This window comes from Terriglobales bacterium (assembly GCA_035561515.1).
Taxonomy (GTDB): domain Bacteria; phylum Acidobacteriota; class Terriglobia; order Terriglobales; family Acidobacteriaceae; genus DATMXP01.
In genome coordinates this window covers 1-54,007 of record DATMXP010000041.1, presented here as the reverse complement: position 1 = coordinate 54,007, position 54,007 = coordinate 1, and the positions used below count along the sequence as shown (strand labels likewise).

At 55.7% G+C, this 54,007-nt stretch carries 50 protein-coding genes; 29 read left to right on the top strand and 21 right to left on the bottom strand.

Features of this window, described 5'->3' with window-relative positions:
- Nucleotides 1-377: 377 nt before the first annotated feature.
- The 6 genes from VN577_18440 (at nt 378) to VN577_18415 (ending at nt 9,666) form a co-directional block, all read left to right on the top strand.
- Nucleotides 378-2,252, top strand: coding sequence for a tetratricopeptide repeat protein (locus VN577_18440; protein ID HWR16812.1), 1,875 nt, complete (start codon nt 378-380; stop codon nt 2,250-2,252).
- A 135-nt stretch (nt 2,253-2,387) separates the two neighbouring features.
- A complete protein-coding gene (locus VN577_18435; GenBank protein HWR16811.1) occupies nt 2,388-2,783 on the top strand; it encodes a hypothetical protein in 396 nt (131 codons plus the stop codon).
- Nucleotides 2,780-5,584, top strand: coding sequence for an Ig-like domain-containing protein (locus tag VN577_18430; GenBank protein ID HWR16810.1), 2,805 nt, complete (start codon nt 2,780-2,782; stop codon nt 5,582-5,584). The genes VN577_18435 and VN577_18430 overlap by 4 nt, the downstream gene beginning before the upstream one ends.
- A 291-nt stretch (nt 5,585-5,875) precedes the next feature.
- On the top strand, nt 5,876-6,400 hold the full coding sequence (locus VN577_18425; protein ID HWR16809.1) for a hypothetical protein: 525 nt from the start codon (nt 5,876-5,878) through the stop codon (nt 6,398-6,400).
- A gap of 120 nt (nt 6,401-6,520) precedes the next feature.
- Entirely contained in the window at nt 6,521-7,087 is a 567-nt protein-coding gene (locus VN577_18420) for a hypothetical protein (protein ID HWR16808.1), read from the top strand.
- A 2,006-nt stretch (nt 7,088-9,093) separates the two neighbouring features.
- Nucleotides 9,094-9,666, top strand: coding sequence for a hypothetical protein (locus VN577_18415; GenBank protein ID HWR16807.1), 573 nt, complete (start codon nt 9,094-9,096; stop codon nt 9,664-9,666).
- A gap of 1,182 nt (nt 9,667-10,848) precedes the next feature.
- Here VN577_18415 and VN577_18410 read toward each other — a convergent pair.
- The 4 genes from VN577_18410 to nhaR form a co-directional block, all read right to left on the bottom strand.
- The gene (locus tag VN577_18410; protein ID HWR16806.1) at nt 10,849-11,007 is read right to left on the bottom strand and encodes a hypothetical protein; all 159 of its coding nucleotides are present in this window, start codon (nt 11,005-11,007) and stop codon (nt 10,849-10,851) included.
- Complete coding sequence (locus tag VN577_18405) at nt 11,004-11,381, bottom strand: hypothetical protein (protein HWR16805.1); 378 nt, start codon at nt 11,379-11,381, stop codon at nt 11,004-11,006. The genes VN577_18410 and VN577_18405 overlap by 4 nt, the downstream gene beginning before the upstream one ends.
- 203 nt (nt 11,382-11,584) lie before the next feature.
- Nucleotides 11,585-11,737, bottom strand: a complete 153-nt coding sequence (locus VN577_18400) for a lmo0937 family membrane protein (protein HWR16804.1) — start codon at nt 11,735-11,737, stop codon at nt 11,585-11,587.
- Between the two features lie 127 nt (nt 11,738-11,864).
- Nucleotides 11,865-12,767, bottom strand: coding sequence for a transcriptional activator NhaR (gene nhaR / locus VN577_18395; GenBank protein HWR16803.1), 903 nt, complete (start codon nt 12,765-12,767; stop codon nt 11,865-11,867).
- Between the two features lie 117 nt (nt 12,768-12,884).
- On the opposite strand from nhaR, the gene VN577_18390 reads away from it, so the two are divergent.
- The 5 genes from VN577_18390 (at nt 12,885) to VN577_18370 (ending at nt 17,180) form a co-directional block, all read left to right on the top strand.
- Entirely contained in the window at nt 12,885-13,214 is a 330-nt protein-coding gene (locus tag VN577_18390; protein ID HWR16802.1) for an HPF/RaiA family ribosome-associated protein, read from the top strand.
- A 42-nt stretch (nt 13,215-13,256) separates the two neighbouring features.
- A complete protein-coding gene (locus tag VN577_18385; protein HWR16801.1) occupies nt 13,257-13,394 on the top strand; it encodes a hypothetical protein in 138 nt (45 codons plus the stop codon).
- A gap of 49 nt (nt 13,395-13,443) precedes the next feature.
- On the top strand, nt 13,444-13,953 hold the full coding sequence (locus tag VN577_18380; protein ID HWR16800.1) for a hypothetical protein: 510 nt from the start codon (nt 13,444-13,446) through the stop codon (nt 13,951-13,953).
- Between the two features lie 23 nt (nt 13,954-13,976).
- On the top strand, nt 13,977-14,387 hold the full coding sequence (gene rnk, locus VN577_18375) for a nucleoside diphosphate kinase regulator (protein HWR16799.1): 411 nt from the start codon (nt 13,977-13,979) through the stop codon (nt 14,385-14,387).
- A gap of 765 nt (nt 14,388-15,152) precedes the next feature.
- A complete protein-coding gene (locus VN577_18370; GenBank protein ID HWR16798.1) occupies nt 15,153-17,180 on the top strand; it encodes a TonB-dependent receptor in 2,028 nt (675 codons plus the stop codon).
- A 58-nt stretch (nt 17,181-17,238) separates the two neighbouring features.
- On the opposite strand, the gene VN577_18365 is transcribed toward VN577_18370, so the two are convergent.
- A complete protein-coding gene (locus tag VN577_18365; GenBank protein HWR16797.1) occupies nt 17,239-19,464 on the bottom strand; it encodes a family 20 glycosylhydrolase in 2,226 nt (741 codons plus the stop codon).
- A gap of 187 nt (nt 19,465-19,651) precedes the next feature.
- On the opposite strand from VN577_18365, the gene VN577_18360 reads away from it, so the two are divergent.
- Entirely contained in the window at nt 19,652-20,014 is a 363-nt protein-coding gene (locus tag VN577_18360; protein ID HWR16796.1) for a metalloregulator ArsR/SmtB family transcription factor, read from the top strand.
- Nucleotides 20,015-20,773: 759 nt separating this feature from the next.
- Nucleotides 20,774-21,379 (top strand): DedA family protein, encoded by a 606-nt coding sequence (locus VN577_18355; protein ID HWR16795.1) that lies wholly within the window; start codon nt 20,774-20,776, stop codon nt 21,377-21,379.
- Nucleotides 21,380-21,610: 231 nt separating this feature from the next.
- Here VN577_18355 and VN577_18350 read toward each other — a convergent pair whose 3' ends face one another.
- The 5 genes from VN577_18350 to VN577_18330 form a co-directional block, all read right to left on the bottom strand.
- Nucleotides 21,611-22,459: an alpha/beta hydrolase gene (locus VN577_18350; GenBank protein HWR16794.1), complete on the bottom strand. Its 849-nt coding sequence runs from the start codon at nt 22,457-22,459 to the stop codon at nt 21,611-21,613.
- A 52-nt stretch (nt 22,460-22,511) separates the two neighbouring features.
- On the bottom strand, nt 22,512-22,901 hold the full coding sequence (locus VN577_18345; protein HWR16793.1) for a cupin domain-containing protein: 390 nt from the start codon (nt 22,899-22,901) through the stop codon (nt 22,512-22,514).
- Nucleotides 22,902-22,960: 59 nt separating this feature from the next.
- Nucleotides 22,961-23,740, bottom strand: coding sequence for an SDR family oxidoreductase (locus VN577_18340; protein HWR16792.1), 780 nt, complete (start codon nt 23,738-23,740; stop codon nt 22,961-22,963).
- 187 nt (nt 23,741-23,927) lie between these two features.
- Nucleotides 23,928-25,022, bottom strand: coding sequence for a peroxidase family protein (locus VN577_18335; protein ID HWR16791.1), 1,095 nt, complete (start codon nt 25,020-25,022; stop codon nt 23,928-23,930).
- A 310-nt stretch (nt 25,023-25,332) separates the two neighbouring features.
- Nucleotides 25,333-25,770 (bottom strand): Rid family hydrolase, encoded by a 438-nt coding sequence (locus VN577_18330; protein HWR16790.1) that lies wholly within the window; start codon nt 25,768-25,770, stop codon nt 25,333-25,335.
- A gap of 204 nt (nt 25,771-25,974) precedes the next feature.
- On the opposite strand from VN577_18330, the gene VN577_18325 reads away from it, so the two are divergent.
- The 7 genes from VN577_18325 (at nt 25,975) to VN577_18295 (ending at nt 36,430) form a co-directional block, all read left to right on the top strand.
- Entirely contained in the window at nt 25,975-26,220 is a 246-nt protein-coding gene (locus VN577_18325) for a hypothetical protein (GenBank protein HWR16789.1), read from the top strand.
- A 236-nt stretch (nt 26,221-26,456) separates the two neighbouring features.
- Complete coding sequence (locus VN577_18320; protein ID HWR16788.1) at nt 26,457-32,507, top strand: AAA family ATPase; 6,051 nt, start codon at nt 26,457-26,459, stop codon at nt 32,505-32,507.
- Complete coding sequence (locus tag VN577_18315; GenBank protein ID HWR16787.1) at nt 32,504-33,130, top strand: response regulator; 627 nt, start codon at nt 32,504-32,506, stop codon at nt 33,128-33,130. The genes VN577_18320 and VN577_18315 overlap by 4 nt, the downstream gene beginning before the upstream one ends.
- Before the next feature lie 123 nt (nt 33,131-33,253).
- On the top strand, nt 33,254-33,631 hold the full coding sequence (locus VN577_18310) for a response regulator (protein ID HWR16786.1): 378 nt from the start codon (nt 33,254-33,256) through the stop codon (nt 33,629-33,631).
- A gap of 19 nt (nt 33,632-33,650) precedes the next feature.
- Nucleotides 33,651-34,673: a sigma 54-interacting transcriptional regulator gene (locus VN577_18305; GenBank protein ID HWR16785.1), complete on the top strand. Its 1,023-nt coding sequence runs from the start codon at nt 33,651-33,653 to the stop codon at nt 34,671-34,673.
- 328 nt (nt 34,674-35,001) lie between these two features.
- Complete coding sequence (locus VN577_18300; protein ID HWR16784.1) at nt 35,002-35,808, top strand: sigma-70 family RNA polymerase sigma factor; 807 nt, start codon at nt 35,002-35,004, stop codon at nt 35,806-35,808.
- A gap of 85 nt (nt 35,809-35,893) precedes the next feature.
- Nucleotides 35,894-36,430, top strand: a complete 537-nt coding sequence (locus VN577_18295; GenBank protein ID HWR16783.1) for a hypothetical protein — start codon at nt 35,894-35,896, stop codon at nt 36,428-36,430.
- Nucleotides 36,431-36,515: 85 nt separating this feature from the next.
- On the opposite strand, the gene iscX is transcribed toward VN577_18295, so the two are convergent.
- The 8 genes from iscX to VN577_18255 all read right to left on the bottom strand — a co-directional run bounded on the left by iscX (nt 36,516) and on the right by VN577_18255 (nt 42,646).
- A complete protein-coding gene (gene iscX / locus VN577_18290) occupies nt 36,516-36,734 on the bottom strand; it encodes a Fe-S cluster assembly protein IscX (protein HWR16782.1) in 219 nt (72 codons plus the stop codon).
- Between the two features lie 24 nt (nt 36,735-36,758).
- Complete coding sequence (locus VN577_18285; GenBank protein ID HWR16781.1) at nt 36,759-37,175, bottom strand: 2Fe-2S iron-sulfur cluster-binding protein; 417 nt, start codon at nt 37,173-37,175, stop codon at nt 36,759-36,761.
- Nucleotides 37,176-37,184: 9 nt separating this feature from the next.
- On the bottom strand, nt 37,185-39,092 hold the full coding sequence (gene hscA, locus VN577_18280; GenBank protein ID HWR16780.1) for a Fe-S protein assembly chaperone HscA: 1,908 nt from the start codon (nt 39,090-39,092) through the stop codon (nt 37,185-37,187).
- Between the two features lie 3 nt (nt 39,093-39,095).
- The gene (hscB, locus tag VN577_18275) at nt 39,096-39,842 is read right to left on the bottom strand and encodes a Fe-S protein assembly co-chaperone HscB (protein ID HWR16779.1); all 747 of its coding nucleotides are present in this window, start codon (nt 39,840-39,842) and stop codon (nt 39,096-39,098) included.
- Between the two features lie 89 nt (nt 39,843-39,931).
- The gene (locus tag VN577_18270; protein HWR16778.1) at nt 39,932-40,303 is read right to left on the bottom strand and encodes an iron-sulfur cluster assembly accessory protein; all 372 of its coding nucleotides are present in this window, start codon (nt 40,301-40,303) and stop codon (nt 39,932-39,934) included.
- An 88-nt stretch (nt 40,304-40,391) separates the two neighbouring features.
- Nucleotides 40,392-40,814, bottom strand: coding sequence for a Fe-S cluster assembly scaffold IscU (iscU, locus tag VN577_18265; GenBank protein ID HWR16777.1), 423 nt, complete (start codon nt 40,812-40,814; stop codon nt 40,392-40,394).
- A gap of 64 nt (nt 40,815-40,878) precedes the next feature.
- The gene (locus tag VN577_18260) at nt 40,879-42,123 is read right to left on the bottom strand and encodes an IscS subfamily cysteine desulfurase (protein HWR16776.1); all 1,245 of its coding nucleotides are present in this window, start codon (nt 42,121-42,123) and stop codon (nt 40,879-40,881) included.
- Between the two features lie 67 nt (nt 42,124-42,190).
- A complete protein-coding gene (locus VN577_18255) occupies nt 42,191-42,646 on the bottom strand; it encodes an Rrf2 family transcriptional regulator (GenBank protein HWR16775.1) in 456 nt (151 codons plus the stop codon).
- A 650-nt stretch (nt 42,647-43,296) separates the two neighbouring features.
- Here VN577_18255 and VN577_18250 point away from each other — a divergent pair.
- From VN577_18250 to egtD, 5 genes are all read left to right on the top strand, one after another.
- Nucleotides 43,297-43,455 carry a hypothetical protein gene (locus tag VN577_18250; GenBank protein HWR16774.1) on the top strand — a complete coding sequence of 53 codons (159 nt, stop codon included), beginning with the start codon at nt 43,297-43,299 and terminating at the stop codon, nt 43,453-43,455.
- 174 nt (nt 43,456-43,629) lie between these two features.
- The gene (locus VN577_18245; GenBank protein HWR16773.1) at nt 43,630-44,037 is read left to right on the top strand and encodes a response regulator; all 408 of its coding nucleotides are present in this window, start codon (nt 43,630-43,632) and stop codon (nt 44,035-44,037) included.
- A gap of 82 nt (nt 44,038-44,119) precedes the next feature.
- Nucleotides 44,120-44,659 carry a DUF1440 domain-containing protein gene (locus VN577_18240; protein HWR16772.1) on the top strand — a complete coding sequence of 180 codons (540 nt, stop codon included), beginning with the start codon at nt 44,120-44,122 and terminating at the stop codon, nt 44,657-44,659.
- A 65-nt stretch (nt 44,660-44,724) separates the two neighbouring features.
- The gene (gene egtB / locus VN577_18235; protein ID HWR16771.1) at nt 44,725-45,990 is read left to right on the top strand and encodes an ergothioneine biosynthesis protein EgtB; all 1,266 of its coding nucleotides are present in this window, start codon (nt 44,725-44,727) and stop codon (nt 45,988-45,990) included.
- Nucleotides 45,987-46,955, top strand: coding sequence for an L-histidine N(alpha)-methyltransferase (gene egtD, locus VN577_18230; GenBank protein HWR16770.1), 969 nt, complete (start codon nt 45,987-45,989; stop codon nt 46,953-46,955). The genes egtB and egtD overlap by 4 nt, the downstream gene beginning before the upstream one ends.
- A 60-nt stretch (nt 46,956-47,015) precedes the next feature.
- On the opposite strand, the gene VN577_18225 is transcribed toward egtD, so the two are convergent.
- From VN577_18225 to VN577_18215, 3 genes are all read right to left on the bottom strand, one after another.
- The gene (locus VN577_18225) at nt 47,016-47,912 is read right to left on the bottom strand and encodes a hypothetical protein (protein HWR16769.1); all 897 of its coding nucleotides are present in this window, start codon (nt 47,910-47,912) and stop codon (nt 47,016-47,018) included.
- A gap of 25 nt (nt 47,913-47,937) precedes the next feature.
- Nucleotides 47,938-48,168 carry a hypothetical protein gene (locus VN577_18220; protein ID HWR16768.1) on the bottom strand — a complete coding sequence of 77 codons (231 nt, stop codon included), beginning with the start codon at nt 48,166-48,168 and terminating at the stop codon, nt 47,938-47,940.
- 132 nt (nt 48,169-48,300) lie between these two features.
- Nucleotides 48,301-49,023 carry a hypothetical protein gene (locus tag VN577_18215; GenBank protein HWR16767.1) on the bottom strand — a complete coding sequence of 241 codons (723 nt, stop codon included), beginning with the start codon at nt 49,021-49,023 and terminating at the stop codon, nt 48,301-48,303.
- 194 nt (nt 49,024-49,217) lie between these two features.
- On the opposite strand from VN577_18215, the gene VN577_18210 reads away from it, so the two are divergent.
- Genes VN577_18210 through VN577_18195 form a run of 4 tightly spaced genes read left to right on the top strand, consistent with a single transcriptional unit; the run spans nt 49,218 to nt 53,095 of the window.
- A complete protein-coding gene (locus VN577_18210) occupies nt 49,218-49,454 on the top strand; it encodes a hypothetical protein (protein ID HWR16766.1) in 237 nt (78 codons plus the stop codon).
- Complete coding sequence (locus tag VN577_18205; GenBank protein ID HWR16765.1) at nt 49,451-50,197, top strand: septal ring lytic transglycosylase RlpA family protein; 747 nt, start codon at nt 49,451-49,453, stop codon at nt 50,195-50,197. The genes VN577_18210 and VN577_18205 overlap by 4 nt, the downstream gene beginning before the upstream one ends.
- A 60-nt stretch (nt 50,198-50,257) precedes the next feature.
- Entirely contained in the window at nt 50,258-51,310 is a 1,053-nt protein-coding gene (locus tag VN577_18200) for an AI-2E family transporter (protein ID HWR16764.1), read from the top strand.
- A gap of 57 nt (nt 51,311-51,367) precedes the next feature.
- Nucleotides 51,368-53,095: a glycoside hydrolase family 43 protein gene (locus tag VN577_18195; protein ID HWR16763.1), complete on the top strand. Its 1,728-nt coding sequence runs from the start codon at nt 51,368-51,370 to the stop codon at nt 53,093-53,095.
- Nucleotides 53,096-54,007: the final 912 nt, after the last annotated feature.

The window sequence follows — 54,007 nt, the reverse complement described above, 5'->3', positions numbered from 1 at the left end:
AGGGACGAAAACCGCCACCTTGACTCCAGGCACACGACTTCAGCCCAATAGCATCTATATGGCAGTCATCAAAGGAACCGTGAAAGATCTGGCAGGAAATGCCATGGGTGCTGACTATATTTGGACGTTCCAAACCGGGGCTGAATAGGTAGAGGATTAGCGTTCCTGGCCGCCCGGCCGCTTGACCGGGCGGATCGTTGAATTATTGTCTTTGCCTAATCCACAGCCCTGCGCTTCATTACCACTGACCCACTGCCTCAAGACCCACTTTGGAACTCCCTCCCTCCCATCATGTCCAATTTCCTTGCAACCGGTAAACCAGCCTTCTAGCCTTTTAATTCGTCCCCCTTTAATTCCGGCCCCTGGATGCCATCCACATGCAGCCGTCCAAGGAACAGGCCGAGCTGTCCGCGCCACAGATCCGCTCCGAGCTTCAGCGGATCGCTTCTTCCGACCTTTGTCGCCGGTCTCCACAATTGCAGCGACTCCTGCTCTTCCTTGTCGAAGAGTCCCTCGGCGGACATGGCGATCGACTGAAAGAGTATGTAATCGGCGTCGAGGTCTTCTCGCGACCACCCTCCTATGATCCGCGTCTCGACTCCTTGGTTCGCGTGGAGGCCCGCAGGCTCCGTGCCCTTTTGGCCGAGTACTATGCTGGCGAGGGCGAGCACAATCCAGTTCGCATCTCTCTTCCCACCGGCAGTTACCGCCCCGTGTTTCACCCGGTGGCTGAAGCAGCACCGCCTTCGCTTAAGAAAAGTTCTCGATTCGCCGCCTGGACGTTCCTTGGAATTGCGGCGATCCTGCTGGTCGCCTTTATCGGCTACCGGATGGCCGCGCGACCGCGACCCATGCAGGTTCGCACCATCGCTGTTCTCCCCTTCGACAACCTCACCGGCGACGGATCCATGGACCTCTTCTGCTTCGGCCTGATGGACGAAGTTACAACCGAGCTTGCCAAGTCCGGCCAGTTGCGCGTTGTCGCTCGCACATCGTCGCAAATCTTCAAACGCGGAGACGACGTCGCGACCATCGCCCGTAAGCTCCAGGCCGACGCCGTCCTTGAAGGCAGCGTCAGCAAATCCGGCGACGAAATCCGTATCATCGCCCAACTGATCGACGCCCGAGACCAGGTTCACATCTGGTCGGAGAGTTACGTTCGTCCTCCGGAGAATACGATCCGCGTTCAGGACGAGGTTGCTTTCGCCATCGCTTCGGCACTCCGCGAGCGTTTGGCTCCAGGCGTCAAGCATGCGCGAACACGTTACAGCGAGGATGCGGCTGCGAACCAGTTTTATTGGAAAGGCATGTCGCTCCGCACCCCGATGGGAAAAACCGGATGGCGCGACAACCTCGCCAGGAGCGCTGAATACCTCGAAGCTGCCGTTCAAGCCGACAACCGTTTCGCCGCAGCGTATGCCGGTTTGGCGGATGTTTACGTCAGCCTTGCATGGGAGCGCGGTGGTGGACCAGTTACACAAGATCTCATGACGCGTGGTCGCCGTGCCGCCGAGCGAGCACTCGCACTCGACGACACGCTAGCCGAAGCCTACGGCGCGCTCGGAAGAATTCAGTTCTTCTTCGACTACGATCCTGCCGCCGCTGAAAAGAGCTTTGTGCGTGCCTTGTCGCTCGACTCCAGCAGTGGCGGGGTCCGCATGTGGTACGCCTATGCGCTCGCGATGCAGCGGCGTCCCGACGAAGCGATTACGCAGGCGAAGCAAGCCCGCGAACTGGACCCACTTTCTTTTATCGCTACCACCCACCTCGCTGTCGTCTACTACTTCTCTCGCCACAACGACGACGCGCTCAAGCTGGTCGACGAGACCATGGGCTTCTCTAACATCGCGCCCGTGCATGGTCTTCGCGGCATGATTTTAGAAACGCAAGGCAAATACGATCAGGCCATCCGCGAATACAAGACCGGTCTCCAGATGGCCCCAAAACACCCCTACATCAAGGGAATGCTCGGCCATGCATACGCTATGTCAGGCCATCCCGACGAAGCCACGCTCTTGCTGAACGACGCCGACAAGCCCTTCGAGCAAGGTGGACTCTCCGACCTCAAGCAGGCTTACATTCTGCTTGCCCTCGGTCAGACGGACGAAGCGCTTCGCCACCTTGAGCAGGATTTCAACCTCCACGATCCGGAACTGCCGTACGCCAACGCCGATCCTGTCTTCGATCCCGTCCGCAACCATCCTCGTTTCCAGACCCTCATGGCGAAGATGCACCTCGCAAAGCAGATTTAACCGTTACTTCACTCGAATCCACCGCCCGTAAGCGCCTCAATCCACAGACTTAAGCCCCGTTCATCATTTTCACCCCGTTTAACTTCCCTTCGGTTTTTCCGCTGTTCATAGTCCCAGCGTTTGCCCAGCCAAAACATGGACTTCCCGCCGGACAACTCGAGCATTCCTGACAGCGAGATCTGGTTTGAATTGCGTCGGCTTCTCACCGCGAAACCATTCGCAAGTTCTCCCAAACTCCGGAAGTTCCTCTGTTTCGTAGTCGAAGAGACGATGGCCGGACGAGGCGCCCGACTCACCGAGTACGTCCTCGGAGTCGCCCTGCTGGGACGTCACGCCGGATACGACCCTCGTCTCGATTCGCGCGTCCGCGTGGAAGCCCATCGCGTCCGGTCCGCACTCGCCGAGTACTTCCGCGACGAAGGGCGCAACGACCCGGTCATCATTCGTTTGGACAAAGGTTCCTACTCGCCATCGTTCCACCTCAATTCACCGGCATCCGAGCCACTTCCAACCTCAGGAGAAATTTCATGAAACGTATAGTTCCGCTCTTCCTATGTTTATTGCTTATATCCGGCCTGGCGGGATGTGGGGGTGGCCGCACCCAGGAGCAGCCCACTCCGCAAGTCTCGGTGACTGTCTCGCCGGCAACTGCAACCCTCATCGCGCAGCAATCGCATCAATTCACGGCGACGGTTTCCAACGCCACCAATACCGCCGTCAGCTGGAGCGTGTCCGGAACCGGTTGCACCGGTGCCGCGTGCGGCACCATCGATTCCACTGGACTCTACAAAGCTCCCGACTTGGTCCCTTCCAACCTCACTGTCACTGTCACCGCCACCTCGACCGCTGACGCAACCAAGTCCGGACGCGCATCGGTCAATCATCTTGCCGTCTCGATAACCCTTTCGCCCACCACCAGCCTCACCATGATCAGCACCGAGACGAAGCAATTCACCGCGACGGTGCTCAACGCTCCTGCCGGAAATGCGGGCGTCAACTGGCAAGCCGTCGGCGAAGGCACCATTGATGACACCGGTCTATACACCGCGCCTGACTTGGTCACCGCCGATACCACTGTCACCATCAATGTGACATCCAAGTTCGACAACTCCAAGCTCGCCTCCGCCACCATTTCCCTCAAGGCGCCGGTCATCACCATCGTCCCCGGAGATCTCGCCCTTGAATTGGGCGGCGCGCACATGCAGTACACGGCCACCGTCACCAACGTGCCACAGAACCACAACGGCGTCTTCTGGATCCTCAGCGGCCCCGGCACACTGACCCAGGGCGGACTCTACACCACGCCAGAACTCGTCTCTGACGCCACCACCGCAACCATCGAGGCACGCTCTGCCTTCGATCCGAACAAGACCGCCAGCGCCGTCGTGACTCTCTATCCCGTTTCGATAGCTGTTTCGCCGAAACAGGCCACTCTCTATCCGAAGCAGACGAAACAGTTCACCGCGACCGTAGCTCACCACGTCAACACGAACGTCACGTGGACAGCAACAGGTGCCTCCTGCGTTGGTGCAGCTTGTGGCACCATCGATGCCAACGGCCTGTACACGGCCCCAGGCGCCATCTCGGAAGAATTGCAGGTCACCGTGACCGCCACTTCGGTTGCCGACCCCAATCGGTCCGACACCGCAATCGTCACGCTCGAACCCATCGAGGTCACCGTCTCGCCCAGCACGGCAACCGTAAAGATCGGAGCGACTCAGCAGTTCACCGTCACGGTACAGGGTGGCGACAACTCCAAGGTCGACTGGACTCTCTCCGGCACCGGCTGTTCTGGCGCCACCTGTGGCACCATCGATTCCACGGGCCTTTACACCTCGCCGGCCGAGTTGCCTAGTCCTCCCACGGTCACCGTCACCGCCACATCCCAGGCCGACCCATCCCGGTCCGACACGGCTGTCATAACGCTCGTGCTGGACCCGAACATCAAACTCAAAGGGCAATATGCGTTCGTCTTCACCGGGTGGGACCCCAACGGTAAGGCCTTCGGCGCCATTGGCAGCTTCATTTCCGACGGCGACGGACACATAACCGGCCTGGTTGATATGAACGGCGCCAGCACTTCGCTCCGCCATATAAACCAGTCCATCACCGGCACTTATCAGGTTAATGCCGGTGATAACCGTGGCCAGATGACCGTCAACATCTCAACCTCTGCGCTCACTGTCCGGTTTGCCCTCGACTCCACCGGCAGTCGCGGCCATATCCTGCTGTTTGAGAACACTGGCATGTATGGTTCCGGCATCTTCAAACGGCAGACCACGGCAGACTTCTCGCTTGCCAATTTGACCGGCGACTACGTCCTCGGCATGACCGGGCAGTCGTATATGGGCGACGAGCGCAATGCCCTCCTCGGGCGTTTCCACACCAACGGCGCAGGCGCCATCAGCGATACCTCTCTGGATTTCGCGAACACCGGCGAATCCAGCATGAATTTCACGTTCCAGGGCTCGCTCGTCTTCAACGCGCAAACCGGTATGGCCTATGGACGCGGCACCATGCCAGTCACCAGCATGGCGGGCAACGCCAGCTTCAGCTTCTATCTTGTCGATAGCACCGAGGCTTACATGATCCGCACCGACCCTGTCAGCGAAGAAGCAAACATTCTTGTCGGCGGCATGTTGAAGCAGGTCGGCGGCCCCTACTCGGCTGCTTATCTCAACGGTAAGTCGGTCTTCTACATGTCCGGACTTCTGAACCAGACTGTCGACAAAGCCATGGTCACCATCGGACAGTTCAACCTGACCAACGGCGCCGGTACTTCCTACTACACCCGCAACTGGGGTGGAGGCTTATTCACCGGAAGCAGCGCCATCCAATTCGATGTCGCCTCCAACGGACGCGCCACCTGGACCTGGACCGCTCTCGGCAGCCCGTACATCCTTTATCTTGTCGGCCCGAATTGCGGATTCATCCTCCAGTACAGCGATCCCGGCAGCAGCGTGAACTTCGGCTTCTTTGAGCCGCAGAGCGCAGGCCCGTTCGACAATGCCAGCCTCAACGGCGAGTTCTTCGGAGGCGCCATCGCTCCGGCCACGAATGCCGTTGATTATGGCGAGGGGCTGCAAATCTACAAGGGCGACGGCACCTGGACCGGCACGGGCGACGTTGCCGGCCCCAGCGGCTTCTATCCGGATCAGTCCGTCGCCGGCACGTACATCATTACCGATTCGAATATCGGATCAGGAGCCTGGGTAGGAACATATCCCGGTACCTATCACAAAACGTTCTACATCATTAATCCACACCGACTGGTGTTCGTTCCCATGGAAGCTTCGAACATTCAGCCGGCAGCGGAGATATTTGAAAAGTGATCGGAACTCCAATTTTCGCGAATCGAATTTTCGCATGGATGAACAGCCCAGTCTAGGTGGTCTGGGCTGTTCGGTTTTGGGGAGGCGTCTGAGACTGCTAATCGGTCCGCTTTCGTCCGTGTCCTTCCGTACCGTCTCTCGCTATCGTTATCACACTCTTACCTGATCCGCATCACCGACAGCGTTAAACCGGACCCTGCACACTTGCCGCCCAATGCCACACTTCACGAAAGAGGCTCCAGATGTCGCTTCGGCCCCTTGGGCTCCTACTTCTCCGACTACGACGTTGCCATGATCACCAACGCTGACCAGGGTGTGGTTGTGAGTTGGCGCGACTTCCAGGTTCCGACGTACTCCTACTGGCGAGAGTGGGACAGTGAAGGGAACGAACTCGGCATCGGCGACAGCGGTCCCGCGCCGGAGAGCTATCCGTGGAAACTGACCACCGTTTCGGGCGGCGTAGTTACCGGCGAAGTAGCGGCGGCAAACCTGCCCGATCAGGACCATACCCCTCAGCCTGTTCTCCAACGCGAGGACGGCTCGTACCTGGGTTACCTTGAGTTAGATGCGCCCCAGATGATCGCCTTCAGCGCCTCGGGCAGCATCCTCTGGCTCTCCCCCACTAACCCCGACGGCTGGGCCGATCCACTCTACGCTCTTGCCGATGGCGGCATGATCTACCGGCAGTACACCAACTACGGAACCGGCGGCTATCAGACCCGGGAACTGATCCAATTGTCGGAGCAGGGCGAAGAGTTGAGCAGAGTCACGGATAGTGGATATCTGCTCTCCGGAACGCAACATGTCTACAACTAGAATACGGCGATAGCCGCTACCGTACTACTTCCGTTCCTCCTTGATACGTCATTTCTTCCTCAACTCGGAGGCCTAAACACAAAAGGAACAGCATCTTTTCGGGTTGACTCGGTCACAAACTTGGAAGTACGAAAAAAACTGGACGACAAGATGTGGTCAGCGTTCTCAAAGTCGCACTGCAACTCCCTCTTCAGCAACCCCAACGTCATGAGTGTCGTAGACTTGGAAGGAAGGAGTCTGTATTCAATCACAAACCTGAAGTCAAAGTTTGCAAGTACTAACTTCTACGATACGCGCAATGAGGCAATCGCCAACCTAAAGCTCGGCGAGGTGACGAAACAGCAGGTAAACGCTGGCTTAAGAAACACGACGCTCCGCGATTATCTGCGCGGTTCTAACGCTGTAACATCCCCCAATTTCGGTCTCGCTCAACAGTCAGCCATCATCTTTGCTCCAAATGTCCTTTCCGGAAGTAACGCTAAGTACCTTATCGTCCACGAACTGGTCCTTCATGCCTTCGCTGGGCTTGATGACATCGCGGTATATAACAATTCGACTTTGATACAGAGCGGACTCTGGCATCCCGCAGGCGACAACGCCACCACTTACATAACAGATTGGATCGCCACAGACTGCCAGTGCACTCCCGGACAACCGGGCGGGTGCACCAGGAGAGCGACATGGTAATGTGGAACAGGTATACGAAAACGATTCTTCACATCTTGTGGGTTTTTGCCATAGGGTTTGCTGGAGGTGCAACGGGAACGATATTCATGAAGAGCCGCGGTGGTGACGTAATTCGTGCTCACCGTTTCGAATTGATCGACTCAGCAGGACGCACATCAGCGTTCTTGGGAACCCAGGAGGACCAACCAGTGTTGATTTTCGTTGGCAATCAGGGTGGGGGGAACGCTTCTTCGCTCTTGCATCAGAGGGCACTCCTGGGCGTAGCGGCAGACGGCACCCCCATCCTCCAGTTCAGATCTGAAACAGGAACTCCAAGCGTTCGCTTATATGGCAACGCCAAGCCCGTGCTCCTATTAGGAAACAACACTGGTGTTCGTGTGTCGCTCGGGTTACTACAGAGCGACACACCAAGCATCAACGACGATGACTGGGGCCTAACTTTTCGACCAGAGTTAGCGACCATCGGAGTCTCAGCCGTGTCTGACCCCCAAGGGAAGTACTATCGCGGCTTTGTGACGGTGCGAAAAGAAAGGAAACCATTTCCTGATTAGATAGGCGGGTGGCCAAACCTTCGCGGTAACTCTGGCTTGGGTGGCCGGTCCTTTCGCTGCCGTTGGGAAAGGGCCGGCGTCCCTCAGAGATGACTTGTATCGCAACATTTGTCGTGTTGATTCTGCGGACGAAGATTTTGCAACCCAACATCCAGAATGGGCGCAGATCATTCAGACTGAGGCTCTTCACTCTCTCAAACGCGCGTTCAACGACTATCCAATCATCGTCCGCCCCGCGACGAAGAACTCCAAAGCAACGTGGGACCAATGTAAGCTCGATCCGAAATGTGTTAGTAACAACCTCGCGGATCAGGCACACATCGTCAGAGTCGCAGGAGACTTGAATCCAGCAGGGATTGGTTATACATATTCCGCGAGTCTCACCCCATACCCGGGAGTGAGAGTTACCAAAAGCAACGTTTACTACTACCCCTTAATGAAGAACTCCCTAGCAGTTCTGCAGAGCCTTCAACCCGCGCATCAACAGGCGAGTTGGTGTCCGAATTACACACGGCTCAACGCCGATGATGTCCGAACATTCCGTGAACTAGCGAGAATGCTAGGGAAGGCTATTGGAAATGCAGCTGTTCACGAGATCGGTCATCAGTTATCAGGATTCCCTTTTATTGATTGCGGTCCGGAGGGCGCACAGGGACGAAGTGGAGGAGTATGCGAAAACAAGGATAACTTTGTGTACAACTTCTATACGGCGAACGTGAACCCAAACGATCCCAACTTGCCTGACGATCCCGCTAACGGAGGACGTTTCTTTTACGAGCCGCGCGATAACCCCTTAATTCACTGGGGCCCGAAGAACAGGTGTTATCTCGACTACTACTCGACGCATTGGCATTGGTATCAGGTACCCCTGTATGACAACCCTTGCAAACAGTGAAAAATGGCCGTGCAATTGTTAACACGAACAAGGTGAATAACGCGATGGCATGGATTAAGAGCATTGCTATTGGCTTGCTGGTTGTAGCGGCGGTTGCAGTCCTCGCAAACGTTGCGTTTGTATACAGTCAAAAACTGGTTTGGCGAAACGTCCCTGACGTAACCGTCGGATGGAATCAGGATATATGGCTTGCTATACGAAGCTCGCCAGCGTTCTGGTGCATCGCAACACTCTCGTTCATTTTAGCTGTCGTGAATGTACGTAGGCGTCAATCTGTCTCTTCGTTGCGTAGATCCGGAGAGAGAATCAAGACCGATTAGGATGGATTTGGGTGCCCGTGGATAACAGTGAAGGCGTTTCAAGACGGGCGGGTGGCCTCACTGTAGCGTTATCTCGGGTTTTGGCGGGTGGCCGAACCTTCGCGTTAGGACTGATTTGGGTGCCCGGTCCTTTTGGCGTTCTGTGCCGATAGGGCCGGTGGCCCTGAGGGTTGAACGATTTCATCAATCCAGTCCATCGTGTGTCACCATTATGACGACAGTTCGACAGGTGCCTCGATAATGCTCTATTTCACCGATCCACTGACGAATTCCGATCTGGGCGTCGTTCTGGCGTGGCCTGACGTAAGCAGTGGGTATTACCTCTACACCCGCGATTGGGATGATCAGGGAACCTACAATAATATCGGCGGCACCGGCCCCGTACCGACAACCTTCTATTCCAAACTGACCACGATCACCAACGGCCAAATCGCCTCAGAAGTTAACCTCCAGCTCGACCCAGCGTATCAGGGCGTCGCGCCTCAATCTGTTCTTCAGCGCGAAGATGGCTCCTACATCGCGACATTCAATCACGGACGCAACCTGCTCGCATTTAACACCGCCGGTGAGGTCCTTTGGAGTAGGATTACTCCGGTCGAAACGGAAGCTCAATACGTTCTAGCGGACGGAGGCGTGATTTACAAGGAGGGTGGCTCAACACCCCAGTTAGTCACCATAGATGCCCAAGGAAATGAAGTCAGCCGGGTGTTGGATAACGGAATCAGATTCTCTTGGAAGGGGGCCTACAAGCCGGGATCGACAATGTTCATCGAAACTGGATCGACTGGGGACCGAGGTCCCTCGCGTGCTTAGGAGAAAAAACGTCCGGATCAGGGCGTGCCTGCGAGGAGTAACACCATGAGAATGCAATTGCTTCGTCTCAGAGACCTGTCGCTTGCAATGACTGTTGCCTTCGGATTCCTTCTCTATGAGCTCACGACTTCTGCTATTGGGCCCCCGATGTTCAGAGATTTGAAGCGGCATGTTAATCGCCTACTCGGCCATCAGTTTGACGATCCCTCCGGCGGGCACATAGCACTTGCTGTGCTTGGGATTTTCGTCTCAGGACTCCTTTTCGTATGCGTTCGATTTTTGCTCAGAAGATTTAGGTACCGATGGATTCCCACCATTCTCTGTCTGACAGCTTTGATCGGTGTGTCTCCCCTTGTTTGGTTCGGTTCCACTGGCGGCAGAGGAATGCAGTTTTCATCCGCGACATTGCTCGTTATCGTCAGTGGTATTGTGATCGCACTTACCCCATTATGGTCCGAGCGACGACTCCTTTCTGCTTCGATGTTCGGTATCGCACTATTGACCTACTCGGCCTATTGGTCATGGCTGTATCAGCGAGAGTTTCAGTCTGCGATGATGCTGACCGTACCCCTGTTGGGCTTTGTCACAGGATTCATGTGGCGATTGGCCGAACCTTCGCGTTAGCATCAGCTTGGGTGGCCGGTCCTTTCGGCGTTCTGTGCCGAAAGGGCCGGGTTACCACGAATGTTGACGGCCCGTTTTTCCAAATTACCCAATTACCAAATCACCAAATTACTCAATGGCTCCCTTCCCAAATTGGCAAAACCACCCGTAAGTGATGTCAAGGGGGTCACGACACCCTTTTCCCCGCAACATCCTGAAAACACTCACAAAATAAATTTTCAAACCTTGGCGTGTTGCCCCCACCCAAATTGCTATCCTGAATATGTAGGTGGTGAAGACGAATTTTCCGTCTCACCACCTTTCGTCTTTGCCGACGACCAACGACTAAGGACTAACGACTTGTTTTTTTGCCTTACTGACGAACTGAGGAACCGATGAACTCATAAGCCCTTTGTTTTCATATATGCGCTGTCTAACTCCCTTGTTTTCATATACAGATTCTCCATATTGTGAAAACAAAGGACTTATAAATCCTTTGGAATCATATATGTAGAGCCCGACGCTCGCTTAACTGCTTTGTTTTCTTATATAAGGCAAAAAGGGGGGGAGGGGGTGCCCTCAGTAAAAATCCGAACAGCTCAGGAAGAACCCGCACAGCGGGCACACCAATTTGCAGCTCTTGTCTCGAAGCTCGGTCGAACAGTTCGGACAAACCTGCATCACGTCGCCCGGATCGGACTCGATGTTCGGAATGGAAGGCTTAGCGTCGTCGCTCACAGGGTCTCGTCCCAGAGAAGAGAATACATGTCTTCTCCGGCTACAAGGCGACGAAGCGCTCGCAACTGCGGTGGAAAGAACAGGAAGCCGGTGCCTTTCTGGGCCTGGAACTGAGAGAACACGATATCGGTTACATTGGCCGGCCTGCCCAATTCTCTAAGCATCGCCGCCAGATCCTCCCGCTGCGCCGGAAGGAACCCCGGCCGTTCCGACACCCACGCCAGCTTCAACAGTGCGCAGAAGGTCTCCAGGTCCTCACGCGTCATCTCCGACTGCCACCGCGGATTGAACGGAAAAAACGGATACGGGTTCTTCTCCACCACCCGCGCGCCTGGCCACATCGGCACCAGTGGCGGACATCCACCTCGCGGCACATTACCTCCTGGAAATTCCAGAGTACCGGCACCCCTCTGGAACACAATGAGGCAACTACCTGAGAAAAAACGTCCAAAAAAGGAAAAAGCGGAGCATTTCCGCTCCGCTCCTTCGGGCCTCTTGCCACGATGCTTCGCCGCCGATTGATTTCAAGACGGTGCCTTTGCAAGACGGCGCTGATGCAAATGGTAAAAGCGTGAAGCTAAGGTGCGACTCGCCTGCCGGTCGCCAACTGCACGATAAGAACGATCACGGCAGCAACCAACAGAAGCCACAACCACGCCCCAATCTGGTACGTGCCCACCAGTCCCAGAATCCACAGGACCAGCAGCACTAAGAAGATGAACCAAAGCATTCGTCACCTCGACCACATTGCAGGTCTCGGGTATTGAGGTGCTGATTAGGTAAGGAAGGTTGTCAAATTTCGGCAACAAACAGCCAGAACGTGCCTCCGATGGCGTCTTTCGACCGGTGTTACAAAACTACCCTTTGAAAAGCTTCGACCTTGCCGCTCGTGAAATTGCGACCACTGCTGGATGCTGCAGCTTACGCTCGGCGCTGATCGCATAAAACTGCGTCCGAACCTTCTGCGTATGACCAACGATCGAAAGACCTTTCTGCTTCCGGACCTGGTCTTCCATCACCGCTGGAATCGGGAAAATTGCAGGCCCTTTCTCGCCGAACGCCCTTAACAGGGCATGGTCCTCGAACTCGCCCAAAATCAACGGACGAATTCCCTGCTCCTCAAACCAGAAGTCGAGATTGCGCCGAAGCGCCGTGTTGTCGGTCGGCAGAAACATCGGCGCTCCATCCAGCGACTTTGGGAACTTGTTCCGAAACTTCGCCGCTGAAGCCGCTTTTCCCACGAACAACACGCCGCACTCGCCAAGCAAGTGACTGTACGCCCGGATCTTGAGGGTCGGATCAACCGGAGCATCCGACAAAACCACATCCAGTTCATGCGTAGCGAGCCGCCCAAGTAGCTGATCGGAGGTCGCTTCGCGGCACACGATTCGGATCGATTCGGGAAGTTCCATCGCCGGCTCAAGCAGAGCCTGAACGACCGACTTCGGCATCACGTCCACGATGCCGACGTCAAGACGCAACGGCCTCCCGATTGGCCGGTTCTTCAGCACGTCCAGCATTTCTCTCCCGAGGCCAAAAATATCTTCGGCGTAACTGAACACGAGTCTTCCGGTGTCGGTGAGCACAAGACGGCGGCCCGATCGCTTCATGAGTTTCTCACCCAACTGATCCTCCAAGAGCTTCAGTTGGGTGCTGATCGCAGGCGCCGAAACGCGCAGTTCCTGACTTGCTCGATTGATACTGCCAGCGCGGACGACGGTCCAGAAATACAAAAGGTGATGGTAATTAAACCATTCCATGGTCAGATTCCCTCGATGCTATCATTAACTTAATGTTAATTGAATTATACATCTTATGTACTTTTATTAATCCTTTATATGACCTACAGTGAATACAGAACAAACATGGAGGAGCTAATGCAGACCATCGTTCGAATCAATGAAGCCGAACTAGCGGAAGTATTCAAGTCATACGTCGAGAGACGGCTCCGGTTTGCGCTCGGCCGGTTTGGAAGTCGAGTCGGGCAAATCACGGTACGAATTACCGGAGGAGGAAGAGAAGAGCACCGGTGCCGGATCAGTGCAGAGGTACTGCCGTTCGGGAGAGTCGCGGTAGAAGAAGCAGATATGGATCTGTTCTCCGCACTTGACCGCGCGACCGGGCGTATCGGGCGGCTCTTCGGCCGTGAACTGGAACGGGTCCGCGAAGCAAGGATCGGCCGCGATTCCATACGAATGGCTGCGTAAACAACCCAGAAAACCCAGACTGTGAAAAGGAGGACCACGAAGATGTTTCAAACAATTGGGAGCACTGTCGATCGCGAACGAAAACCGATCAGCGCCGAGATGCTGCGTGGCTTGCTGTCGCTTCTGGGCGGAATCATCGCCATAGGACTGCTCGTGTTGCTCATCACTCTCAGCGGATAACAAAGGGCGGGGATCACTCACCGGCCCATTACAACTCAGGAGTGGCGAAGTGGAGGTTACTGAAAAGTGCAAAGGTACTACTTTTCCCGATGCGGCAGTCGCAGCGGAGGATCAATACGCCGGACAACGAGGCCTGGTGCGCACGCTGCCGTGGTGCTCGAAACTGCGCGATGTAATCCGTCCAGGCTCGGTTCTGGTGTACTCGCGCATGATCCGGCTGCCGCACGAACTGTCGCTGGAGGGTTGGCCATTCGGGAAATGGTCAATTCTCGGAGGCATCGAAGGAGGCACGTTCGAGCGTGAGTTGCGAACGCGGGGATGGCAGTTCCGCCGTTGGCCGAGGTTAGGCGCCTGGGCAACGGGGTTTAGCTACTACGCGGCCCTGGCTCTCGCGATCGAAAAGTTGACCTCCTGCGGAGAACGGCAGTATCGAAACGCACTGGAGATCAGCACGGTAAGGGACTGGCGCATCCTGACGGTTCATTTCGTGCGTATCACCGCAGTACCTGCGACGGTGTACTGGAGTCGAGAACATGTATTCAACAGGCCAGCAGCCTGAATCGGAGAACAGGAGTGAAGACAATGAAAGCGAACAAGATAATGATTTCTGCAACGGACCTGGACCGTCTGCGCAGGTTGATCGACTCTTCGAGACGTCCCGGACATCGGGATGCCGACAATCTGGATGCACTCGAGTTCGAACTGGATCGCGCCGTGGTAAGAAAAGGTGCAACTCCCAGCGGGGTAGTGGCGCTCGGCTCATGGGTTCGGATGAGGGACCTCGATAGCGAACGCGAACTGAGTTACCAGATCGTGCTGCCAAAACACGCCAACGTGGAGGAAAAGCGCATCTCCGTACTGGCACCGATTGGGACAGCGCTTCTCGGCTGCCGGGTTGGCTCCATCGTGGAATGGACCGTGCCGTCGGGAGAAAGGCGCTTCAAGATCCTCGAAGTTCAGCATCAAACAGAATCGGAGGCTGTTGCGGCATGAATGGCCGCGGAGATCAGTTATGAGAGAACGACCTGATGGAATAGACGCCAGCGAGCAGGAACGGTCCCGGACGGAAGAACTGGACTATTGTCCGGTGTGCCATAGCACGTTCGCACAACGCAGCAAGTGCCATTGCGCGGAAGAGGATGGGATCCGCAGCCGGACGCTTCGGCCGGCTGCGTAGGTCCTTACGGGCGGGCCGAACTCGTCACCTTCCTTCTATTCGAAATCAGCATAAGTTATGCATGACATCATTGCTGACTACGAACTTCTCGAAACGGTGACCCTTGTTCCTGAATCTAATCAGGCGAGCTGCGCCCTTCGGCTCGCCTGATGCTTCACAAATCTAGACAAGCTGCGATCTCTGCCGCGCTGGCCTTGCTGTTTGGCTGGCCGAGCCTAGGTCTGCTTGTTCAACCACCTCCGGCTCAAGGGCATGAATGTTGTATTCGAGCGTACGGTCGGTGCCACTGTAAAGAACGCAAGAGCCCCGGTTGGTGGTCAGACGAACACCAATGCGAAAAGGCTCAACACCTGACCGCGCCGATCGCCCGAGCGGTTGTCGTAATTCACCCGAATTCAGTTCCGCTACCCGCAGTAGCCCTTCTGGTTCCGGACCGGGTGGGCGACCGTTACAGTCGGGTCGATTTAAACAGCGCTTCTCCTCGGTCTCCTCCTTCTTTCCTTTCGTAAATCGAACGATGAATCGGCTCCAGAGCGCCGGTGCCGACGTGTGTCCATACATACTGGAAAGGAAAGAACGACGTGATCGTACGAACGATTGCCGCGCTTTTGCTCGCGGCAGGATGCCTTGCTGCGCAAAACACGCCGGCAGAAAAACGTGAGCCAGATTCGCAGGAGTTGAACGAAGACAGCATTGAAATCAGGGATGTCCGAGAAAGCTCAGCCAAGGACGTCGGCGAAGCGCTGCAGTCGGTAACTGGCATTTCCAAGATTCGCAAGGCCGGCATCGCCAACGACGTAGTATTGCGTGGTTTTCAGCAGGACAACATCAACGTCCAAGTCGACGGCGCCCGCATTTATGGAGCCTGCCCGAACAATATGGATCCCAGCGCTTCACACGTAGATTTCGCCGAGGTGGACCGCGTGGAAGTTGTGAAAGGCCCATACGACGTCCGCAGCCAAGGCAGCCTGGGAGGAACAGTCAGGATCATCACGCGCGATGAAGAGGTTAGGGGCCTTCGAGTTGTTCCCAGCTTCAGCTACGGCTCTTTTGGTTACTACAACCCCTCCATTGAAATGAGCACTGACAAGAAACTGGTTGGATTCAGCGCCGGATACGCGTTTCGAACATCCGATCCGTACAAAGACGGCAGTGGACGTCGCTTCACGTCATACGGCAACTTCCGGCCCGAGGTCAGCAACACAAGAGCCTTCGAGGGCCACTCCGGTTGGGGCTCTCTCGTTTTCACTCCGGGCACTAAACAGAGGCTCGATATCGGTTACTCGCGCCAGCAGAACGGGCTCGGCCTTTATCCCTACCTGATGATGGACGCGATTTACGACAATGCCGATCGCGCCACGATCAAATACGCAGCCCGAAATCTTTCGGGGTTCGTCCGGAGCGTGAGGATAGATGGCTTCGGCACCAAAGTGAATCACCTGATGAACGACGCCCGGAGGACGAGTTCCGGGATATTGCCCTACAGCATGCAAACGCACGCTGTAACCAGTTCGTTCGGCATCAACGCCGCCGCCGATATTCCTGGCGACGTAACCATGGGAGTCGAAAGTTACCGGCGGACGTGGAACGCGATCACGCAAATGCGCTCAGGTTCCAGCGAGCGCATGCAGAATTCGCTTCCGGACGCCACCACAACCTCGGTGGGTACGTACGCGGAAGTCGATCGGCAGCTAACAGCGCGTGTCCGGCTGCAGAGCGGTGCCCGATTCGATCATGTCGAATCAGGGATTTCGCCATCAACACTTTTGCCCAACCTGTACTACGCATACAACAACACTACTTCGACCTCTTCTTCGGACAACTTCGCTGGAGGTAATGTCCGGCTTACCGTATCGCTGCTCAAGGGACTCGACCTGCTGACTGGTATAGGAAGCACCATGCGTGTTCCGGACCCACAAGAGCGGTATTTTTTGTTACAGCGAATGAACCAGGACTGGGTGGGAAATCCTGACCTGAAACCTGTTCGCAATTCCGAAGCGGACATGGGCTTATCGATCAGGCGTCGCGACACCCGGCTGAGAGTGCTCTTCTACTTCAGCAAGCTAGATGACTACATCGCCTTGCATCGTCAAAGGCGTGTCAATAACGTTCCGGGCGTCATGAATTCGGTTTCCCAGTCGTACGCTAACCTCAATGCCCAGATGTACGGTGGAGAGATCAATCTATCTCAGCCGATCGGGAAGTTCGTTGCACTTTCCGGCGGAGCATCGCTCACCCGAGGAAGCAAGGATACGAACCCCGTAATCGACGTTTTCAATTCCAACATCGTCGAGCTGCCGCCCACTAAAAGCTGGCTGAATATCAGGTATGCAAACGACTGGCTTTATGCGCAAGTTGGTGGAACTGTGGCGGGCGCGCAACGTCGAGTGGATCGCGACCTGAATGAACAACCGACGCCGGGTTACGGCATCATGAACTTGAAGGTCGGGGTTCGGCGGTCACGGTTCAACGTCAACTTTGCAGTCGACAACCTGCTGAGCCGGTTTTATTACGAAAGCTTTTCCTATAGCCGCGATCCATTTCGGTCCGGTCTCAAGGTGGCGGAACCGGGACGCGCCCTGTTCATGAGCGGATCGTACCGCTTCTAGATAGCTCTCTAACAAGAGAAGCAACGGCGAAACGCGGGTTCGCCGTTGCTTCGAATCCTCAATTCTGCGATGAGCCGGCGGAACCCTGTGCCGGCTGAGGATTGACATCCCCGATACAGAATCTAGAGGTGTTGCTGTTACTTACTCCTGAAGCGGCGTCTACCAATCGGCGCACGTCACAGTCGATTGCGATCTGTACGTCGGCAGCGTCGCTACGCGGCGCGCTAAGCACAGCCCGCTGCGCCTCCGTCCACCACGCTGGAGCCTGCTCACCACGTTCGATATAGCCGATCGCGTCGGAGGCAGCATTCAGGTATGCGCGCAAGGAATCCACCAGCGGCTTCGCTTCCACCAAACGCGGATTGGTGGTGGCCAGTTTTGAAATTCTAGGATCGTTGTTCTGCCAGCGCTGCAGCGTCTTGCGGATGAATTTGAGGCTTGGCGTCTTTTTACTGGTGAGCCAATCGTTGACGGCATCGTGAAACAGCCGAGCAACTCGACTTTCAGGTGGTACCGCGTCGACCAGCCTGTTAATCGGCGTATTGATGCTGTACATACCCGCCTTCTTCTGGCGGATGTGCCGGGTGAAGATTTTGATCGGCTCAACGGCTTCTGCAAAGACATCGATGACCTTTGCGTCGGCAGCGGATCCTGCCAGTCGTGCACGCAGCACCCTCAGCGTCTCGTCGGGACTGATGCCGAGGTCTGAGAGTTCGAGCGTGAGCACATCGAGTCGCCGATAAAGCGAAGGGATGTCCTTCACGTCGGCAGGCGACCAGAACCGCTCAGCGATGGCGGCTAGTCGCGGCCACATTTCAGCGTCGATGGACCACGGCGTTGTCACCTCGGCCCACTCAGCCGCTTCACCACCCATCACCAACTTCTCTGCCTGCGGCGAAGGCTTGAAATCCTTCGCTGCGTCGCGGTCTGCGATGAGGCCCTTATTCTTCTTGCCGCCCGGGATGGCCCCCATGAAGTCGTCGTATGTTTGCGGATTGGGCTGAAGGGGATCCACCATGTAATGGAACGACGCGGGCATATAGTTGTCGAGGTAATAGCCCAGCGAAACCACCACTGGATACCCGCGTTGAACGGCCTCTTCTAACGCCGATGTACCGACCCAGCTCTGGATCACTGTGGTGGTGGGCAGGTCGGCGTGAAGAATCTCATTCCAGCCCATCATCTTCTTCTTGTGCTTCTTCAGAGCTTTCTCGAGTTCAATGTTGAAATAGGCCTGCAACGCCCGGTCGTCCGCCAGGTTGTGCTTCTTCTTGAACTCAGCGATGGATGGGCTCTTCTGCCACACGGAGTAGACCACTTCGTCGCCGCCAATATGGAAATACTCGTCTGGGAAGAGCGCTGCCATCTCACCGAAGAGTGTGCTAAGCATCTTCATCAGCCTGGGGTTCGACGGATCGAGAGTGTTGCCGTAGCCGCCGAACTTCGTAAATTTCTCGTTATTGTCGAAAGGTAGGACAGCGAGGTCCGGAAATGCCGCCAGCCACGCCATGGTGTGACCGGGAACATCGAATTCAGGCACGATGCGCACACCTCGGTCCCGCGCATATGCAATGAGGTCCTTGACCTGCTCCTGCGTATAGAACTCGCCGTGGCTTGCCTTCTCCGTGAGCTCCGGATATTTCCGGCTGACTACGCGGAACGACTGGTCGTCGGACAGGTGCAGATGCAATACGTTCATCTTCACCGCCGCAAGGCCATCCACCTCACGCTTGATCTGCTCCATGGGCATGTAATGCCGGGCGACATCGAGCAAAAGACCGCGCCACTGGAATCGTGGTGAGTCGACGATCTTGATCATTGGCAATGCGCCGTAGCCATCGCCGGTGTTGTAGGCGAGTTGATAGAGGGTCTCGAGTCCACGTAACACGCCGATTGGCTCGGCTGCCTGAAGCGAAACGCCATTGGCGGTTACTTCCAGTGTGTATGACTCGTCATCGGTCACCTTCTGAACGTCACCCGACTTCTTCTCGCAAGCGATGGTCAGAGTGGGAGCGTTCGCGACGGCAGGCTCCTTCATTACGACGAAGCCCAGCTTGCGCGAAATACGGTCGTAAATACGATTAACGGCTCGCGTTATGCGCTCGTCCTGAACGCCGGAATACCGGACCACAAATCCATCGCGGATTGAGACCTCGCCTGTTCCGACGTCGATTTGTTTGGGCTGGGGAAGCAGGGTTAGGGGTGTGTCTCCGGCAAATGAGAATGAAACCGAGAAAAAGCAAAACAGCATGAGTGGGAGATAGAATGCTGCGGTTCTGTTCATTTCACCAACAGTGTACGAGTTCGGTTACAGGTGCGGAAGTGCTTGCCGAACATCTCGCAGCGTCCTCATCAACAAGTTGAAGCTTTACTGCTACACATAACCGTGATCAGCCGCATAATCTCCCATTGACAGATCCGCGCCTTGCCGTTAATCTCTTCTCAGCTATATAGCCAAGTAGCAATTTACAATGACATCTCAAGTACAGCTCAACCAGATCTTTTCCGCCTTAGCTGACCCGACCAGGCGCGCCATCCTCGCGAAGCTTGCGCTCGGAGACGCTACCGTCGGTGAACTGCAAGCTCCCTTCGATCTGAAGCAACCGACGATATCAAAACACCTGAAGGTTCTGGAGGAAGCCGGACTGGTGACGCGTGGACGGGAAGCACAATTCCGTCCGGTTCGTCTGAACCCAGCTCCGCTTGCTCGTGCTGCTGAATGGATCGGCAGCTATCGTCGTCTCTGGGAGGACAGCTTCGATCGTCTCAATGAATTTCTGCAATCGGATGGGCAGAAGGCCAGAAAGGCAAAACAAAATGCACGTAAAAGATAAAGAGACAGCAGCTCGGCAATCATTTGAAATCCAACGCACTTTCCCGGCTCCGCTTGCACGAGTGTGGAAAGCTTGGAGCGATCCGCAGCAACTCACGAAGTGGTGGGGTCCAAAGGGATGCGCGATTGAGGTACTGTCTCTCGACTTCCGCGCAGGTGGATTTTTCCATTATGCGATGAACTTCGCAGGTGCACCGCCCACCTGGGGACGCTTCAATTATCGAGAAATCGTTCCAAAGCGCAGGTTGCGGTGGCTCAATTCGTTTGCGAACGCACAGTGTGGCATCGCACGAGCCCCGTTCAGTGAACTCTGCCCTCTTGAAATTGAAAATGATGTGAGCTTCGCCACCGAAGCAGGTCAAACAACAGTGACTTTGCATGCCGACCCGTTCGGTGCAACTCCAGAGGAAGTCGAATATTTCGTCGGACTATGCTCGTCTGGCAGTCTCACGCAAGGCTATGGCGGCTCTTTTGACAAGCTTGTGGATCTTCTCCGATCGATGACTGACAGGATCTGACCCGGAATATTACCGTCCCCCATCGGAGTTCTCTGCCCTGTCCGAGCGTAGAGCTAAGAGAACTGATTGCAGTAATGGAGAAACTATCTTCTGGAAACGACCACAGGTAGAGGATCCATGCCGCTGCGGGCCCGGCAAGTCGGTTGCGCTGAATATCTTGTTTCGATTCTGAGCCAAGCCTTTGTCCATTCGAGATTCGCGCGAGCACAACCCGCATGTAGTAAAGATGCAACTTACCCATCGTGGCACATTGGGTCCTGGAGCACCTCTCTTACTATTTCTTGCAGTACGGTTACTTGACCGTTCTCGTGGGGCTCCTCTTGGAAAACGCCGGGATACCACTTCCCGGTGAAACCATTCTGATCACAGCCAGTGTCCTGTCCCGCACCACGCATCAACTGAATATCGTCTTAGTCGCACTGGTAGCTATCTTTGCCGCAATTACTGGCGACAATCTCGGCTTCGCTCTTGGCCGATACGCCGGCTCTCCTCTGCTTGCACGATATAGAAAGATCTTTCATATCGACCCAGCGACAATTCGCAAAGGAGAGGATCTGTTTCGCCGTCGTGGGGCCGTTGCCGTCTTCTTCGCACGTTTCATCGCCGGGCTTCGCGTCCTGGCCGGACCGCTTGCAGGTACGCTCAAGATGCCCTGGAAACACTTTCTGATCTTCAATGCTTTGGGAGCAATCGTGTGGGTGGCGGTTGTCGCAACTTCAGCCTATTTTCTTGGGCATGCGATCGAGTCCGTGCTAACGCATGGAAGCTTGGCTCTAGCAACGATCATCTTTCTGATCAGCCTGCTCTGGTGGCTGCGACGCAGACACACGCGAAGGTTGGGGCTCTAGGCGGCACCGGCAGCCTGGTTGAAATAGCAACTGCTACTCGTTCTTATCCTGCCACTCCTCGAAAATTCAAGCCCATACTCCACTTAGGATCCTTCCCTATGTGCCACACGCAGGGTCCACCAACTGGCTGCGATTCTCCTTCGTCGGTGGCAATCGGAAGAAATCGCGAAAACTCCGTTCCCCTGCGTGCCGCACATAGGTTCCTCAATCTCCGGCGGTGAAGCAGATGGATCAGGCTGCGGTCTTGCGGGCCTTCTGAACGGAGTTCAGGAATTTCAGCAGGTCAGCGTTTACGCGGTCCGGATGCGTAGCAGTGAGGCCATGAGGCAGCCCCGGATAGTAGATTTCCTGCACCCCTTTGATGAGTTTTGCAGAGCGTCTCGATGAATCGTCTATCGGCACGATCTGATCATCCTCACCATGCATCAGGAGGGTTGGTATGTCGAACTTGTTGAGATCTTCCGTAAATTGGGTTTCAGAAAATGCCTTGATACTGTCGTGGATGTTCTCGAGACCACCCTGCATGCTCCATAACCAGAACTGATCAAGCGTTCCCTGGGACACGCTTGCACCCGCTCGATTTGCACCGTAAAACATGAGGGCGAAGTCTTTGTAAAACTGCGAGCGGTCCTTGATAAGACTGCTGCGTAGTCCGTCGAACACCTCGATAGGGATTCCTTGCGGGTTGGAAGCGGACTTTACCAAGCCTGGCGGTACTGCCGCGATCAGAACGGCTGCAGCAACCCGCGCGGTACCGTGGCGTCCAATATAACGTGCGACTTCACCTCCACCAGTGGAATGACCCACCAGTGTCACGTCTTTGAGATCCAGCTTCTCGATGAGAGCTGCTAGATCATCCGCGTAACCGTTCATATCGTTCCCGCCCCAAGCCTGGCTGGAACGACCATGGCCACGCCGGTCGTGGGCAATAACGCGAAAGCCGTTCTGGGCCAGGAACAGAAGCTGGCCGTCCCACGCGTCGGAACTCAGCGGCCATCCATGTGAGAAGGTGACGACCGGGCCTTTGCCCCAGTCCTTGTAGTAAATGGTCGTGCCGTCTTTCACCGTGATTGTGCTCATGTGATCTCTCCTAAAGTTTTCGCGAGCGGTACTGCTCGTGGGTTTTGAGAACTTAGTCAGCGGGTACCAGCACTGGAGCGTCTTTGTCCTTCACGAAGAACACGACGAATCTTGCCGGCTTGGTTTTACTTGCGTTTCGTCCAACGACGTGAACATCGTCTGGGCCTTCATAGAAGGTTTGGCCGCGTGTGAGTGTCACCTCTTGACCACCTCTCACCTGCATCACGATCGAACCTTCCAGGACGTAGATAAACCCATGTGCGTTGTGCCGATGGACCGGGTCAGTGCTGCCCGGCGGATATTCGATCATCAGCATCAAGCCCTGTTTTCCGGGAGATTCCTTCAGGTCCTTAGACATGAGTGTGGTGACCTTTGCCTCTTGGGCTACCAGCGTGGCAGCCGTCAGGAACGTCAAGGCCAAGACCATTTTTTTGAACTTCATAGTTATCCTTTCATTAGGCGTGGGTGCTCGGTTACTTGTCCTGGGTATTCCGCGAGTCGTCATGCCGCCGAAGATTTGGAGCTTGCAGTTTTTGCTTCAGATTCTTTGACCCAGGTATCGAAGGTTGTTTTGCTGAGTCGCGCACCGCTGCCCGGTACAAGCGTCTTATCCTTCACCCTTGCCCCGGAGTAAGTCGCACTCGGATCGGCGATGACGTCGCGTCGGTCTCCTAGCTGCGCCAGGCGCCGGCGAACGAGTTCATCCAGACGAAACTGTTCCGGCCCACCGATTTCGACTGTGCTGTTGAGCGGTGGCTCCAGGGCGACGCTGGCGACGGCACTCGCGACATCGTCGGCTGACATTGGCTGGAAAAGCACTGGAGGCAGATGAACCTTGTCGCCAACCATCGAAATATCGGCAATTCCCTTCACGAACTCGAAGAACTGCGTCGCGTGGACAATGGTGTAGGGAATCGAGCCTTGTTCGATCAGCCTCTCTTGTGCGATCTTGGCACGAAAATAAGCGCTCTCGAAGAGTTGCTGTGTTCCTACAACGGACAATGCAACGTGATGTTTGACGCCTGCCACTGCTTCATAGCTCAGCAGGTTGCGAGTTGAGGTTACAAAGAAGTTCAGTACAGCCGACTCCTCCCAATTCGGAGAATTCGATACGTCAACTACCACCGAAGCGCCTTTCAGCACTTCGGCCAGGCCCTCGCCGGTCAGGGTGTTGACACCTGAGTTAGGCGCAGCCGCCACTGCCTCGTGGCCCTGCTCACGAAGGATTTTGACAAGCTTTGACCCGATGAGGCCAGTGCCGCCGATAACTACGATTTTCATTTGGATACTCCTTCAGTCTTCGCGACGGCATTTGGCTGCCATCAGTCTCTTGTATCTGCTAAGACCAAACGTCACAGCGTTTCGTGACGTGATGTTGTTGAAGTAACCGGATAAAAATCGAGGCGTCGGGAGGGAGACTGTTTGGAGGGAGTTACGACTGCAGTGGAGGTAAGCGCGAAAATCCTTACTAAGCGCTCAGCAACTCTGCGATGGTTTTTAGGGGGCGCCATTCCTTTTCGTTACGGCGAAACGATGTTTCATCTGCGTCGATCAGCCCAACCAATACCTCCGTTACAATCAGGCCACCTACGGGACCGAGTCGATGACCTCCCGTACAGACGTCAGCCTCGCGGAGAATGTAGTACCAGAGGGGGGTTTCGCCTTGCCAGCCCACGGAGTCGATGCCAACCTGCTTCGCGTTAAGAGGAATAACCCCGAGGTGACGGGCTACAGCCTCTCCGGACGGTAGTCTGACACCCTGCCCTCGTTGCAGGTCACGAACAGCGAGCGAATGATAGTCCTCGATTTCGCACTGCCCAGTGACGGCTACAGGCAACTCGATCAGGGATCGCACGAGCTTTCCATCGATCTTTTTGGAGCGCTGTGCCGGCGCTTTCCCAGGCACGTCGAAGAACAATGCCCAGTCGACGAGCCGGTCCCGCGGTACCGCACGGAATCCCAGGAGATCAGGAAAGAGCGGTACGGGATCTGTGTGCAAGTTCAACCGGTACCGGCAACGAATTTGTGAATGGCCATACCGGTAAGCTGCATCGGCAAACTCGAGCGGTATGTATCCATCGTGAGAAGGATGGAACCATTTCGGCCCCTCTTTAAGCACCTGATCGACAAGCAAACTTCCAACGAGAGTGGGCAGAAACTCATTCAAAATGCTCCACTGATAGTGCCAACGTAACAGCCGGCATGCTTCGTCGAATACCCGATCATCCCGTACTCCGTCCAGACGGAGTTCATCGACGAAGGCGTTATGCGCTTTAAGCATCGCCAAATGCATCTGGGAAATCAGCGTGTGCGAATCATTACGTGGGTCGCTGATGACTGCAGTGCCCTCAGCATTTCGTTGCACGTCTAATCCATCTGCACCTAGCAGGAACTTTGCAGGATCGTCGCGTTGGTAAAGAAATGGATGGCCGGTCGGTCCATCGCCATAGAGGCATTCAAGATTTAGTTGCGGCCTGCGAGCATTGCGTAGCTCTGAAGTGTCGACATCGGATCGCAAACTGGATCGGTCAGCCGTAATGTCGTGAGCGACAAATTGACCCAAGATAGGCCAACCAGCGGCGGTTTCCCCTAATGAATCGGCAGAATCATCGATATCTCCGCAATCGCAAACACCACCTAACCGACCAAGAGCATGTAGGAATTGCTCATCAGCTTCAAACGGCGCCAATTCTGGGAACATCCTTCCATACGCTGCGGGGCCCAGCGGCGCATCGATTGGCACTTTAGCTCGTGCAGGTGATGGGCATTGATTGCGACCTGAATTGACGGCGGGGTTCATAGTTGATCGTACCTTGAAATCGTTGGCGGTCTCACTTGCCCGCTGATTGCAATACCGATGTTCACTCGTGATCTTATCGCATCTTGGCAACGAGCTTGATTTCGATGAGCTGATTTGGGAGTGCCAGCCGAGGTGTCACCAAGATGGTGCTTGCCACCGCTGGTTTGTTCGCCCCGTACGCTTCCTTTCGAACGATTCCCGCCACCCCGAAAGCTCTTTCCATATCCGTGACGTAAAGAACCTCCTCAACGACGTTTTCCAAAGTCGCACCGAACTGGTGAAGAATCTTCTTTGCATTCGCATACGCTTGGCGCATTTGTGCTTCCATGTTTGAGTGGTCGACGATCCGACCCGTGCCATCTAAAGGCGCAGGGGCAACCATGTTTCCTTGGTCGTCATGGCTGAGCTGGCCGGAGATGTAGATCGTGTCACCTACCTTTATGGCTTGGGCGTAGCCGTACTGCTCCTCCCAGGGCATTCCAAGTCCTTTCACCTCTTTGGACAGTGACATCGCGAGTCTCCTTTCGGTCCGGGATGGTGGTCAGGGTGCGACGGCGTCGCTCACCAGTTCTTCGCTTGCCAACAGCAAGTGCATCACTGCGCTTCGATCCTCGCCCTTATGACCGAATAATCCTCTTGAATGTGACAAAGGACTGTCACAAAAGCAGCTCCTGATCGGTTTTTACATCGAGACAAGCCTGGGAGTGTGATCACGATGTCAAGCGACAATAGAAACGGTTACGACGGTTCAAATGACCTCGACGAATACTACGAGGAGATCGCTAGTCAGGAAGAGATTTACTTGGAAGAGGCAGAGGAAGAGGTTCGCGCAATCTTAATTTTCGAAGATACGGCTCCATCGGAAATCGGTGCCTGCATTCTTCCGTTAGATGAGGATCGGCAGAACCTTGATCTGGCGTCAGAGAAAGCAAGCGACGAGGCAAAAGACAATACTGAGTAAAAGAGAATCGATGTACAACAGAAAGCCGCGGCCGCAGGTTTCACTTACCCTGATGGCAAAGCCGTTTCCAACGATGCCCGATTCCCTGAAAAGTCGCAACGATTGCCCTTTTCCGTCGCACTTTGTAACGTGTACTTAACCTCTAATGTTGTTGCTCCTGTCAGGAAGCGGTTCTAGAATTCCCCAAAAGCATCATTGGTCACCTGTGCTCGTTGCCGTCATTCGAAAGCACGGTGATGGCGTGGGGGATCATCGTGCAAGTTTCGGGGTACTCTCTCGACCGCCTTCGTGATGATGGCGAATTCGTTCTCTCACGTGCTCATCCGAAGTTACCTGAACTAGCTTCCGTTCTGGTTCTGACTCCAGCTTCCACCCGACCAACGCCGGAGACACTCAGCAAGATTCGTCACGAATACTCACTAAGGAGTGAATTGGACTCGGCATGGGCCGTACGTCCCACGGCCCTTTCAGAAGCAGGGGCACAGGTATCACTCATCCTCGAAGATCCAGGTGGCCAAACTCTCGACCAATTGCTTTCGAGGCCGATTGAGACAGCGCAGTTCCTCCGTTTCGCCCTGGGTCTTACAACAGTTCTCGGCAGCTTGCACCAGCAAAAGCTGATTCACAAGGATCTGAAGCCAACCAATGTTCTGGTTAACCCAGCCACGGGGGAGGTTCGGCTCATGGGCTTTGGGATCGCTTCCCGCCTTCGGCGCGAGCGCCAAAACGCCGAACCTCCCGAACTCATTATCGGAACTCTTCCGTACATGGCTCCTGAACAAACCGGGCGGATGAATCGCTCCGTCGATTCTCGAAGCGATCTTTACTCACTGGGCGTCGTGTTCTACGAAATGCTCACCGGGGCACTGCCTTTTACAGCTTCCGACCCGCTTGAATGGGTACATTGCCACATCGCGAGGCATCCGGTTCCGCCTCATGACCGACGCAAGGATGCGCCGGCATGTGTGTCCGGAATCATCATGAAACTTCTCGCAAAAACACCCGAGGAACGTTACCAGACCGCATCTGGCGTGGAGCGCGACCTCCGGCGTTGCCTCCAAGAATGGGAGGCGCATGGGCGCATCTCGGATTTCTCGATCGGCCAGGACGACGCTCCAGATCGTCTGCTGATGCCGGAGAAGCTATACGGTAGAGAGCGGGAAATCGCGATCTTGCTCGCCGCCTTTGATCGTGTAGTTGCCGGAGGCAGGCCAGAGTTGGTGCTGGTGTCAGGCTATTCCGGAATCGGTAAGTCCGCGATCGTTAACGAACTGCACAAGCCCTTGGTTCCTCCGCGTGGCCTGTTTGCATCGGGGAAATTCGATCAATATAAGCGTGATATCCCTTACGCCACGTTGGCCCAGGCATTTCAGAACCTCACGCGCGCACTCCTGAGCAAGAGCGAAGAGGAGTTATCGCGGTGGCGAAATGCTCTTCATGATGCCCTTGGTCCGAATGGACAACTTATCGTGGGTCTCGTTCCTGAACTGAAAGCCATCATCGGAGAGCAACCTCCAGTTCTTGAACTTCCCCCGCGAGAATCCCAGGCACGATTTCATCTGGTATTCCGTCGATTCGTCGGCGTGTTCGCAGCACCGGAACACCCTCTTGCACTCTTTCTTGACGACCTGCAGTGGCTCGACGCGGCGACCCTGGACTTGATCGAGTATCTGCTGACTCAGCCCGACTTGAAGCATCTTCTGCTGATCGGGGCTTATCGGGACAATGAGGTGGACTCGACACATCCACTGAGTCGCAAACTGCAGGAAATACGCCAGACAGGGGCATTGTTGCAGGACATTGTAGTCGCCCCTCTCACTCGAAAAGACTTGGCTCAATTGGTTGCAGATGCGCTTCGCTGCAAGACGCAGCAAGCTGGCCCGCTTGCTGAACTAGTTCATAACAAGACGAGTGGTAACCCCTTCTTCGCCATCCAATTCATTTCCACGCTTTGCGAAGAGGGTTTGCTTACGTTCGATCATGTTTCAGGGCAATGGTCGTGGGATCTCAATCACATTCAGGCCAAAGGCTACACAGACAATGTGATAGATCTCATGGTCGGGAAAATGGCCCACCTAGCCCCTGAAGCGCAGAACGCATTGAAGCAACTGGCCTGCCTGGGAGGTGGCGCAGATTTTACGGTCATGCGCATGGTCTCCGAAGGTTCGATGGAGCAAATGCATGCGCGCCTGGCCGAAGCGCTGGATGCTGGCTTTATCCTGCGTTCGAAAGACTCCTATCACTTTCTTCACGATCGCGTTCAGGAAGCCGCATATTCTCTGATCCCTGAAGACTCGCGCGGAGAGATGCATCTCAGAATTGGCATGCTGATGGTCTCAAACAGCTCTCCAGATGAAATTGAGGAGGGGATCTTCGACATCGTCAACCAATTCAGTCGAAGCCATCACCTCATCGGTTCCCTGGCCGACCGTCAAAGCGTCGCCGAATTGAATCTCCTTGCAGCGAGGCGAGCGAAGGCCTCAACGGCATATGCCTCCGCGATCAAGTACCTTCATATTGCACGTCAACTGTTGGCCGACGAGACATGGAGTCATGACTACGAGGTAGTTTTTTCGGCTGAGTCTCTCTTCTCAGAGTATGTAACACCGACTGCGGATCCGTCAGAGCAAGAAAACCTCAGCGTACTCGCAACACGAGCGAGCGATTACCTTCAGGCCGCGCGACAATCGTCGACCGAAGATACCTGGAACCGCAATTACGGCCTTGTTTTCTCGATCGAATCTCTCCTGGCCGAATGCGAACTACTCACCACAGATATGGCATCCGCAGAACGTCGCTTAACCATGTTGGCGGACCGAGCCAGAGGCGCACACGACATCGCTCTGATCACACGATTGCGCCTGACTCTTTACACAGCGTTGGATCGCAGTGATCGCGCGGTTCAGGTCTTCCTCGAATATCTAACAGTTCACGGCACGAATTGGTCCATGCACCCGCGTGAGGAAGAAGTTTCTCGGGAATACGATCGAATCTGGTCCCTATTGGGCAGCCGACAAATCGAGGACCTTGTCAGCTTACCTCTGGCCAATAACCAGGATGTGCTCGACATGCTAGACGTCTTTACCGAGATTGTGACGCCTGCATTGTTCATCGACGCGAAACTTCTGGCTCTTGTTATTTGCCGCATGGTCAACCTCAGTCTCGAACACGGCAACAGTGACGGCTCCTGTTACGCCTATGTGTGGTTGGGAATGCTCGCGGGACCTCGTTTCGGAAATTACCCGGCCGGCTTTCGCTTTGGCAAACTTGGCTACGATCTGGTTGAGCAACATGGACTGCAGCGATATAAGGCGCGCACTTATATGTCCTTCGGGACTCTTATTGTTCCATGGACGAAACACATCAAGCAGGCGCGGGAGCTTCAAAGTCGCTGTTTCAACGCCGCCAACAGGATTGGCGACCTCACCTATGCCGCATACAGCCGCAATGTTTTGTATACAAACTATCTCGCGGCGGGAGATCCATTGGCAGAGGTGCAGCGTGAAGCCGAAATTGGCCTTCAGTTCGCGACGAGCATTAGGTTTGGTCTCGTCATAGACTGCATCACAGCTCAACTCGGCTTGATCCGAACCTTACGCGGTCTGACAACAACATTCGGATCGTTTGATGACGCACAATTCCAAGAGCTACAGTTCGAGCGTCATTTCGCCAGCGACCCTGTTTTGGCGCTGCCGGAATGTTGGTATTGGATCCGCAAGCTACAAGCCCGCTTTCTCGCGGGTGACTACTCCGTTGCGATTGAGGCATCGTTAAACGCGAAGCGACTGCTTTGGACGTCTCCCTCCTTTTTTGAAGTCGCGGAGTATCACTTTTACAGCGCGCTCTCACGGGCAGCCTCTCTTGACAACGCAATAGGCGATTCCCGTAACGAGCATTTCGAGGCCTTGTCTGCACACCACAATCAGTACGAGATCTGGGCACAACATTGCCCGGAGAACTTTGAAAATCGCTTCGCAATGATTCGCGCCGAAATGGCACGAATCGAGGGTCGCGTGCTTGACGCTGAGCAGCTATATGAACAGGCGATCCGGTCGGCGCATGACAACGGCTTCCTCAACAATGAGGGGCTAGCGTACGAGTTAGCTGCACGATTCTATGCCGCACGTGGTTTCCTGAAGATCGCGCACGCTTACCTACTCGAAGCACGTTATTGCTATCAGCGTTGGGGCGCTGATGGCAAGGTTGTTCAGCTGGAAAGTCTATACCCGCACCTCAAGACAGAACGGCCATTGCCTACTCCGACCGGCATGACCGGAATGAGCATGGAGACGGTAGACCTGGCCACCGTGATCAAAGTGTCGCAGGCTGTTTCGGGTGAGATGGTGCTGGAGAAACTGATTAACAGCCTAATGCGTGCAGCGCTCGAACAGGCGGGCGCTAACCGAGGCATCTTGATTGAACCCCGGCGTGATGAATTGAAGGTAGATGCTGAAGCTATTGTCGCCGAAGGTGACGTCGCCGTTCGACGCGAGGTGACTCACATCTCTGCGGAAATGCCAGAGTCGGTGGTGCGGTACGTTATGCGTACTGAGGACTGTGTAATTGTCGCAGATGCATCGGCCCCGAATCCTTTCTCAGATGATCCCTATATTCGCCAGGGAGGACCGCGGTCCATTCTCGCCTTGCCACTGATCAATCAAGGTAAACTGATCAGTATCCTTTACCTTGAAAACAGTCTGACGGCCGACGTTTTCAGTCCCCATCGCATCGCGATCTTGAAAGTGCTTGCTTACCGCGCAGCGATCTCACTTGAAAACACGCGGCTCTACCATGAACTCGAGGACCGTGAACGGAAAATCCGGAGGCTTATCGATTCGAATATCATCGGGATCGTCATCTGGGATCTCGATGGGCGCGTCATCGATGCGAATGACGCGTTTCTTCGTATGGTCCAGTACGACCGAAAGGACTTGGATGCCGGGCTCCGGTGGCTCGACATAACGCCTCCGGAATGGCAAGAGGCACACGCGCTCTACGAAGCGGAAGAACTTAAAGCGACCGGGATGATGCAAGTACGTGAAAAGGAGTATTTCAGGAAGGATGGCTCCCGTGTGCCCGTGCTGATAGGGGCAGCTTGCTTCGAAGGCCAGACCAATCAAGGTGTCGCCTACATTCTGGACTTGAGCGAACAAAAGCGCGCTGAAGAAGCTCTACGTCATAGCGAGGCCTATCTGGCCGAAGCTCAGAGACAAACCCACACTGGAAGTTGTGCCATTGATGGCACCAGTAGGCAAGCAGTCTACTGGTCCGACGAAATGTTCCGCCTTTTTGAGTTTGATCCACAACAAGGCCCACCTAGGTGGGACCAATTCCTCAGCCGTATACACCCCGAAGACCGAGACACGGTTCAGTCGGCCAATGAGCAGGCGTTTCGAACAAAAACGAGTTGCGACGTCGAGTTCAGGATGGTGAAACCAAATGGCACGGTCAGGCACATTCACGCCATCGGCAAACCAGTTGTTAATCGCGCTGGAGAGCTGGTTCAAGTGCTCGGCACCATGGTCGATGTTACGGAACGCAAGCGGGCCGAGGAAGCGCGTGAGCGATTACGTCAGGTCCAGGCGGACTTGGCTCACGTTACTCGGGTCACAAGTATGGGAGAATTGACTGCCTCGTTAGCCCACGAGATTAAGCAGCCGATTGGGGCGGCTGTTACAAACGCGGAGGCCTGTCTTCGATTGTTGAATCGGCAGCAGCCCGATTTGCCCGAAGCACGAGAGGCCGCTTTGGAGATGATCAAAGATGCCAGGCGCGCCGCCGACATAATCGATCGCGTTCGATCGCTGTACCAAAAAGGATCTTCTCAACTGGAGACAGTTGATCTGAATCAGATCATTGTAGAGATGGTGATCATGATGGGAAATGAAGCCGATCGGCATGCAGTGACGATTCGCAGTGATCTTGCGAATGGACTTCCCAACCTGATTGTGGACCGTGTCCAGGTACAACAGGTGTTGATGAATCTCATGCTCAATGCCATTGAGGCGATGGAGAGTGGAGGCGAGCTTACAATAAGCTCGCAACTCGCGGCGGATGGCCAACTCCAAATATCCGTTAGCGACACCGGAGCAGGAGTTCCCCCTGAAAATGAGGATAAAATTTTCAATGCGTTTTTCACTACTAAAACCCAGGGCACGGGTCTTGGGCTGGCAATTACTCGCTCTGTAATTCAGTCGCACGGAGGACAGATTTGGTCCGAGAGAAACGCAGCGGGAGGAGCAACCTTTCGATTCACGCTGCCAATCAGGGAGACAGCCGTCGCATGAGTTCTGCCAATCCACCTGTTGTGTTGATCGTCGACGATGACAACCGCATGCGTGCGGCCACTCAGCGACTCTTAAAAACAGTAGGGCTGCGTTCCGAATCGTTTGCTACTCCAGAAGAGTTCCTACGGCACAAGCTTCCAAACAGTCCCACTTGCCTTCTTTTGGATGTGCGACTGCCGGGGATGAGCGGACTGGAAGTGCAAGGTAAGTTAATTGAGATGGACGTCCACATCCCGATTATCTTCATCACCAGCCATGCGGACGTTCCGATGACTGTAAAAGCGATGAAATTGGGAGCAGTGGAGTTCCTGACCAAGCCTTTTCGCGATCAGGACCTGATCGATGCGATCCAGCAGGCTCTCAAGCTTGACAGTGAGACTCGACAACAGCAGAGCGAGATCGCGGAGTTGAAGGCTCGCTACTCGAAGTTGACCGCGCGTGAACGCGAGGTGATGTTTCTTGTCGTATCTGGCATGCTCACGAAACAGATTGCCTCAGCGTTAGGTACCACTGAAATTACCGCGACCGTCCATCGCGGGCATGTCATGCGCAAGATGCAGGCCAACACCCCCGCCGAGCTAGGAAGAATGGCGGAAAGGCTCAAGCTGCCGGCGAGCGCCTGACTTGAATCGCCCTTCCCGATTGATCCTGCTAAATGAGTCGCCGCGAACCTATACAAACCTATTGTCCTTCTAATCACGATCCATAATTGTTTTCTGCAATGGCCAGATCCAACATGTACCTGTATGGCCAGAGAGAAAACGGAAAGACTAGTTGCAGTCATCGATGACGATCGATCGTATCGTGACGCGGTGCAACGATTGCTCAAATCGGCACTTCTTCCAGTGCAGTCGTTCGACTCGGCCGAGGCCTTCTTGAATTCGGGCCAGCAACGCGAAACGGGATGCTTAATCGCGGATATCAGGATGCCGGGGATGTCTGGTCTGGAACTCCAATCCAAGCTGAACGCGGAGCACTGTCCGATCCCGACCATCTTCATCACCGCACATGGAGACGAAAAGATGCGCTTGCAGGCTATGCGGGGAGGAGCAGTGAAGTTTCTCGCAAAGCCATTTGATTCTGAAGCCCTCCTTGAGGCCGTTCGATCGGCCCTACAGGATTGAACGCTGATCACCGGTGTAAGTGGGGGTATCTGTGGGTTCGCAAGATGAACGAGGCCGCGAGTTTGACCAAATCGTTGGGAGTAGTGCTGCTCTGGAGTCTGTTCTTATGGAAGTCGAACGTGTTGCACCAACGGATTCCACGGTGTTGGTGCTCGGAGAAACTGGGACCGGCAAGGAATTGATCGCGCGGGCCATCCACAATATAAGCTCACGTTGCGGGCGCCCGTTCGTGAGGCTTAACTGCGCCGCGATTCCCATTGACCTCTTAGAGAGTGAGCTATTTGGGCACGAGAAAGGAGCCTTTACTGGAGCCGTTACGCAAAAACTTGGGCGTTTCGAGATGGCGGATACTGGCACTCTCTTCCTTGACGAAATTGGGGACATGCCGCTGGCTGTGCAGCCGAAAATTCTGCGGGTTTTGCAGGAGCAAGAGTTCGAGCGCCTGGGAAGTGGTCGCACACACCGCATCAACGTTCGTGTTGTCGCCGCGACTCATCGCGACCTGGGTCAGATGGTCCTGCGCAAAGAATTCCGTGATGATCTTTATTATCGGCTGAACGTATTTCCCGTCCTCATGCCTCCTCTGCGCGAGCGCCGGGAAGACATACGTCAACTGGTTCTCCACTTTGTAGAAGTATTCTCTAGACGCATGGGCAAGAAGATTGAGGAAATACCAGAGCCAACAATGACCGCTTTTTGTACATACTCTTGGCCCGGAAATGTGAGGGAGCTTCAGAACTTGGTTGAACGCGCGGTGATTAAGTCAGACGACGGAGTGCTTCCTAATCCCGTTCCGCTGCCACCATCGGTAAGTAAAGAGACGCCGCAAGTAACGCTCGGCACTTTTCGAGACCACGAAGCATCTTTGATTTTGAAGACGCTGAAAGCCGCGGGAGGAATGATAGGTGGACCGCAAGGAGCCGCCGCCAGGTTGGGGCTCAAGCGGTCAACATTGGTGTCCAAGATGAAACGACTGGGGATTTTTCAACCACGACAGCGTCTAATACGGGACTTCGACGACAGCTCCGAATTGGCGTCTTGACGTCCCGCGTCAGCGGTTGCGGATATCAACAACGCCGTTAAAACGGTATGCTTCGTTCTCCTCATCAGCACTGAAACAGTAATCATCATCTCGTAGTGCACTTCATTGAGCATGCCGGATTAAATCCCAGTATTTGTCCCGTCATCGGTCCCTGGATTGCCTTGGATTCATGTCGCGATTTCGTCATGTGACGAGCGCGAGACACATGTCGAGTGATCGCTCCCGCAATTGCTGCTTTCGAGTCGTAAATCCAATGCCTTGCACGCGAATGCTTTTGGAAAACCACGTGCTATCTACCCGCATGAACAGCACAAAGAGGGAAAGAAGAATGACTACTACAGCGGCTTTTCAGCCACCGTTGGAACCCGGCGTTTGCTTCACGACAGAAGAACACAGCGACAGCCTTTCTGCTTTCTTGATGGCGCGGCCGCGTATATTCGGAATTGCTTACCGCATGCTTGGAAATGCGACACAAGCAGAAGACATCGTTCAAGACGTTTGGTTGCGGTGGCAGTGCAGAAAGCGGGGTACGGTTGAGAACCCGCCCGCATTTCTGGCAGTGACTACCACAAGGTTATGTATCACCCTCACCCAGTCTGCCCGCTCGCGCCACGAAACGCACATCGGTGAGTGGTTTCAATATCCAGTGGATTCGCACGGCGATCCTGGCTTGTTCGCAGAGCGCGAACAAGCGTTGCAACATGCGGTTCATTTGCTTCTTGAAAGACTCTCGCCCGCAGAGCGCGCTGCATACATCCTTCGCGAAGCATTCGAGTACTCTTATCGAAAAATCGCAGATGTCCTTCACATCGAAGAGCCGAACGCCCGCCAACTGGTTTTCCGCGCTCGAAGGCATCTCGTAGATGGCCGGTGTGTGGCTGTCGATCCGGAGGAGCAGCGACGCCTTCTCACAGCCTTCATCTCCGCCGAGGAGACCGGGCAGATGAGCGCTCTTGAATCCCTCTTCGCTGAAGATATTTCCTCTTCATCGGCCAGAAGTGAGTTCAAGAACGCACTCGCTCCGGCTCCTCGTTGTACCTCTCCGGGGCCGGATATTGCCACCACTGTTTCACCCTTGTGGAACAGAGGGCCCTTCGACATCTGCGACGGCAGCGATCGGGTTTGGACAGCGTAATCGAGCAGAGCGCCGCAAAAGAGCCGTACGAGCAGCCGCTCTTTAAACCTTTACGAGACTGCCTATGTTGATGACCGAGAACTCAATGGAATTAGACGAACAAACCAAGTGCGCCGACCTACTCACGATGTGCGCAGGACGAGTTTACTGGCTCGCTATGGCGCTCATGGACAACAAGGAAGTTGCGGAACGTCTTACGCAACAGTGGTTCGACGTTCTGGTGAACTTCAATCGAACCTTTGACGTCTGGCTGGCTCGTTGGGCCTGCAAGATGGCGATCAAGGCGTGCGCTGACAAGAAGCGTTCCGAACTAGTAGCCGACCGGCGCAATGCAAATGTCTGGATCAATGCGATTCACGTTCTGAAACTCGACAAGCGAGATTCGCTTCACGATCTGTCGCTCGAATGTGTCCAGCGGTCGGTGAGACTGTTGCCTGTCCTCCCACGCTTCATGTTTGTCATGCACGTGTTGGAGAGATACCCGGTCCAGGAAGCGGCCAGCATGCTCAAACTCGACTCCGACACATGCGATGCAGCGCTTGCGTACGCGCTGGTCGCGATGACGAAGCATATCGAGTCATCTGAAGGCACCTCATGGAGTAAGAGTCACAGCGCAGCATAGCCCGGTGGAAAGTTCTCCGGTACGAGATAGGTTCACGATGCCAGAGCAAATCAACATTGGCGACGTGCCCCTTGACCTTGAATCTTTACTCGTTTCTATCCTGCCACTCCTCGTACCATGCCATCTGGATGGCTTCGAGCTTTCCTTCCGTGGACTTCATCGGATCGTCCACAAATTCCGGCAGTTCGGTTACCAGCTTGTGCAGGTCCGTGAACCGGACCTCCAGCGGATTTTGATTCGGAAATTTATCCGACAACATCAACCCCAGATCTTCGGCACTGTCCCACGTGAACTGTGTAGGCATCAGCAATCATCCCTTCCCTTGAAATTAATGGTGCTCTTCGCTCACGTAGTTACGGTTCCAGGCCGGAACCTCCACCACAACTTCACCTGGTTTCTCGATCACCACCTGGCAGCCCAACCGCGAATTCAATTGCAGATCGGCAGCCATGTCGAGGCGGTCTGCTTCGTCGTCATCCATGTCGCTCAGCAGTTCCTTGCCCTGCTTTACCCAGACGTGGCACGTGGTGCAGGCGCAATTGCCTCCGCATGCGTGGTCGAGAAAGATGTTGAAGTTCTCGGCCACATCTAGAATCGAGCACGGCTTCCCGTGATCGCGATAAGGAAGTTTGTCGAGATCGAACTCAACCGTCTTCCCTTCCGGAAGAAACGTCACGCGGACCGTGTTCGGTCCCGGCGCTTCCACTGTGCTTGTAACCCCACCTTGTGTCTTCTCGTCTGCCATAACCTTCTCTTACTTGCTCTGTATATCTGCCGGCGCGAACGGGTGCGGAGCGCTCGGCCCCTCCCCCACATCCGCCTGATCGAATGTCTTTCCCTTCAACGCACTCGACACCGCGGTATCCATCATCAGTTCGGCCAATCGCATCGTTCCCTGGTTCAGTAGATCGATGGCTTTCCGAATCGCCTGATAATCATCCGTGTTCATCGCCGTTCGCAGGTTCGCTTCCTGCAACCCGATCTCTTCCTGCTCTTCCGCGGAAAGCGCCTTCCAAGCCGGACCTCCGCGTCCTTTATCGAGTGCAGCAAGAATTGTGGCTGCTTCATTGCGGGCTTCAATTACCTGGCGCTGTGCAAAATCCTGCTCGGCAAAATCGAATGACTCCAGCAGCATGTTCTCGACTTGCTCGTCGGTGAGACCATAGCTCGGCTGCACTGAAATTTCCGCTTCCTTGCCGCTTCTCTGTTCGCGGGCCGACACGTGCAAAATACCGTTCGCATCGATCAGGAACTTCACCTCAATGCGCGGCAAACCTGCCGGCATCGGAGGAATTCCCTTCAGATCGAAGCGCGCGAGCGAGCGGCAATCCTTCGCCAATTCGCGTTCACCCTGCACCACATGGACCGCCACTGCAGTTTGTCCTTCTACGCCAGTCGTAAAGTGCTCAGTCGCCGACGCAGGGATCGTCGAATTCCGGTGGATGATCTTCGCCACCACGCCGCCCAGGGCTTCGATACCCAGCGACAGTGGCGTCACATCAAGCAGCAGCATGTCCTTTGTCGCTTCTGACCCGCCAGCCAGAATCTGCGCCTGCACTGCTGCGCCGAGTGCAACCACTTCGTCCGGATTCAATTCACAATGCGGCTCGCGCTGAAACAGATCCTTTACTAATTGCCGTACGCGCGGAATACGCGTCGAGCCTCCCACCAGCACCACTTCGTCGACTTGGTTCGGCGTGAGGCCGGCGTCTTTGAGCGCCTGCTTCATCGGACCCACCGTGCGCTGGATGATCGGATCCGCCATCGTCTCGAAAAGCTTGCGCGGTATCGTCCGCTGGTATCTCTTCCCGCCCGGAAGCTCAACCTCCAACTCGGCCGACTCCCTCGATGACAACGCGATCTTCGCCTCGATCACTGCCTTGCGGATAGCCTGCACCACTTCCGCGTTGCGCCGGATATCGATCTTCAAGTCGCCAAGAATGTCTTCCATCGCCACTGCGATCAGCAGGTTGTCGATGTCGTCGCCGCCCAGGTGCGTGTCACCATTCGTGGCAATCACCTCGAAAATTCCGTCATGCAGCTTCAGGATCGAAATATCGAAGGTCCCGCCGCCCAGGTCATAGACCGCAACAATGCCGTTCTTCTTCTGGTCGAGTCCGTAAGCGAGTGACGCCGCAGTTGGCTCATTTACCAGTCGCAGCACATCCAGGCCGGCGATTCTTCCCGCATCCTTCGTCGCCTGGCGCTGCGCGTCATTGAAGTACGCCGGAACAGTGATGACCGCCTTCTTCACCGGCGCGCCAAAGAATCTTTCCGCATTGCGGCGCAACTGCCGCAGAATGTACGCGCTAATTTCCGGTGGCGTGAAATCTTTATCGCCCAGTTTTATCCGCATCACTTCGCCGGCTTGCAGATCGTCAGCCAAACGAAACGGAAACAGCTTCAGCTCGTCGCGGACATCGTCCACGCCACGTCCCATTAGCCGCTTCACCGAATACACGGCTCGATCGGGCGTCTCGATCAGGTTCTTTCGCGCCGCATTGCCAACGACAATCTGCCCATTCGAATCGAGCGCCACCACGGATGGCAGCAGGTTCGATCCGTCTTCTCCGGGGATGACCACAGGCTTCTCCCCCTGCATGAACGCCACCAGGGAGTTCGTCGTCCCAAGATCGATTCCTACCACTCTCTCTTCAGCCACGTGCTATTCCAACACCTCGTTCACGTCGCGGACCAGGTTTCGTATATAAGTGCGTCGATTCAAAAGGTCCAACATCTTGTCGCGAACGGGCTTCCTTTCATCTTCGGAACCATTGCGTGCAACGACGGAATCCCAATCGTTCCAGTAGCGCTTCAGTTCCGTGTCGAGTGCATCGAACTTCGCTTGTAGTTTCTCCTTCGTCTGCTGAAGATCGCGTGTGAGGCTTTCATCCGCCTCACCCATCTTCTTGTTCATGCGCGCTTCTTCCAGTTGCATGTTCAGCTCAAACACTTCTTCCAGCAGGTCCGGAGGAACCACTTGCTTCTTCACCTCGCCCGATTGCCGCGCCGCTTCGGTCGCCGATTTCGACTGCTCCTCAAGATGCACACCCTCAAGCTTCAGCAGATACTCGGTCCGCGCGATCGGATCTTTCAGAGTCCGATAAGCATCATTGAGCTGAGAAGTCTTTTGCAGGCTCCACTCCTGTTCCTTCCCGCTCGCGCTTGCGAAAACGTCCGGGTGCAATTTCCGGCTGAACTGGTAGAAGTCTCGCTCCAGTTTGGCGACGTCGAGGTTCAGGTTTCGCGGAAGCCCAAAGAACGAAAAGTAGTCTGTGGGAACGGCCGGCTGCACACTGCCGCACGACTTACAGAAGTGCGCTGCGCGCATGTCGCCGCACGACCAACATGCCCCTGTCGCTTCGTTCGGCTTCTCCAGTTGAATACTGTGCAACTTATCCGACACTGCCATGTTCCGTCCTTACACAACACAGCCCGGCTCCAACGCCGGGCCGTTTTCTATTGTCCTTCCGAGCGCAGCGAGGAATCTACTGCAACTGCTTAGGCCGTAAAACTCGTACCGCATCCACACGACTTTTGTGCATTCGGATTCTTGAACACGAACCCCTGGTTCATGAGTGTCTCTTCGTAATCCAGAGTCATGCCATGCAGGTAGATAAACGACTTCGGATCCACAAACACTCTCACGTCGCCGTACTGGAAGATGCGGTCACGTTCGCGCGGCTGCGAATCGAACCGGATGTTGTAGCTCAACCCGGAACACCCGCCGCCCTGTACGCCGACGCGCAATCCGCCCTGCTCCGGAGAAATGCCTTCCTTCTCCATCGCTGCCTTGATTTTCGCCAGCGCCTTTTCCGTAACCGCGATCCCCTTGGCAGGAGCGGTGCCCAGAACCTCTAACGTTGTGCTCATAATCTGTTCATCTACGGAGATTGTTCTCCGCCCAGGAGCGTCCGTCTGTGACATTGGTTACGCCACTCACGGCCACTCCAATCTCTGTTTAGTCGCCTGCTTTGGCTTCCACCGGCACAGGCACGTCACTTCCCTGCTTCTTCTTCCAATCGCTGATCGCCGCGCGGATGGCATCTTCCGCCAGCACCGAGCAGTGAATCTTCACCGGAGGCAGCGCCAGTTCCTTTACGATGTCGGTGTTCTTGATCTCCAGTGCTTCGTTGACCGTCTTGCCCTTCACCCACTCTGTTGCAAGCGAACTGGAAGCAATCGCCGAACCGCATCCAAACGTCTTGAACTTCGCGTCCTCAATGACGTTCGTCTCCGGATTCACTTTGATCTGGAGTTTCATTACGTCACCGCACTCGGGCGCGCCGACCAGGCCCGTCCCCACATCGGCAGCGTTCTTGTCCATCGATCCCACGTTGCGGGGATTTGTGTAATGGTCGAGTACCTTATCGCTGTATGCCATCTTTATCTCCGTTTGTTTGTCATTCCGAGTGCAGCGAGGATTCTCTGTCCTCGCTACTGAGCTCTTAGTGCGAAGCCGGCTCTGCCGCCCACTTCACCTTCGTCAAATCGATTCCCTCTTTCGCCATCTCGTAAAGCGGCGACAGCTCGCGAAGCCTGGTCACAACATCCACCAGCTTGTCTGCCACATAATCCACTTCGGCTTCCGTGTTGAAGCGCCCTAGCCCGAAACGGATTGAGCTATGCGCGAGGTCATCACCGGTGCCAAGGGCTTTTAGTACATATGATGGCTCCAGCGTCGCCGAGGTGCATGCCGAACCGCTGGAAACTGCAACATCATTGATGCCCATCAGCAGCGACTCACCTTCCACGTATGCAAAGCTGATGTTCAGGTTCTGCGGCAAACGGTGCTCCATCGAGCCATTGACGTAAACCTCGTCCAGCCGCGACATGATGCTGTTCTTCAGCCGGTCGCGCAGCGCCGCCATCTTCTTGCTCTCTTCCGGCATGTCCTGCATGCAGATCTCGCACGCCTTGCCCAGGCCGACAATGCCTGGCACGTTCAGTGTTCCCGAACGCATGCCGCGCTCGTGACCGCCGCCGTCGATAATCGCCGACAACTGCACACGCGGGTTTTTCCTGCGCACGTACAGGGCTCCTACGCCCTTCGGGCCATAGATCTTGTGGCCGCTGATCGACGCGATGTCCACGTTCATCTTGTTCACGTCGAACGGCACCTTGCCCACGGCTTGTACCGCATCCGTGTGGAACAGCACTCCGCGCTCACGACAGATCTTGCCGATCTCCTCGATCGGCTGCAGCACGCCGATTTCGTTGTTGGCGGCCATGATCGTGACCAGGATGGTCTTGTCGTCGATCGCGCGCTTCAGATCTTCCAGGTCGATCAACCCATCCTTCATTACCGGCAGGTACGTCACGCGATAGCCGTATTTCTCAAGGCGCTTGCACGTGTCGAGTACGGCCTTGTGCTCGGTGACAGCCGTAATGATGTGATTACCCTTCTCGCGATACATCTCCGCGACACCTTTAATAGCCAGGTTGTCGCTCTCGGTTGCGCCGGAGGTGAAGATGATCTCTTTCGGCGTCGCGCCGATCAGCTTCGCAACCTGTGCGCGTGCCGTTTCGACCGCCTCTTCCGCCGCCCATCCAAACGGATGGTTCCGGCTCGCCGCGTTACCGAACTTGTCGGTGAAGTAAGGCATCATTGCGTCGACAACTCGCGGGTCCACCGGCGTGGTCGCGTGGTAGTCCATATAAATCGGCAGCTTGATTCCGTTATGAGTACTCATCTTTTCTTGCTCTCCGCTATGTAGCGCCGGCGTCTTGCCGGCTGTCGCGCGGACGTCCCGTCCGCACCTAACTCAAACTCACCAGTTGATCGCTAACGGCTTCGGCACACGCGGCTTCCCCGCTCTGCGCCAGCTCGAAAATCGTCACCTTCGAAAGGACCTCTTCAATCGCCAAGCTCACCTTTTGCAGCGGCTCGCGCACCGAGCACCGCGACGACTGCTCACACTCGCCCTTGTGCGTCACGCACGAAGTGATAAACAGCGGCCCTTCGATGGCCTTGATCACGTCGAAGGCCGAAATCGTCCGTGCATCGCGCGCCAGCCGGTACCCACCATTGGTGCCCTGTAACGACACCAGCAATTTCGCCCTTACCAACTTTTGCAGAATCTTGGCCAGCAGCTCCGACGGGATCTTCTGCGCCTCGGCAATTTCCTTTGCGCTCACCGCTCCCGCAGCCGCACGCTCCGTCAGGTGCTTCATGGCGATCAGGCCGTAGTCCGCTTTTTTGGTGAGCTTCAGCATTCTGCTAAGAACTTGGATTAAGTACGACTAAATTGGTCGCCAAAAATTACGACTATTTTAGTCGCATATACAGTGTAGGCCTTTGACCCTATATCCGCAACCCCTTTCAGCGAACGGCGGCATTCAGGAATTGAACGGTAAACCTCACGTATTCAACCGATTAAGGAACTCCGGCCTGACGTGTGGTCCCTGGGCAATCGCAATGAGTTTGCGATCCGGGCATGCCTCCGCCCTAGGCTCGTATTTCCTAGGCTTGTATTTCGATGATCGTCAAGTTTTGCTATGCCAGCCCTGACGCGGTCCAAAGCCCTGCCAGCTCGGCACCACGACTCAATCCAGCTCGAGCAGACCCTCCCTATTAAAAGGAGAAGCAGATTCTCCTGTCATGCAAGGCGCATAAGCCTTATCCAAACAACGCTGCTCACCTGCGCCGCTCAAGCGAAGGCGCGTCAACACCCTTGTATTTATTTGCCGCCGGTGGTCAACGATGTTGGGTCTTCCACAAATCTCACTCTTGACATCCGAAACGCCACGTCTAGAATACGCGGAGATTCCGGAGCTTTTGGGAGTTCCGGAAACCGGAGTCCACATCCGGATATGACTCACAATCCAGCCTGCTTCGTCCAAAGGAATCCCATCAGAGAATCAGCATGACATCCTCGTGTAAACACCCCCGTGTGCAAATCGTGGCCCGCGAAGAAGATGCCGAATACGTCGAATGCAAGGAGTGCGGCGAGGTCTTCGAATCCAGCGAGTTTAAAGATATGGCCATTGAGGAAACCGCGGAACCTGCCGAAGAAGAAGCCTGACGCAAAACTTTGCAACACCAATATGTCGCATTAGTGTGTCTGCAATTATTACGCGTAACAGTACCGACGTAACGGCAATGTGATGTGGCTGCATTGTCGCGTATTGGTTCGCTTGATAGCCTCCTGTCGTAGCCTTTTTATCCCTCCCCCAACCACGCCAGGAGCGCACTTTTAATGATACGTATGGCACTGGTTGTCGACGATTCCATGCTCGTGAGGACTGCTGTGCGGGGCTTCCTCGAGAACCGAGGATATGAGGTAAAAACCGCCTGCAATGGTCTTGAGGGGCTCGCTGCCCTCGACAAGTTCGCACCGGACCTGATCGTCACCGATCTCCTAATGCCCAAAATGGGCGGCAACGAATTCATCCGCGAAGTCCGGTATCGGCCTCACCTCGCAGACGTACCCATCATTCTCGTTGCCGGCCGCCGCGGCAGCACATCACCTTCCCCGAAATCAGGCGCCGACTACGTCGTTTCTCGAGACGTCGACCTCGTTGAGCAACTCCAGTTCGTGCTCGACAAGTTCCGCCCCGCGAAAGCCGTTACCCGTGGAACAAAGGGCGAAATCGCCGCAGGCTAATCTCGCACTTTTCTCCGAAATCCCCCTCCCCCAATAGACTCGCTTGCGCTTTCGTGCCTCTAAATAGTCAGGAGGCACCACCATGCGCCGCAGACGTCGTGAAGCTCGAAACATCTCAAAAGGAATTGTCACCGGGATCGTCGGCGGCCTCGTCGCCTCCTGGATGATGGATCAATTCCAGGCCGTCGAATCGAGAGTGCAACAAGCGTGGCAGAAGAGCGCGCATCGCGAGCAGAAGCCGGACTCCGCCTACAGTGAGCCTGACTCCGACAACGCCACAATGAAGGTGGCGGACCGCCTCGCAAACCTGGTCGCGAACCGACATCTCACAAAGGAACAGAAAAAGAAGGCTGGGCCGATCGTCCATTACGCTTACGGAGCTCTGATCGGCGGTCTGTATGGTGGCATCTCGGAGGTCTTCCCGCTCGCTCGACTCGGGGCTGGCACCGGATATGCCACTGCTGCCTGGCTGTTTGGTGACGAAATCGCCGTGCCGAAACTCGGCCTGTCGAAGCCTCCAGAGGAGTTCCCTCTGTCTGTGCACGCTAATGCTCTTGCATCTCACCTTGTCTATGGCGTCACCACTCATGCCGTCCACAAAGGACTCCGGGCTGTGATTTAACCTCCGCTGATTTTGTAACCGTTCGGCGGTCAGGCATATCCAAACATATCTGCGAAGGAGCCCCTATGAGTGTGTTCACCGCCCCGGCAGCAGCTAACTCGCGATCCGTCTCGCTGACGGAGCGCTTTCTAGCTGTCCGGAAAACCACAGAGTGCATCTGTGACGGGCTCTCGGCGGAAGACCTCATGGTCCAATCTATGCCGGATGCCAGCCCCGCCAAGTGGCACCTCGCGCACACCACCTGGTTTTTCGAAACGTTTCTGCTGAAGCCGTACCTGCCCGACTACTCGCTCTTTCACCCAGACTTCACCTTTCTCTTCAACTCCTATTACAAGCAGGTCGGATCGCACCCGAATCGCGCGTTTCGCGGTCTCTTTTCGCGCCCAAGTCTGGAACAGGTGCATGACTATCGCCGGTACGTTGATCGTCACATGATGGCGTTATTGACCCAGTCATCCGATCCGCACATATCCGGATTGATCGAGACTGGTCTCAATCACGAACAACAGCACCAGGAACTAATCATCACCGATGTGAAGCACGGCCTCTGGTCGAATCCATTGAAGCCGGCGTGGAAAGCCCCGAACGCGACAAAGTCATCATCTTCTGCGCCTCTGTCTGCCAAAGCTGATTGGCTTTCTTTCCCCGAGAATCTCTACTCCATCGGACACTCCGGCGAAGGCTTCTCTTTCGACAACGAAACCCCCCGCCACCAGGTTTTCGTCAACGCATTCGACATCGCTTCCCGTCTGGTCACCAATGGTGAATACCTCCACTTCATCAACGACGGAGGATACCGCCGCCCTGAACTATGGCTCTCCGACGGGTGGGACACCGTCTGCACCCAAAACTGGCAAGCGCCGCTTTACTGGGACATCAACGCTGACGAACTCCGCCTCTTCACCGTCAACGGCCTGCAGCCGCTCGACCCAAGCGAACCCGTCTGCCACATCAGCTATTACGAAGCCGACGCTTACGCCCGCTGGGCCGGCCACCGCCTGCCCACCGAAGCCGAATGGGAAATCGCAGCCAGTACGCAGCCGATCGAAGGCAATTTCCTCGAATCCGGACGCTTTCATCCCGAGGCGACGAACAGCTCGCAATTCTTCGGCAACGTCTGGCAGTGGACTTCAAGCCCATACACCGCTTACCCCGGCTTTGCTCCGGTCGAAGGCGCACTCGGCGAATACAACGGCAAGTTCATGTGTAACCAGATGGTCCTTCGCGGAGGCTCCTGCGCAACCCCGCAGTCTCACATCCGCGCCACGTATCGCAATTTCTTCCCGCCGCACTCTCGCTGGCAATTCATGGGAATCAGGTTGGCTAAATGAGCGCTCCGCTATTCATAGCGTCCGCTTCACCCATCGCTGCTGATGTCTACGAAGGTCTCTCGGCCAAGCCGAAATGGCTTTCGCCCAAGCTCTTTTACGACGCGGAAGGCTCCGCTCTCTTCGAGCAGATCACGGATCTCCCCGAGTACTACCTGACCCGCACCGAGCGTTCCATCCTCGAAGCGAATGCCGCTGACATCATTGCTGCCGCAGGTCCCAACTTGTCGCTCATTGAACTCGGAGCCGGAACCGCCTCGAAGACTCGCATCCTCATCGGCGCAGCGCTGAAGCGCCAGTCACGTTGCAGCTTCTACCCAATCGACGTCTCCAAGTCCGCTCTCGACGAAGCCGTCCACCATCTCAACGGCGACTTCCCCGGACTCAGCGTCTCTCCCATCGTCGCTGACTACTCCGGCGGGCTCGGACGACTTTCCTCCGTCACCGGTCGCAAACTGCTCCTCTATCTCGGTTCCAGCATCGGCAACTTCGAACCCATGCAGGCCGGAGCCATGCTGCGCACCATTCGCACCAGCCTCCGGCCCGGCGATGCGCTCCTCCTTGGCACCGATCTCGTGAAATCGCCGAAGCTGCTGATTCCCGCTTACGACGACGCGCAGGGCGTCACCGCCGCCTTCAACAAAAATATTCTCGCGCGCATCAATCGCGAACTCGCAGCCGACTTCGATCTCTCCACCTTTAAGCACGTCGCTGTTTGGAACCACGAAGCCTCGCGCATCGAGATGCACCTCGAGTCCACGCGCCCGCAGGTGGTCCACGTCCGTGCGCTCGGCATGCGTGTGCATTTCAACAAGGGCGAGACTATCCACACCGAGAACAGCTACAAGTTCACCCAGGGTGTTGTGGACTCCATCCTCGACCTCGCCGGCTTCAAACGCGAACAAACGTGGACGGACCCGAAACACTGGTTTGCCCTTCACCTCGCGAGGGTGACCGAGCCCCGATAACCGCGCTAAATAGAACAGGCAGGCCAGTTTCGGCCTGCCTTTCTTTATGAAGCCGTCGTTTTACAGTTCGCCTTCGCTCCTGCTTCCCACCGAAACCGGCCCATTCGCCGCCGAGATGTGAATCACTTGGTTACCGGCCGGGCCGAACTCAATCTTCTTCTCGTTATCATCCCAGGTCTTCCGGGCTTCGCTGCAGACATCAGCCCGGCAACTCATCGGCGAATATCCTTTCGCGGTCAGCACCACACCCGACTGATAGCCCTTCGGAATGTTCAGCGAAATCGGCCCGTTCTTGGCATTCGCGTCCAACTTCCCGCCGCTCCACGCCTGACTCTTGAGTTCAATCGCGATCGGCCCATTCTGCGCGTCGAGGCTCAGGTCGCCTCCATCACCAACAAACGAGATCGGTCCGTTCTTCGCTTTCGCATTCACTTTTCCGCTGACATTTCTCACCGCGATCGGCCCATTCACCGTGTCCAGCGTAAACGTCCCGCTCACCTCTCTCGCCGCCAATGGCCCATTTGTCGCCGAGACGTTCACCGTCGAATTCGCCGGTACGCGAATAATCAACGACGCCGTCCACTCCTTCTCCCCCTCCGGCCCGCGCACGGACAACTTGCCCGATCCGCGCTCTGCCACGATCTGGCTCAACAGTCGATCCCCTTCTGACTTGCTGTCCGCTTCCGCGAACTTGCACAGCTGCACCTCGTACTGGTTGCTGTCCCCCCGGATCAGGCTCACTCCGCCGCTCTTTGCCGCGCTAACGTCCAACGGACCCGCCGGAATCGTAAACGACTCTTGTCCCTCGTACGTCTCGCTATCCCCGAACTGAACATTCATGTCCTGGCACGTTTTTACATCGCTCCCGCCACGATGCCGCATCGCATGATCGCCGGCCCACGCCGACGCTGCTCCAATTGTCATCACCGCTGCCAAAATTGCTGCAACTCTCCTCATCACGCACCTTCTCTTTGGAAATGGACTAAATCACTCCGTGACATTGCGCCTCACGCGCGGCGTACATATCCAGCAACTGTTTCCCAACTGCCGTCTTCGCCATCATCGGCGCCATCGTGCTTATGGCCCTGTCTTCCACCCCGTGCAGCACGCCGGTCGGCGCCGGCACCGATGTCACTGCAATCGCCAGCGCGATCAGCGCAACTCCGGCAACCTTGCCGTACCAGCGGTTCGCGATTTGTCTCGCCCTGCTCATCTTCGTCTCCGCTTCCAGCAACTTCTTGTTACCGGATCTCGACTACGCCAATACAGACGGCAGGCCACACGAAAAGTGAGCTATTTCTTTGGGAAAGTATTTCTTCAGGAAGGAGAAAAATCGCGCTAACGATTACTGTTCTGAATCGTCACTATCCAGCTTGTCGGCTAATTTCTTCAGTTTGCCACGGAAGAATATCCGCTTGATGTCGGGCATGAACTCTTTCAGCAGATATCCGCTCGCATCGCTTTGCAGCGTGCTGCAGATCCGCGACCCCGTACGCCTCATCGTGCGGTCGCGATACGGATAATACGCATTCGATAACGCTCGCGAGAATGCTACGCCCAGCAGTTCCGATGAGTTCAGCGTGCTTTTGCCATCATCGTTGCGCGTGATAAGAACCCGCGTGGCCGCATACACCGCCCGTGATAATACGCCGCCCTTTCTTTTTGGCAGGTATCGCGGGTCCTGGCTCAGGATCATCGGGAAAAGATAATTGCCGAAGAACTGTCGCGTTTGCGCATCGGCGACTGCCGCCGCATACTGCTTGCCCCACGCATCCGCGCCGCAGCAGTAACGAAAGTCCGAAGTCGCCCCGGCAATCGTCGTACTCACGCCCGCGCTGAAAAACGTGTATGGAGAATACGTCCGTCGTGACCAGTACCCCAGCTTCTCCCGTTTCGTCAGCGGACGGTACGGCTCATCGGCCAGTAACTCTCTGTAGGGATCATACGAACGCTTCGCCTTGGGAACGGGTGCGACGGTGGAGGGCGCATCCGGCAACTCTGTTTGTGCGAAGCCCAGTGCCGCCGCAAGCACGACCGCACACAACAGGCTAAGTTCCCGGATTCGCATAGGGCCCCAAACTTCGTATGAGGGTAGGAAGCCGCCAACCCCCGTAAAGTTTGCATCAACTTCCTCCAGCCCACCCCGCATCTCACCCAAGTAGCTGCCGCTGTTGGCGAATCGAGTTCCCGTTCGTTGACCCCGGTTTTGCGCCCGCGCCATAATCAAGTGGCCTGGCTACCGCTAATTTCGAGTGAGCACTCATGGATTCCAAGCAGCAAAACCGCGCCTCCGCCGAAGACCTGGGGGAGCGAGTGGGCCGAAAGATCGGCGAAACCGTCAATCAGCTCGAGAAAGAAGCCGAGCGGCTGATCAGCTACATAGAAAAGGAAGTTGTTCCCGACGTTCGCAAGGGCTCCACTCAGGCGCTCCGGACAGCAGCTACCAAGCTCGCCGAGTTCGCCGACTATCTCGACGACCAGAAGCGCAAACGCTCGTGAACCGGCTCATACTCCTCTTCCTTGCCATGGCCCTGCTCACCGGATGCGGTGAGAAGAAGGTCGCGAAGGTACGCATTCCTCCGCCTCCGCCGCCCACTACAACCCAACCCGCTCCTCAACCAACGCAACCAGCCGAGACGACCGAACCCGAAGAGAAACCGGCCAACCTCGAAGACAAATACAAAGACGCTCCTGTCCTCTACACCGAAAACGGATACGCCAGTTGGTACGGCCCGCCGTATCACAACCGCAAGGCCGCCAACGGCGAAGTCTTCGACATGCACGCGCTCACCGCGGCGCACCGCACCTTCCCGCTGAACACTATCGTGCGTGTCACCAACCTGAAGACGAAGCGCTCCGCCGTTCTGCGCATTACCGATCGAGGCCCCTTCGTTCCCGACCGCATCATCGATCTATCCAAGGCCGCGGCTCAGGCCGTGGACGTCTGGCGTCCAGGTACCGCCATGGTTCGCATCGATGTCCTCGATACCCCAAAGTCCCTCGACGACGGAGGACGCTGGTGTGTTCAAATCGGCGGCATCAAGGACCAGGAAAAAGCGCTGGAGTTGAAGGAGCGGCTGATACGTCGCTACAAGACCGCGAAGGTCCTCCAGTTCGCCAGCCCCGTCGGTGATTACTGGGTTCGCGTGCGCGTCCTGAACGACGACAAGAAAAAAGCCGAACAACTAGCCGCGGAGAACACCACCCCGGAAGGTAATATCTTTCTCGTTCGTCTCGACTAACTCGCCAGTGCTGTCGTTGTGGGAAAACACCCCTCCGCCGCTCGCCATCCCAATCAGCAGATGATTCGCTCTTCTGCGCCCGACAATTTCAACAAACGTTTGCTCACCGGCGCCGGAATCATAGTTCTGCTCGTGGTGTGTTGGTTCATTCGGAAAAGCCTGCTCGTCATTTGGGTGAGCATCATCTTCGCGATTGTGTTCACCCCTGCGGTCCACTGGGTCCAACGGCGCCACATCGGCAAATGGTCTCCCGGAAAAGGGAGCTCGCTATTTATCCTTCTCGTAGTTGCCACCCTTGTTCTAACAATTTTCTTCTTCTTTGCCATTCCACCCATTGTTAGCGACGTGCGCGGGCTCACCTATGACTTCCCACGATCTCTTGACCAGTTGAGCAACCAGGTCCGCAATCTGCCCTTCGGGGCAAAGCTGGCCGAAATGATCAATAGCCAGAACTTCTCCCGGCTTGCGGTTTCCATCACTGGAAGCGCGACAACCGCCCTCTCGAAACTGACGGGCATGCTAAGCACGCTATTGATACTCGTGCTCCTGACCTGCTATTTCATCCTCGACGGTCGCCGAAGTTTTGAGTGGGCACTGGGATTCATCCCCGAGCAGAACCGAGGACGCACCCGGCACACCCTGGAGCGCGCCAGCCATACTGTGCAGAAGTGGCTCCTTGGGCAGGCCTTGCTGATGCTCATTCTCGGTGCTGCCAGTCTGCTCGTGTACGGCATCCTCGGGGTGCGTTACTTCTATACACTGGCCGCATTCACCGGCTTAGCTAATTTCATTCCCGTCATCGGACCCGTCATTTCCGTGCTCATGTCGGCAGCCGTTGCGGCGATCGATTCGTGGCTCAGGGCCCTCGGTGTCATCGCCTTCTACTTTGCTTATCAGCAACTCGAAAATGGTTATTTATCGCCCAAGATCGTCGGCGGTGCCGTTGGCCTTCCCGGCGTCGCAATAATCGCTTCTCTGGTTATCGGTGCTGAACTCGCCGGCATTCTGGGCGCCCTGGTCGCCGTTCCCTCCGCCGCGCTAATCTCCGAAGTCCTGAACGAATATGTGCGCACCGGCACGCGCGACCATGAACAATCGCGAAAGGCCGCCTAGTTCACCCTACCCCGCGTCAGTGTTGTACGATGTCCGTCGATTCAGCACGGACAGACTATGCGCATTCATAAGCTTCTCGTTTTCGCCTTCCTTCTCTCCGCCATCCCGCTCTTCTCCCAACCGAAACAAAACCAGTCTGGCTGGATCGAGTTCCGCTCCTTCACTTACACCGGTGAAGACTCCCTCTCGCAACCTGTCACGCCCAAGCCGACCGAGTATCGCAATCCCATACTCGCCGGGTTCTACCCCGATCCCAGCATCGTTCGCGTCGGCGACGACTACTATCTCGTCAACTCCAGTTTCGCCTGGTATCCCGGCGTGCCCATCTTCCACAGCCGCGACCTCGTCAACTGGAAGCAGATCGGACACGTGCTCGACCGCCCCGAGCAACTGAAGCTTCAGGGGGCAGGCGTTTCTCGCGGCATCTTTGCCCCAACCATCAGCTTTCACGACGGTCTCTTTTACATGATCACCACCCTCGTCGACGGCATCGGCAACTTCTACGTCACCGCGAAAGATCCGGCCGGTCCTTGGTCCGATCCCATCGCTCTTCCCGAAATTCAAGGCATCGATCCATCGTTCTTCTTTGACGACGACGGCAAGGCTTACATCGTCCACAACGGCATCCCGCCCGATAACAAGTCGCTCTACCAGGGCCATCGCGCGCTCTACCTCTTCCCCTTCGACACCAAGGCCGGCAAGGTCAGCGGCGCCGGCAAGATCATCGTCAACGGCGGTACCGACATCTCAAAACACCCCGTCTGGATTGAAGGCCCGCACATCTTCAAGCGCGACGGAGTCTACTACCTGATCGCTGCGGAAGGCGGCACCTCCGAGAATCACTCCCAGGTCGTCTTCCGCAGCCGCTCCGTTGAAGGCCCATACGAGCCGTATGCAGGCAATCCCATCCTCACGCAGCGTACGCTGTCGCCAACTCGTCCCGATCCCATCACCTCCACCGGGCACGCCGATTTTGTCGAAACGGCAAACGGCGAATGGTGGGCCGTGTTTCTCGGCTGTGAGCCATATCAGGACGACCTTTACAACATCGGCCGCGAGACGTTCATGCTCCCCGTGAAATGGGTGAACGGCTGGCCGACTATTCTCGACGAGGGCAAAGTTGTCCCGCGAGTCGTGACACGTCCGAAACTTCCAGTGCAAAGCGGCATCGCACGGATGACCGGACCATTGCAGTGGACAGCCAACTTCCGAGGCCAGCAGCTTCCGTTCGACATCATCACGCTCCGCACGCCCTCAAGCCGCTGGTGGAGCTTCGATTCCAAGTCGAACGCTATCTTCCTCCAGCCTCGCCCCGAAGATCTCGATTCCAGGAATGACCCGTCGCTCGTCGCACGCCGCCAGCAGCACAACAAGTTCTCATCCACCGTTCAACTAAATTTCAAGAAAGCAGATAAGCCATCTGACGCTGGGCTCGTCACCTTCCAAAACGAAACCCACTCTTATTTCCTTGGCGTCCGCACATTGGGTCAAACAGCGCGCAAGGTCTTCCTCGAAAAGCGGGACGGCACCGTATCGCAGGTCGCCTCCGCCGACCTCCCCCGCAACGCACGGAATGTCATGTTGAAAGTTGAAGGTGACGGAGCACGCTATCGCTTCTCATATCGCGTCGGCGCCGGAGCATGGACCCCGCTCGGCGGCGAGCAGGACGGCACCATCCTGAGCACCAAGAAAGCGGGAGGCTTTGTTGGGACTGTGATCTCACTGTTCGCGAGATCCTTGGGCAGTTCCACAACAGCTCGCGAAACCCCGCCGCGGGCGAGGTAACACAACCGGGATGATTGGCAAAACAAAAGCGGCTTCACCCACCACCACTCCAGTCCGCGCAGCGGACGGCATTCCATAGCCCCGGGTGGAGCGCGTGCTCTTAACGCGCGTAACCCGGGGTGAGGAGCGTGGATATTTGTCAGAAGCGGTGCGTAGCACCGCACGCGCCCATGCGATGCGGACTGGGACTGGTGGCCCACCTAACGCACTAGCTAGATTGCTTCCGTGCCCCACCTTCACGTCCTGCTGTTGGGACGTGAAGGTGGGAGACCACCGGTCTCCGATCCCGGAGGGTTCTTGTCAGCCGACGGAGACGCTTAACCGGCGACCAACGAGTCCGAACCACCATCAGCGCTCACAACGAGTTCTTTCCCATCTAATTCTCTGTGCCTCTGCGTCTCTGTGGTGGATTTCTTTCCCATTTCGGCACAACCCTCTCCGAAACGTGTCAAGTGGGTCAAAGCTCTCGTTTTCACGTAAGTTGCTGATTTAACAACAAATATAAATTTCCAAACCGTGGCATGTTGCCCCCACCCAAATTGCTATTCTGAAAATGTAGGTGGTGAAGACAAATTTCTGTTTTGTTTTGTCATTCTGAGGCGTAGCCGAAGAACCTCTGTACTTAGGTTTTGGGGTTGTCATTCTGAGGCGAAGCCGAAGAACCTCTGTACTTAGGTTTTGGGGTTGTCATTCTGAGGCGTAGCCGAAGAACCTGTGTACTTGTTTTTTTGTCATTCTGACCCTGACGCTGAAACGAAGTGAAGCGGAAGGGGAAGGATCCCTATAGCCACCACCGGTTTTTCAGGAGGAGAGCTTTTGCCGACGACCAACGACTCATGACTAACGACTTGCTTCTTCTAACTCCTTTGTTTTCATATATGCGGCGTGTAACTCCTTTGCTTTCATATACAG

Bases quoted from the DNA above. Each gene is read 5' to 3' on its own strand.
- VN577_18345 (HWR16793.1), bottom strand. From the start codon at position 22,901: ATGAAGTTCAAAAAAATGGTCTTGGCCTTGACGTTCCTGACGGCTGCC.
- VN577_18295 (HWR16783.1), top strand. From the start codon at position 35,894: ATGGAATTAGACGAACAAACCAAGTGCGCCGACCTACTCACGATGTGC.
- VN577_18325 (HWR16789.1), top strand. From the start codon at position 25,975: ATGTCAAGCGACAATAGAAACGGTTACGACGGTTCAAATGACCTCGAC.
- VN577_18225 (HWR16769.1), bottom strand. From the start codon at position 47,912: ATGAGGAGAGTTGCAGCAATTTTGGCAGCGGTGATGACAATTGGAGCA.
- VN577_18360 (HWR16796.1), top strand. From the start codon at position 19,652: ATGACATCTCAAGTACAGCTCAACCAGATCTTTTCCGCCTTAGCTGAC.
- VN577_18315 (HWR16787.1), top strand. From the start codon at position 32,504: ATGAGTTCTGCCAATCCACCTGTTGTGTTGATCGTCGACGATGACAAC.
- VN577_18435 (HWR16811.1), top strand. From the start codon at position 2,388: ATGGACTTCCCGCCGGACAACTCGAGCATTCCTGACAGCGAGATCTGG.
- VN577_18320 (HWR16788.1), top strand. From the start codon at position 26,457: ATGGCGTGGGGGATCATCGTGCAAGTTTCGGGGTACTCTCTCGACCGC.
- VN577_18270 (HWR16778.1), bottom strand. From the start codon at position 40,303: ATGAGCACAACGTTAGAGGTTCTGGGCACCGCTCCTGCCAAGGGGATC.
- VN577_18260 (HWR16776.1), bottom strand. From the start codon at position 42,123: ATGAGTACTCATAACGGAATCAAGCTGCCGATTTATATGGACTACCAC.
- egtB (HWR16771.1), top strand. From the start codon at position 44,725: ATGAGTGTGTTCACCGCCCCGGCAGCAGCTAACTCGCGATCCGTCTCG.
- VN577_18240 (HWR16772.1), top strand. From the start codon at position 44,120: ATGCGCCGCAGACGTCGTGAAGCTCGAAACATCTCAAAAGGAATTGTC.
- VN577_18440 (HWR16812.1), top strand. From the start codon at position 378: ATGCAGCCGTCCAAGGAACAGGCCGAGCTGTCCGCGCCACAGATCCGC.
- hscB (HWR16779.1), bottom strand. From the start codon at position 39,842: ATGGCAGTGTCGGATAAGTTGCACAGTATTCAACTGGAGAAGCCGAAC.
- VN577_18300 (HWR16784.1), top strand. From the start codon at position 35,002: ATGACTACTACAGCGGCTTTTCAGCCACCGTTGGAACCCGGCGTTTGC.
- iscX (HWR16782.1), bottom strand. From the start codon at position 36,734: ATGCCTACACAGTTCACGTGGGACAGTGCCGAAGATCTGGGGTTGATG.
- VN577_18390 (HWR16802.1), top strand. From the start codon at position 12,885: ATGCAGACCATCGTTCGAATCAATGAAGCCGAACTAGCGGAAGTATTC.
- nhaR (HWR16803.1), bottom strand. From the start codon at position 12,767: ATGGAATGGTTTAATTACCATCACCTTTTGTATTTCTGGACCGTCGTC.
- VN577_18310 (HWR16786.1), top strand. From the start codon at position 33,254: ATGGCCAGAGAGAAAACGGAAAGACTAGTTGCAGTCATCGATGACGAT.
- VN577_18200 (HWR16764.1), top strand. From the start codon at position 50,258: ATGATTCGCTCTTCTGCGCCCGACAATTTCAACAAACGTTTGCTCACC.
- rnk (HWR16799.1), top strand. From the start codon at position 13,977: ATGAAAGCGAACAAGATAATGATTTCTGCAACGGACCTGGACCGTCTG.
- VN577_18220 (HWR16768.1), bottom strand. From the start codon at position 48,168: ATGAGCAGGGCGAGACAAATCGCGAACCGCTGGTACGGCAAGGTTGCC.
- VN577_18210 (HWR16766.1), top strand. From the start codon at position 49,218: ATGGATTCCAAGCAGCAAAACCGCGCCTCCGCCGAAGACCTGGGGGAG.
- VN577_18285 (HWR16781.1), bottom strand. From the start codon at position 37,175: ATGGCAGACGAGAAGACACAAGGTGGGGTTACAAGCACAGTGGAAGCG.
- VN577_18430 (HWR16810.1), top strand. From the start codon at position 2,780: ATGAAACGTATAGTTCCGCTCTTCCTATGTTTATTGCTTATATCCGGC.
- VN577_18340 (HWR16792.1), bottom strand. From the start codon at position 23,740: ATGAAAATCGTAGTTATCGGCGGCACTGGCCTCATCGGGTCAAAGCTT.
- VN577_18425 (HWR16809.1), top strand. From the start codon at position 5,876: ATGATCACCAACGCTGACCAGGGTGTGGTTGTGAGTTGGCGCGACTTC.
- VN577_18330 (HWR16790.1), bottom strand. From the start codon at position 25,770: ATGTCACTGTCCAAAGAGGTGAAAGGACTTGGAATGCCCTGGGAGGAG.
- VN577_18250 (HWR16774.1), top strand. From the start codon at position 43,297: ATGACATCCTCGTGTAAACACCCCCGTGTGCAAATCGTGGCCCGCGAA.
- egtD (HWR16770.1), top strand. From the start codon at position 45,987: ATGAGCGCTCCGCTATTCATAGCGTCCGCTTCACCCATCGCTGCTGAT.
- VN577_18350 (HWR16794.1), bottom strand. From the start codon at position 22,459: ATGAGCACAATCACGGTGAAAGACGGCACGACCATTTACTACAAGGAC.
- VN577_18245 (HWR16773.1), top strand. From the start codon at position 43,630: ATGATACGTATGGCACTGGTTGTCGACGATTCCATGCTCGTGAGGACT.
- VN577_18365 (HWR16797.1), bottom strand. From the start codon at position 19,464: ATGAACAGAACCGCAGCATTCTATCTCCCACTCATGCTGTTTTGCTTT.
- VN577_18415 (HWR16807.1), top strand. From the start codon at position 9,094: ATGCTCTATTTCACCGATCCACTGACGAATTCCGATCTGGGCGTCGTT.
- VN577_18400 (HWR16804.1), bottom strand. From the start codon at position 11,737: ATGCTTTGGTTCATCTTCTTAGTGCTGCTGGTCCTGTGGATTCTGGGA.
- VN577_18385 (HWR16801.1), top strand. From the start codon at position 13,257: ATGTTTCAAACAATTGGGAGCACTGTCGATCGCGAACGAAAACCGATC.
- VN577_18255 (HWR16775.1), bottom strand. From the start codon at position 42,646: ATGCTGAAGCTCACCAAAAAAGCGGACTACGGCCTGATCGCCATGAAG.
- VN577_18215 (HWR16767.1), bottom strand. From the start codon at position 49,023: ATGCGAATCCGGGAACTTAGCCTGTTGTGTGCGGTCGTGCTTGCGGCG.
- iscU (HWR16777.1), bottom strand. From the start codon at position 40,814: ATGGCATACAGCGATAAGGTACTCGACCATTACACAAATCCCCGCAAC.
- VN577_18195 (HWR16763.1), top strand. From the start codon at position 51,368: ATGCGCATTCATAAGCTTCTCGTTTTCGCCTTCCTTCTCTCCGCCATC.